The following is a 57,358-nucleotide window of genomic DNA, read 5'->3' as shown; positions in this document are numbered from 1 at the left end:
TGACGTTTCTGTATACTGTTTTATAAAATCTCGTATTTCTTTTATATGGCTAGGTTTTCTTACAAAAGAACATGCGATAAAATCAACATCCTCTTCTAAAAGAAACTGAATATCTTTTTTATCTTTCTCTGTAAGAGCCGGTAAACTAACGATTGCCCCTGGTAAGTTCACCCCTTTATGTGATGAGATATTACCACCTGTTTTAACCTTTGTTTCTATTTTTTCCTTACTAACCTTTTCAACAATTAATTCAACTTCTCCATCATTAATCAAAATTCTACTGTCTACTTTCACATCATTCGCGATTCCTTCATAATCAACACTTGCTTCCGTATTGCTCCCTGTAACTGGTTGTGTATGTAAAATAAAAGACTCTTCCGCCTGAAGTGTAATTTGTTCTCCGTTCATTTCACCTAATCTTATTTTAGGACCTTGTACATCACCCAAAAATTTAATAGAGTCATCTAAAGATTTCACTAAACGAATGATGTCTTTATGACTTTCATGCGTGCCATGTGATAAATTTAGCCGAACAATTTTCATACCGTTCTTTATTAACTGTGCTAATGTTTCTTTATTATTGCTTGCTGGTCCAATTGTACAAATTCGATCGATTGTCATTTTTGTGACCCTCCTTTTTCGTTAGGATTCCCATAAACTTTACTTACACTCTCAACATAAAAAAGCCTACTCACACAAGTAGGCTTTTGAAACTACGAAAGTTTCGTTAATAACTGATTTAAATCTTTTTTCGTTTTCGTCGTTAACGACTTCATTTTAGTAACATCAATCTTTTCTTTCTCCGCTCCTACAATTAACGGATACATACTTTGTCCGATTGTTTTATATTCAGCTGGGTGAGATGCTTCTAACTCTTTCTCAATTACATCCCACTTTTCATTAATTTGTTTACCAAGTTTATTTACTGTTTCTAATTTCGGATTTGCAGCTAATTGCTTGTCTAAGCTATCAATTAATGCAGCAACTTCTTTAACATTTGTTTTCACAGCTACACTTTTCTTCGGATCTTTCGTTGTTTTTCCGTTTGAGTTTGTACTTGTACTTTGATCTGTTGTTTTTCCGCTAGTCGTTTCGTCATTCGTTTTTCCTGTCGTTTCCTTTTCTTTTGTTTTCACATTTTCGTTTTGCGTTGTTGTTTTACCGTTACTTTCTGTTCCTGATGATTCTTTCGTATTTTTTGCATCTTTATCTGTTTTTTCATTTGAAGAAGTCTTTGTTTCTTTGTCAGTATCTTTCGTTGTTTTTGACGTCTCATCTGCACTTGTCGTTTTTGATTCTCCTTCATTTTGCGCTGTTACTTGCTCTTTCTTTTCTGTCTCTTTATCTGCTGAAGGACTACAAGCTGCCATAGTAAGCATTGTACCAATTGTTATCGATGCGATAGCGACCTTTTTCATTTTCATATAAATCCCCCTATGTTTACTTTATTTATCCTCCCCTTTACGATTCGATTTTCTCTTAAAAAATCCCTTTTCACATGAATCACCATCTTTCCGACAGTAATCTTCATAATAATACGTACAAAAACTGATAAACTGGTTTGAATATTCGAGTTTCTTCTACTTCATTTTTCTTCTCTGTTGTAAAAGAAAAAGAGTATATTGTCACATGAAGAATTACAATCTTCATATGACGATATACTCTCCTATCAAATTTTTATCTTTCTTGACATTTTATTTATATAAAAAAATAAAATTTTCTTTCATTTTTTTGTTTCTCAACATTTGTTAACATAATATATTTATGAGTAACCACCATTCGAATGAATGACTTGCCCAGTAATCCATTTTGCCTCTTCACTTACTAAAAAAGAAATTAAGCGTGCTGCATCCACCGGTTCTCCAACTCTACCCTGCGGGAACTTCCATACTAAATGGTGCTGTAACTCCTCTGTAATCCATCCTGTATTCGTCGGTCCTGGATCTACAGCATTCACTGTAATCCCCTTCTCCATCGCAACTGGTGCTACTGATTTTGAAAATGCTTCAATTGCTCCTTTCGTTGCTGCGTATGCTAGTTCATCAGGCATTGGCCCTAATGACTGTCCTGAAGTAAGGTTAATAATACTTCCACTCGTTTTCAGTGCATAATGTTTTATAAATAATGAACTTAATAACATAGTAGCGCGAATATTTACTGTATAATGTTTATCTATCTGTTCTACATTTAATTCCTCAATTCTCGTATGAGTAGCATACGCTGCATTATTAATTAAAATAGATGGATCACCTAACCGTTCTGAGACCATATAAAACAAACGATTTGGCGAATACGACTGCGATAAATTGATTTCTGCCATTTCACATCGAACACCGTAACTTTCAATCTCCTCTTTCAACAAAAAGGGCTCTTTATCATGCATTCCCCACGGCATCGCTTTATCATACTGAGACCAGTACGTGAAAAAAATGTCTATCCCTTTTTGAGCAAGCACCTTGCATACAGCTGCACCAATTCCATTCAGACGAGTTGCCCCTGTTACAATTGCTATTTTCTTCACCTTTTCTCCTCCATCTATGGATAAATCCCCTGTACGAATACAGAGGATCTATCTTTTTATTCAATATTTGACAATATACGTTCTGCACCTAATTTTAAAATTTTAATGAAGATATAATTTACAATCGTAAACATTACAAATAAAACGATAAACATAACCCACAGTCCTACTTGAAGGAAGAAGTATAATAGACTTACTCCCGCTACAATAACTAAAGCTATTAAAATATTAGCTAAAAAATTCCACAATGTTGTATAGCGGCTTTTAAATAATTTCTGTTCTGTATCCCAATGTATATCGGCAGTTTGTGCATCCCAGCGTGTACCGATTAAATTGATTAGCAATAAACCGTTCGCACTTAGTAAGAACCAAAGTACCATAAATACTGGAGATATCCCCGCTACAACTGCCATCGTAATACCGAATACTGCTAAAATGATCACATTAATTAACCAAGCCGTTATCGCTTTCGCAAAAAAGATATCTGAAGCCTTTACTGGTAAATAACGATTCACAAACCATGAACTTCCATCTCGTGAAAATGAAGTTGTTGCAATGACGTTACTTCCCATTAAAAATAGAGAAGCACAAAGGCCAACGCCAATTGCAAGTCCTACTGATTTTGGGTTATCAATATACCCTGTGATCCACTTTAAATTTCCATCTTGCACGAATAAAACAAAGAATAACATAATCGGCATAACGAAAGTTTGTACAATACAATTTAAGAAAAATTGTGGTGTACGGAATAACGTTTTAAATTCCTTTTTCACATACGCTTTCAAATGTGAACTTTGTACCGTTGATTTCTGTAAACCTTCTGCTGAAATGACCTCTTTTTTTGCTGTACTCGTTGAAAGTCCAATAACCCCTTTTAAATATGTACGCTCTGCAATGTAATAAAACAACACAAAGAATACAAATGAAATAAGTGCAAAGATTATTACGTATAAAGGTCCCTTCCAATTTGCATTTTCTACTAACGCCACTGCTCCAAAATATGTAGTTGGAAAATAATTTGTCATTTGTACTAAAAGAGAAGATTCGTTGCTCGCAAGATAATTCGTAAGTGCATCTTCAGAAAACGAACTTTTATTTTTCCACTGTAAAAATACATTAATTCCTACAATAAATAGTATACTTACGATTCCAATAAATATATTGCCTCGGTCTTTATTTTTCGCTATATTTGTATACCTCATAATAACTGTCATCAGTAATGAAGCTAATACTAACGGCACAATCGGGAAGAGTAAGTAAATAAAAATCATGTATATGTAATATGTAATAAATGCACTACTTTTTAACCCGTACGTAATAAAGATTGGTAATAAAATAAATGAACTCATTACGTATTGTGTAATTAATACCGTTAGAAACTTTGCCGAAATAATCTGCGCTGGTTTCAATGGTAACGGCAATAACATTTCAATGTCATTACTATAGTAAAATACAGTTAAAATGTTCGTTATACTCATTAAAAATACCCATATACTCGCAATCGCAAGTCCCATTGCGATAATCATTCCTGGATCTTGCCCCAAATGTTTCATACCTTCATACATTCCGTGCGTCATCGAACCAAATATTAAAAAGCCGACAAATAAAATGGCTGCAAATGAAAAGACATACGCCCATCGCTTCTTCTTATCTGTTATGAAATCTGCATAATTTAATTTCAATAATACTTTCGTTAACGTCCAAATTTTACTCATTGCCCGTCATCTCCAAGAACATTTTTTCAAGTGATTCATTGGATTTAAAATGATCTCTCATTTCACCTAAATTCCCTTTAAACTGAAGATTTCCCTTATTAATAATCGCGACGCGGTCACATATTTTTTCTGCCACCTCTAATACGTGTGTAGAGAAAAATACAATCTTTCCTTTATCCGCATGTTCTCTCATCATTTCTTTTAAAATATATGCGGATTTCGGATCAAGCCCCGTTAACGGTTCATCTAAAATCCATACATCTGGCTCATGCACGAGCACACCAATAATAACGATTTTTTGTCTCATACCGTGCGAGTAACTTTGAATTTGATCCGATAGGGCATTATACAGATCAAATTTCTTCGCTAAAGACTCGATTCGTTCTTGGCGTACTTCTTTCGGCACTTCATACATATCTGCCATAAAGTTTAAATATTCAATTCCCTTTAATCGCAAAAACATATCTGGGCTATCTGGAACATAACCAAACGTCCTTTTCGCTTCCATCGGATTTTTCATAATATCTTTACCGTTAATCGTAATCGTCCCTTTGTCCACTCCATGAATACCAGTAATCATCTTAATTGTCGTTGATTTACCAGCACCATTCGGCCCTAAAAATCCAAAAATTTCTCCGCTAGGCACAGATAAACTTAAATCTTTTACTGCATAGCTAGACCCATTATAACTTTTTGACACATTCGTAATTTCAATCATTCCATCCAATCCTTTCCTTAATTACCAAATAACTATATTGATATTATAGCATACTTCTATTTTTTAGATTTTTATATTTTTTCAGTTTTTTCAACCTTTAAAATAAATATACACACCTAATCCAACGATTAAAACGACAGCTAGTATAATATAAATCATCGTCAGCCGTTTAATATTCCCTTTTGTCGCCTTACTATAATTCGCATCACCATTCCGTCCAATTAACACCGTCGCCACTACAGTAATCACTACAAGTAATACAACGATCATGATCCAAGTTAGCATCTCTTCCTCCCCCTCCTTACAACCATTTTACAATATTATCCTCTTTATTTCGCAGTATATTTCCTCTTTTTACTATTATTATGAAAAGAATTGGAAAACTATTATTACTATACATTTCCACATGTGATATATTTATAACATAACGTGAATTATTTCTAACATTGTAAGGAGGACCTACCATGAAAACAACTTGGATAAAATATTTAGGATTTCTTGGTTTCTTCGGTTTCCTCGGCTTTTTTTACGAAAAAGGATTGTTTACTATGTTTTGTTTTTTCTCCTTTTTCACAACGTATAGAACAGTTCAACACGATGAACTGTTTGAACAAATCGTCAATAAATCGTGTCGCAATGCCTTTATCATTACATTACTAACTACCGCTATCATTATGTTTATTGAAATGTTATTTCCAAACCCTACACTACAAGAGATTGATATCGCTCTTATTTTCAGCACACTCATTCTTACATTCGGTTTCTCTATGTTCTTTTACGATAAACCTGTTGACGAAATGGAAGATGCACCATGGCGTTCGTAACGAAAATAAAAGAATATCGTGCCAAATTGAACATGACACAAGAAGATTTAGCGAAAAGTGTTGGTGTACGCCGTGAAACAATTAGCCATCTCGAAAAAGGAAAATATAACCCTTCCTTACAGCTTGCTCACGACATTGCGAAGGCACTTCATAGTACGATTGATGAGATTTTTATTTTTGAGGATTAATAAAGTGAAACTTTAATCAGTGGGGGTTTTCTTCCCCCCCACTGATTATTAGTTGAACCAATCGGACTTTTATGGGCAGTTGATCCCTCACCTAACTTCTTTGCTTTCGCTGCATTTTGAGGTGGGGGTCTTACTGCCCATTAAAGTGGGATAAAAAATACCGGCATTCTTTTCACAAAGAATACCGGTATTATTCATTTATACAACTATCACCCATACAAAACAGCATGAAATACGCCTAATAGTACGTATTGATCCTCTATATAATCCTCATCGTATACATTCATCTCGATGTAATACATATCTCCCTCAAGACGAATATTCCAATCTGCGATTACATAGCCTTTTCGTAATAATTTTCCGAGCCCGAGTGAAGTTTTGTGAACAACATATTCTTCTCTCTTATACGTAAAGGTAAATAAGAAATTTGCATCTAATAACTTTCCGTCACATACAAGTATTTCATGCTCTGCATTATTATTATCGATGTACGTTACTAAAATCTTTCTTTGGCGCTGCCTACTTACATCCTTTGCAATGACACGAATATTATCCTTACTATCCTTTATTTCATAAATGATATTACTACCGACTTTCGGAATATAGTCCAGCACTTTCATCAACGTATTTTTATAATAGCCCCGTACTGCGCCTACTCCTTCGCTTTCATTATAAACCTCTATCGACGTCGTATCCGCTTTACTATCACACGGTCGTTTGTAAGAAAGCTGCATCATTCGCTCTCCTCTTAAGTACTGATCAAACGTCACAGGATATTGTATCGCGCGCAGTTCCTTATTTAGCTCATATAAATAAAGTTGAACACTCTCCACTAATGTTGCAGTAGAGATACATTCCTGCAGTTCAAATTGTTGCCAACTGGAAGAAATTCTCCACTGATCGTCCTCTTCATAGGAGAAACCAAGAATTATCTCATCACGGTCAGGCGTTTCATAATTCAACTGTTCGTTCTGCCCGTGTTGAACTTGTTCCATCCACTGTCCTAAATAAATACCCAGCTCTGCAACCTTCATGCACGACTTCTGAAAAAGTACCCTGTCACTCGCACGAATTGTTACATCCCCTTCAATAAAGCCATTTGCATAAGCAGCATACCGTGGCTCATCCTTCTGTGGAATACTCTTGTCTAACTCAAATAAAAACGTTAACATTCTTTACTCACCTCTAGTTATTACACCGATCGTACCTATAAATTGAACGCAACTCAAATTATATCAACGATTTTTCCAATATATCTATCGTAACTTAAATTATATCAACGATTATGTTGATATATCGACTTATCGAAAAATATCAACATAATTAAAATGAAGCTACCTTTTCTTTCGCCACTTCCACAATTTCTAAAATTTGTAGCAGGTTCTCCACTTCATAAGTCGGCTTAACATCTGTCGTATTTTCTTTCAAACTCGGATTATACCAACACATATCAATGCCGTAGTCTTCTCCGCCTTTCATATCAGAAGTAAGCGAATCTCCAACCATTAGTACACTTGATTTATCCGTAATCTCCAATTTTTCAAATGCATAATCAAAAATCTCTCCCGCTGGTTTTTGATGACCAACCTCTTCTGAAATAATAATATGATCAAAGAAGTTACTTAAAGGTGAATTTCCAATTCTAGATTGTTGCACCTTTGTATATCCATTCGTAATGATACCTAGCTTGCAATCTTGTAGATTCTCACATAATTGCACTGCACCTTCTATAAGGTGTACTTCTTTCCCTAAGTTTTCAAGATATACGTCACTAAATTGCTGCGCATCTACTTCTATATTATGAAGTGCAAATAATTGTCTAAATCGATCTACCGCTAATTCACTTAGCGTAATCATTTTATTTTCTAAATCTCTCCATAGTCCATTACTAATCTTTTTATAACTTGCAAGATAATCATCATACCCTGTAGGCATACCAAACTGTACAAACGCGTTATGTAATGCGTTTCTTTCCGTTTCAGGAAAATCTAATAATGTATCATCTACGTCGAATAATATAACTTTATATTTCATCATGCTCTCCTCAACTAGTACGTTATTTACAACTTGTATTTTCTCATTAATTATCTCTTAAGTCGAACTTTTTCCCTTTACGAATAGTAGCTGTACAGAGATCTTAAAGTTGTTTAAGGTACATGAGTCATGTTATTCAATAATAACTAATTGTGAAAACACTATTAATTTGAGATAATTTGGATAATGAATCCAATTTTTTAAAAGGGAACACAGGAAATATATTACTATAGTTACCATAGAAGGGGGCGGAAAAATATAGTAAATTCATGGGAAAGACCTAAAATAAAAATTCCGAAAACAAAAAGTGAATGGGTTGGAGATATTATTGGATATTCATTGTTCTTTGGATCAATCATTTTTTTGATTATCATTTGGGGAAGATTACCTGAGGAAGTACCCGCACATTATAACGCATATGGGACTGTAGATCGTTGGGGATCAAAGTGGGAACTTTTACTTCTACCAGGAATAGGGGCATTCATACTCCTTCTCATGCAGACTTTAGAAAAGTTTCCAGAAGTTCATAACTATCCAAAAAGATTTAATGAATCGAATGCTAAACAGTTTTATTTAAATAGCAGAAAAACGCTTAATCAATTAAAAAATGTCTGTTTACTTATTTTTGCTTTCATCCAATTTGAAACAATTTCAATAGCTCTAGATTGGAGCGGCGGTTTCGGAAAGTTATTTTTACCGATATTGTTAATTGGGACAGTTATTCCAATTGTCATAGGAATAATAAAGCAACGAAAAATTTCATAATAGAAACAGGAGGCTAATCCAATTAGCCTCCCTTCTTCTTATTTCTCTTCTAGCAATAACTCTTTCATTTCCTCTAACGACTCTTTCGTAAAGCCGAGTGCCTTTTCAGCATACGCTTCAACTGAACCGTATTGCTTTTTCACTTCATCAATCGCAGCTTGTAAATATTCAGCGCGCGCTTCAAACATTGCACCTAATATTGCTCTACTTTCATCGTTTTGTAATTTTGCACCTAAAAAGGCCATCATTTTTTCATTTAACTTTTCACGGAAACCGTTACTTAGTAAGTAGTCTTCCATTACTGTTTTTTCTGGTACACCTAGTAAAAGTAATAATAATGCTGATCCAAATCCAGTACGGTCTTTTCCAGCTGTACAATGGTTTACTAACGGTAAGTTTTCCGGATTTTGCGCTAGTTTTAAGAAGCTCACGAATGCTTCATTACCACTTACGAAATCTTGATTCATTTTCACAAGATACTCACCTGGTTTTCCTAACATAGAAAGGTCACCAACTTGGAAAAATTCATTTATATTTAAATCTTTCGCCAAGTCCTGCATAACGGGTAAGCACACTTGACGAGCGCCTGTAATCTCAGGGTTTGGCTTATGCTTCACTTCAAAGTCTGTACGGTAATCGCAAATTAACTTTAAACCAGACTTTTGTAAATACGCAATATCCCACTCTGTTAGTCCTGCTAATTCTTCAGAACGGTACAACTTGCCCCATTTTACTTTACGGCCTTCAAGCGTTTCATATCCGCCCATATCACGGAAGTTAAACGCTCCTTGTAATGGCAATCTACGCTCAGCTACTGTCACTGCTTGTCCATTACTACCTACTAGTCTAAAATATGGACGCTCATTGTCGCTCGGATTTTCAATTGAATATGATGATTCTCCATTTACCGTTGCAAGTAATTCTCCATTTTCTTCAATATGATCTGGCGAAGTACTCCAGTAAATGCGAACTTCCTCTATATTATTTTCCCACTTTATTTGTAACGTATTATCTTCATTTCTTTCTACAGTTGCTTGTAACCAATGTCTTTGCTGCTCCATTCTTTCACCAACGCTTTCTCTTATAGTCAAATCTTATTCTATCATATCTTTCGAGAGGACTCCCACCTCTAAACGTAAGTGAAGGTGGTGAGGTGAATAGAAAGAAATATTTTATTTTCAAGAAAAACAGAAACATACGTTCTATTTTTTGCTATAATATCCTTAACAAGGAGGTGAATAAAATGGCAAAAGAAAATCCATCAAACTATAAAACTCTTCAAATCTGGATTAAAAAAGGGCATCGTATGTATTCTTATTTTCAAGAATGTTGTCATAACGCTAAGAACATGTACAACACCACAAACTTTTATATACGCCAGGTGTACACTGGATTAACACAAGAAAAAGAGTTGCAGCCTTTGCAAAAAGAAGTTCTGGCTAATATTCATAAAAATATTGGTAAGATGAATGACACACAACTTCTTGCCTATCAGAAGAAATTGGAAAAAGAGAAATTAAAACCTAAAGAAGAACAGAAAGAGATTACATGTAATTTGTTTTCAGAACCTAATTTTGAAAAACCTTATGTAGATTACAACTTTCTAGATGCACTATTTAAGGCTATGATTCAAAATGATTATCGAGCTTTGCCTACGCAATGTAGCCAGTCAATCATGAAAGGTGTGTTCCAAAATTGGAAATCTTTTTTTGCTAGTTTAAAAGACTATAAAAAGAATCCAAACAAATATGCTGGAATGCCTAGGATTCCAAAGTATATTCGTTCTTCTGAAAAAGAGATTCTGTATACAAACCAAGATTGCATCATTAAAAACAGTAGATTTTTAAAGTTTCCAAAGACGAAATTGCAATTAAATATTGGGAAACTAGGTTTCACTGAAGGTAAACTGAAACAAGTTCGTGTGATTCCAAAATACAATGAATATGTAGTGGAATTGGTAATTGATGTTCCTTCTGAACAACAAATGATTGAAGAGAATGCACGTTATATGAGTATTGATTTAGGTATTGATAACCTTGCAACCATCGTAACAAACACAGGTATGAAACCTGTCCTTGTTAAGGGCAAACATGTCAAAAGCATAAATCAATATTACAACAAAATGAAGAGTCATTTTACAAGCGTTCTTAGAAATGGAAAACAAACTAATGAAAGACCTTTTACTTCTAAAAGGATAGAAAAACTTCATCAAAAACGTTATTTGAAAATAAAAGACGTCTTCCATAAAGTTAGTCACCATATCGTAAAACTAGCTCAAGAAGAAGAAGTTTGTAAAATCGTTATTGGTCAAAACAAAAATTGGAAACAAGAAACGAATATGGGAAAAAGAAATAACCAATCGTTTTGTCATATCCCACATAGTTTATTGATTCAAATGATTACATACAAAGCAAATGCTGTAGGCATTCAAGTTGTTGTAACTGAAGAATCATATACATCGAAAGCAAGTTTTCTGGATAACGACTTCATTCCAACGTATGGAGAAAATGACCAAAATACAACTTTTTCAGGAAAACGAATAAAGCGCGGCATATATCGTTCAGCAAATAAAACTTTAATTAATGCAGATGTAAATGCTGCGGCTAACATTTTACGAAAAGTAATCCCAAATGCATGGACAAATGGGATAGAGGGGTTAGGCGTGAAACAGCTCGCTAATGTGTTAACTCCCCTGACGTTAATCGTCCGTTAGGTCGAAACGTTAGAAACCCCCACTTCAAGCTTCGCTAAGTGGGGGAGTGTTCATTGTATTATAGGAATATCTACTTTGTCGTTCTCATTTTTCTTTTTATCTTACAAACAGGCAAAAAGTTCTTTTACTTGTTCAAAATTCACACATGGATTCCCTCGAAATACGTATGCGATTTGTTCATTACCGAGATTTTCATATACAACTGTTCCGCGATCAGGGTGCGAATAAAACTCTAACCCGTTTATAATTTGTTTTGGGCCATAGTTCATTATCCATGAAGAAACAGGATAATACGCTTTGTTTTTATGTCCACAAACCCAAAGTGCATATAGTTTATTATCTTCGTCCCAGTATACATACTGCGTTTCATCATTTCCAAAACCGACCGATTCAAGTTTCCAACTTAGCTTTTTATGAATTGATAACTTTACATAGCGTATGTTATCTGGATCATTCCACTCACGACATCTTCCTATCTCGCCCATTTCACCTCTCTTCGCTTGAAAGCTTAATAAGTGAAATGGTGTATGTAATATCGTTTTCGCAAACTCTGTATGTACCGGTTGTAATCCGAATAGAAACCTTTCCATTTCGCCTTGGTTTACATATCCATGATCAACAGAAATTTCAACTTGTGTTTTCCATGTAGATGTGACGTAACTTTCTTTTCCTTTATAATTTACACCTTTCCAATACACAAGCTTTTTATATTGAAAACAATCCCCTTTTGCTTGAGAAATACAGGTATCTGGAAATACTGGCTCCATTATATCGAGAAAAAACTCTTTTACCCGAAACATTCCAGTTGGAGTAACAACTTGAAACCAAAAAGTTTCCCACTTTTCACCTTCATAACGTTCTGAAACCTTTTCAACTTTCCAACCTTCTAACAATACATGTGGATACAGTAAAACGAATGAATGCATGGATTGTTTTAACATATATAGTCCCCTCCCGCTATATGAGTTCGAGAGTATACATCATTCATCCTTCTAAAACTTCCTCACATACCGCTCAGTACAACTTAGCAGCTGACATCCGTTCTTTTCAAAAACATCCTTCATCCACTCATTTTGTACATTTGCCTCACCGATATAATAAGAGGCACCTATTTCCTTTAAGACAAACATTGCCCCTGTAAAGAATGCTGCTTCATACCCTTTATTTCGCATATTTGGAGCGACTGCGAAATACATGAGTTTTCCTTCTTCTAACGTACCTCTCTCAATATGCGGGATTACAATTCCGATCGGCTCTTCATTAATACTCGCGGTTAAACAATGTTCTTTCCACTGCTCCCCGATTTCTTGTAGCATCATATTTACAAATTGATCGTAAGTGACTTGTTCTTCCGTCATTTCACTCCAAAGAGAATAAAAAGTATCTTCTCCTACTTCTTCAATCAGCTTAAAATCAATTTCACTTTCTACATCTTCTACTTCATATATATCCTTACATACAATCCTGTTTTTAGTAACATATTCAAATGAATGCGTTTCGAAACATTTCTTATACACATCATAATTTGGACTTTTTGAAGAGATCTCAAATTGTAAGTTTTCTATTCCCTCTTTTTCAGCCTCAGTAACGCAATATTGCATTATTTCTTCTAATTGCGCTTCTGTAAAAGGCTCTGCATTATTTTCTTTTATCATGATAGAAGAAGCATTTCTTCTTATTTTAAAGTTTTTTTCAAACTGTTCTATAGTCGTCATATTCTTCCCTCATCTATGTCATAATCGAATTTCTACTTGTTCTCCTTGCATGAGCAGGATTGTCCTTGAATATATAGAATACTAGAAAAGATCGCATCTTTAAAGTGCGGAGGAGGTTCTCCATTGGATATTACAGCGCTGCAACAACAGTTAGAGCTTATACAACAAAATGACTATACGCAACTGCAACATATAGATATAGATGAGTTAACGCTCAATATGCTTCAGTTTATCGGAACGACTGATAGTTACGTTCGTTACCAACTTATCTATAAATGTTTTGCTCATTTTATTCATCATGAATTCCTTATGGATGATCAATTGAAATTGCTTTTACATACTTGTTTACGTGATGAGTATTTATATTGTGACATTTACTCCCCACATACAGATGGGGTTTTCACACGTTCTTACACTGTTTCGCTACTTGCGTTAATACTCCAATTCGCTAATTCGCACTACTTTTTTACAGAGGAGGATATCGAAGAAATAAAAAACAAACTCATTACATACACAAACTTAGAAACAGATTTTCGAGGCTATATCGAAAATAAAGGATGGGCTCATTGCCTTGCCCACGTATCTGATGCCTTTACTGAAATTGTTCACAATTCTTATACGACCTTTGAATGGTATGAAGAATTAATTCATTGCTTATTAAATAAAATCTTCATTCCATCTGACCTTTTTCATAATAACGAAGATGAACGAATTGTTACGCCATTACTAGCAATGCTGTATCATGACTTTCCGCAAGACGAGTTAATTTCTATTATTCATAAAAAAATAAAAAGGCTTCCCCAAATTAGAAAACGCCTTTCACTTAATGAGTATTGTATTTTATGTGCCAACATTAAAACCTTTTTACGCACTTTATTTTTCAGAACGAAAGATGATCATAACTTAGCCTTTACAGCACGTAAAACAGAAAGAATGTTAAAAGAACTTCCTAATTACTATTAAAAACAAGGAGTCAAAACATGGGTTATATTGAAGACATGAGAAATTTAGTAGGAAATCATCCACTTATTTTAATAGGTTCGCACGCCATTATAGTAAATGAAAAAGGTGAAGTATTACTGCAGCTCCGCACAGACTTTAACCGCTGGGGCATTATTGGCGGCGCATTAGAATATAACGAAACATTAGAAGACGCTTTAAAGCGAGAAGTATATGAAGAAACTGGACTTATTATTAAAAATCCAGAACTATTCCGTATATACTCTGGACCAGATTACTTTCAAATCTATCCAAACGGCGATCAAGTACACGGTGTACTCGTTGTTTATATTTGCCGCGAATTCCACGGTGAGCTTGTATGCGATCATACGGAATCGAAAGAACTACGCTTCTTTCCACTTGATGAGTTACCTAGTAACCTTCCTCCTGTTATTGAAAGAATTATTCAGGAGTTTCAGCAATCCAATTTATACGTGAAATAGAATGGCTCTTCCTTTCATTTTATATAGCAATATAAAGACCTCATTTCTCGTCATGATAACGCGAAATGAGGTTTTTATCGTTTGCCGTAAATAAAACGTTAGATCGTTATCTCAATCTGATTTCCTTCAGGATCACTTACTACACTTTCATAGTAACCATCCCCTGTAGTACGCGGGCCGTTTAACACAGGGTATCCCGCTTCTCTTAATGTATTAGTTAATTCGTTCACTTTTTCTTTACTACCTACAGAAAAAGCAATATGCGCATATCCTATTGTTTGCGTTTGTACTTTCTCGTCTATCCCTACCTGTCTCATAAGTTCTAGACGCGCACCACCTTCAAAAGTTATGAAATAAGATTCAAACTGCTTTTTCTGATTGTGATATAAGCTATTTTCTTCACCATTAAAGTACTGTTTATAGAAATCACGCATTCCTTCTAAATCATTCACCCAAATTGCTACATGTTCAATTTTCATAATCGCCATCTTTTCTTTTATGTTATTCAACTGACAATTGGATGCTTCATTGCCAGCACATTTAATTTTCTTTATTTGTTTTCGTAATCATAAGATCCAGTCCAAGGCTTTTTAACCCATACAAATAATCTTCTTTCCAATTACTCACTGTTATTTTCGGAATATGTTCCGCCGGAATGTACTGCGGACAACTTTTTACAATTTGATCTATTACAAATTGGTTCACTTCATCATCACAGAAGATGAATCCATGAGGGTTAATAATAGCGATACATGTAGCTATTAAACGGGTAATAGCATCTATATTATATTTCTCTGGATTATTGGAATTTTTAACTTCGTCTTCACTTCTCAAAGCTTGCAAGAAATTTTTATTATCGTACTGCGGGACGAAAGATATCTCTCCTGAGAAAAATGTACTTCCGCGTACGACATCTCCATTTACCATAATCCCCGCACCTGGGCCATTTTGACCTGAATATAAATATACAAGAGAGGAATTGTCGTTATTTCCAGTTCCTTTATAATAACCGAGCACTGCGGCATTCATATCGTTTTCTATTACTACAGGTATAGAAAACAGATCCTCCAAATGACTTTTCAAATTAAAATTTTGGAACTTTTCATAACCAGGTATATAAAAAATTCGGCCATTATCAACCGAACCGGGCACACCAATTGATATAGAGCTTATTTTCGGGAATGTAGCTATAAGACTTTCAATATGTTTAGATAATAGATTCACGCCAGTGTCAACTAATACACTTGAAGTACTTCCTTGCTCTTTTACTTCCCCTAAACAGTTAAAAATTGTATAGTTTGTCTCATTTTTTTCTAAAAATATCGCTAAACCTAACATATATTCCGGATTATAAGCATATCGTTTCGCTCTTCTTCCACCACTTGAATCATCTAGACCGACTAAAGTGACTTCACCGTCTTGTTTCATATTTTCTATAAATTTACTTATCGTTGGAAAACTAATTTCTAATGTATTACTAAGTTCAACTTTCGTTGCACTACCTCGCTCTAGAAGAGCTGTACGAATGCCGCGAAGAATCGTCTCTTTAATCGATTTTTGAGTAACAAATTGTTCACTCAAATCGCTCACCACCTTAATCAACATACTTATTAAACACTTTTAATAAGTTGCGTTGACAATATATCATACATCATTTTCTAAAGCAATAGAGATGATATATTTCTACTAGCGGCACTCCGTATTTAACTCGATGTATTCTCTCTCGTAACAGACGATACAATTCCAGACAAGATAACAAATAATAAAACAGCTAGCAAGGCATTACCTATTCCGAACGCTTCTCCAAGTATGCCTAAAAATGGTGGACCGACTAAAAACGCTATATAATCGATGATAGAAACTGCAGCAAACCCAACACTTGGCAAAGTAAATAAGAGGAATAGAGCGTTTCGAGAGGCAAGTAATGTCTTTATACGATTGTTCATACTATCTTTAACGCCTTCCACATTGTCTATACGATAAGACACCTGTTTATTCATGTACCCGTAAAAAACGATTTCTATAAGTCTATCGTTTTAATAACTTTGGCTGGGTTACCACCAACAACTACATTATTAGGTACATCTTTTGTCACAACTGCCCCTGAAGCAATTACAGCGTTGTCTCCAATTGAAATACCAGGGTTAATTATAGCTCCCCCGCCAACCCAAACATTGTTACCAATCTTTACAGGCTTTCCATATTCTTTACCAGAATTCCGTTCCACCGGATGTAAAGGATGAGTGGCCGTATAAATATGGACACCAGGTGCAAACATACAATTATCACCGATTCGAACTTCACAAACGTCTAAAATAACACAATTAAAATTTGCGAAAAAGCTCTTTCCAACATGGATATTGTAGCCGTAATCACAACGAAAATCAGGGTTAATGTGGGTTTTCCCATCAGCTGAAGAACCTAAAAGCTGATTTAATAACGTAAAACGTTGTTCATCTCCTGTCTCCATCGCCTCGTTATAAAGGCGTGTTAAACGTTTTGCCTCCACCCTATCAGCCACTAATTCTTCATCATCCGCAATATACATTTCTCCTGCCAACATCTTTTCCTTCTCCGTTTTCATACAATCATCTCCTTTTTATTATATGGGGTCCACTTATTAAACGACTTTAATAAGTGGTTTTAATTATACTTATTAAACACGTTTAATAAGTAACCCTATATTAGCATACTTTTTCATATATGCAACTAATAAGTTTGAAAAAGAAATGCGAACTCCTTACTTCACCTAATGATATTACTTGGTGGCATTTAACTAATATCACGCACTATACTTTGTTTTTCATTAAAACCGTTGAGACTCAAATTCTCTCCTTTAGGGGCTATACTATACATTTATTAATGAGCACACCAATATGCAAATCAATTGTTAATAAAAAAGAGCTAAAACAGATAATACTGTTTTAGCTCTTTTTTTCACGTATTCAACTTAACAAATCGATAACCGTGCGTAACCAACACTTTTAATATCGCATATCCTGGGATCGCTAAAATAATCCCCATAATTCCAAATAAATTTCCGGCAGTTAAAATAATAAAAATGATAGTAATTGGGTGAATATCTAGCTTTTTCCCCATGACCTGCGGAGAAATAAATTTACCTTCTGCTAATTGCACAACCATCATAACAATAATTACCTTTAAAACCATCCCTGGCGAGTCAATAAACGCGATAATTAATGCTGGTGTAATTGCAATGATTGGTCCTACGTATGGAACGATATTTACAATCATCGCTAAAATAGCGAGTAATACTGCATATTTAATACCAATAATAAGGTAACCGATTAATAGCATAATACCGATAAACAAGCTAACGATAATTTGACCTCTAATATACGAGCTAATCGCATAATGCATATCATCTAGTATTCTCATCGCTGCTGGGTGTCTTTGTTCTGAAATAAACTTTAAGAAGTGATTCGGTAATTGCTCACCATCTTTTAAAAGATAGAACAATATAAACGGAACCATTACAAACGTTAAAACGACCTCTGTAACAGTACTTAAAAATCCAGTTACATTTCCTGTTACTGATGATAACGACTTCGTAAAATCAACTGTGTAGTCTTTTACCATACTCGCTACATCAATATTTAAATTCTCCTGAATTTTGCTTAGTAAATTACTTTCCCCAAATCTACGTGCTGCTCGTTCAATTTCATGACCGAAATACGGTAAGTTATCTATCAACGCATCGATTTGATCTTTAATAATTGGGATTACTGTTACAACTAAAAATACAAATAATCCTAGTACTATTATATATATAGAAGCTATTGATACGATTCTTGAAACACCTTTCTTTTCTAAAAGCGAAACGAATGGATGCAATATATAAAATAGCACGCCCGCTAATAATACTGGGAAGAAAATTGTTTTTAAAAAGACGATAAACGGTGTAAAAACAAATGATATTTTTGTTAGTAATAAAATATTAATGAACAATAGTGCAAACCCAAGTAACACCGCTAAATAATTGTGTTCTCTAAAAAACCTTTTCAGCTTATCTCTTTTTCTTATATTTATTTTTTCCAACGAAACCACCTCTTCGAATGATGAAAAGCCCTTAGTCAGGGCTTTTCATCATAATCTATATATCTATTTCTTTGCAGCTTTCACTACAAATGATACAATAAGAATTAAAACGATTGCTCCTAATAATGCTGGCACAACATGAATCCCACCAAAAGATGGCCCAAAAGATCCAAATAATCTACTGCCTAACGAAGCACCTAATAAACCTGCGATAATATTGCCGAACATACCACCTGGGAAATTTTTACCCGTTATAGAACTAGCAATTGCACCTATAATAGCACCAACTATTAATGTGATAATCCATCCCATTTTTAGTCCTCCATTTCTATTATGGTGTATTTCTTTTTGATACTAAATTATTATGTAACTATTATAATTATTATATCCAATAAAGAAAAATGTTGTCAAATCTATGAAAATAAAGTCTACAAGGAGGTTTTACCCTATGATTCAAAAATTAATAACAATTTCTCACAACACGGCTACTTCTATTTTAAATATTCAAATACCCGCTTATGAAATCGAGGCAAAATATATAAATAGTACAGCTATCCCTCGCCTTTATGATACTGTAGCCGATATTCAATCATGTGATGAAATTTTCTACGGCTATTTTTATGAAGATACACTTGCTGGGTTTATTTCTTTTAAAATGGATGAAGAGGAAGTTGATATTCATCGTTTAGTCGTATCCCCTGATCATTTTCATAAAGGAATTGCTACAAAACTACTACTTTATGTATTTGACATGTTCTCCCCTTCCAAAACATATATTGTACAAACAGGGAAAGAAAATACACCTGCTCTGTCTTTATATAAAAAACATGGCTTTATTGAAGTAAAGGATATCATATTACCCGATGGAGTGGTTTTAACCTCACTTAAAAAATCAGAAAACAACAAATAGTTTGACTCATCAATTTATTTATGTTATCTTTTATTTTATAAAACCTTTTGCTGAGTCCGAAATTTGGAGCGGGGGAACCATTTTTGTAGCTTTGCTACTTGGGGCGAATCTTTTTTAAGTAGGGAAACTCTCACTTCCCGAGTCCGACAGCTAACCTCGTAAGCGTAATGGGAGAGGAAGGTGCTTTTTGCCTATGTTACACATTTTGCCTCCTTAATTATAAATGTGGGATCGATACCAAATAGTCACCTATATTTATAGAAAAGGAGAAATGTAAAATGTTACGTTTATCTGATCACGCTATAAAAATGATGGAGCAAAGACTTCGACTCGAACAACACCGCACATATCAAGCAAATAAAGTTGTAGATAACTTACATCACAAATACTTCTTTCAGCATATTTTTCAACCGAAAAGATAAAGAAATGGTTCATTTAACATCAAAAACACAAGGTGTGTCTAAAAAGACATTCCTTGTGTTTTTGATATTTCTTATACTATTCTCACTACGTTTAAGCTTGCTATAAGCAAATATATACATTCTTATAATCATACAAGATTTCAAAAGAAAAAATTAAATAACCTGAGTCCATATAAATTTAGAACTCAGATTGCTTCGTTATGTTTTTTAATTATGGTTTACTTGATAGGAGTCACTGCAGTGTTAACTCTCCCCTCTACTTAGCAATAAACCGATTTACTTTAATTACGTTTTTCATTTCAATACGTGGTGTTACACCCTGAACCCAATCTAGGTCAAATCCAAGCCAATCTTCTTCTGAGCTTTTTAACCAATTAAAATCAAAAATATTGGACCATGAAGATATCATTTCTTCTTCAGAAAATCCGTCTTCTTCTAATTGATTATATTCTTCTTCTGTCTGAGTTAATAGCCACTTGTTTAAAACACAATGCCAAGAGTCAAAACATGACCAAAGAATATCCTCATCTGGTATGTCTAATGTAATGATAACACCTTTTTGACCTTTAGGTAGCATCCCTGGTCGGTTCTGATCTGGTCTTTTATGCCAAAGCCATACAGGATAAGTTGAACCATCATAATTAGGAAGCCTTTCTTTCATTTGCTCCATCATCCAAGCATATGAAGATTTAAATTCTGGCCAAACATATTTTTCATTACCGCTATAAAAACCGTCTTCTCGCATTTTTCTATATATATGAAGAGGTTTAACTGTGTGTACTATCAAACAAACACTTCCCATCTAACTATTAATCATCTCTTATTATAATACACACAAAAAAATCAACCCATCAAACAAGACGGGTTGACTATATAGATTTTACAATGGGCTCCTTTTATAATATATTACTTTCTCGCCTTAATAATAAAAGTAGTTGGCACCATTCTAGCTTTATATAAAGAATAATATTTCGTAGAAGGTTCCGCTAATTCTTCAGCAAATGAGCTAGCTGGTTCAGGCTCTTCAATCCTCTCAATTGTAAAACCAACTCTATTTAACTCATTTATGTATGTACTCATTTTTCTTTTATATAACGTTGCTTGTACATTTTCCCCTTTAAATGTTTCAAACGTAATAGGAGTTTCCTCATGATAAGACGAGCTTAAAGCAATCTCCTCTGTTCCATACATTAAGTTTGAATATACGGGATGCTCCCAGCTAAAAATAAAACTTCCTCCTGGCTTTACATATGAATAAATTAGTTCCAACGTTTTTCTTAAGTTCGAAGTCCAACCTAATGCATAAATGGAATATACAATATCAAAATATTCTTTCGGAATATCTCCTTCTTCTTCCATCGCTCCGCATACTAACTTTGGATTCCAACACTTTAACGTTTCATTCGCTGTTTTAATTTGTTCACTTGAAAGATCAAGACCCCATACTTCCTCTGCCCCGTGCTCTGCCATATATTGTAACGAATGCCCACTTCCACACCCAATATCAAGAACCTTTTTATTTCTGATTGAATCGAACAAATGAATCTCATCTTCAGACGCTGTATACGGACCATATTTCGGTAAACAATCCACTTGAAAGAAATATGGTGCAACTGTATCCCAACACTTTTTATTTAAAGCTAACATCTGTGTACTTTTCATATCCTTCATTCCCCCATCCTATTTTCTTCCCCTAATATTAATTACACATCATAACCCGATCTCCCTTTTCTCTTCGCCCGGTAATTTTTCACTTTCGCAATCGTTCCGCACGCTCTTCCTCCTTCTTCTCCAGCATACATACCACACCATCTTTTGCTTCCATTTCGCGAATGATCATAAAATACCCACCGACAATCTGGACATGCTTTTAACCTTCCCCACAAATTTTCTTGAATTGACATTAACACAATGCTTAAAACTTTTGTATATACATTCTCTTCGTGCACAGGCCTATATGTAATACCTTTCATATCTTCCTTTACCTGTACATGAAATGGGTATTTCTCTAACCATTTTTGCAACGATCCTTCGCCTTCAATTGCCACCCGAATATCTTCTCGAAAACCTTTTAATTCCTCTATCGTATGAAAAGGGAGCTCTTCATGAAAATATTCTTTCATAAAGAGCTTTATATCTTCTTCTGTTTGCAGCAAATCAATTGGCTCTCTCGTATCGTTTGGTACTTTCCATGTATTTAAAAATTCCCGAATATATTCTAGTTCATTTGGTGCGTTCTGATTCAATTCCATTCACCTTCTTCTTAAAATTTACTTTTTTCTGACTTTATGTATAATTATAATATAAAACAGTTAACCATCAAAATATTTTACTGGTTACAATATTAGGAGGAGTTTTATGAAAAGTTTCTCAATACCGATACGTTTCATGCTTATTTCTTCATTTTTTATGTCTTTTGGATATTTTGCAGTATACGCATTTTTAGCTATTTATCTATTAACCTTTCTCCATTTTTCAGCTGTTCAAGTAGGAACAGTGTTGACGATTATGACAATCACATCAAGAGTTATCCCATTATTTTCAGGATTAATTGCTGACAAAATCGGCTATATCATTATGATGATAGCCGGATTATTTTTAAGAGGAATCGGATTTATCGCTTTAGGAATATGTTCTGATTTCTATACAATTTCTATTTCTTCTGCACTTATTGGCTTCGGAACTGCATTTTACGAACCTGCTGCTCGTGCCATATTCGGCTCACAACCAGCTCATATGAGAAAAAATTTATTTACACATTTAAACCTTAGTTTTAATTGCGGTGCAATAATCGGACCAATTGCAGGAGGGTTCTTACTTTTACTCGATCCAATTTATGCTTTCTCTCTAACAGGATCTCTTATGCTGTTATTCGCTTTTATCTTTTACTTACTTAAAAATCACTTCCAAGTCACTACTGAAAACACGTCTATTACATTAGGAATACAGGCCATCTTACAAAACAAGTCTTTCCTTCTGTTTTCATTTATCATGATTTCCTTCTATATTATGTTTACTCAGCTTACTGTCGCACTTCCACTTCATATGAAAAACATTAGTAATAGCAACCAACTCGCTACATTAGTTATTACGATAAATGCAATAACAGGCGTCATATTTATGGTATTATTCCGAAAACTATTTCACAAATACAACACACTTTCGATTATTAAATATGGTGTTTTATTAATGAGTATTTCCTTTTTACTCATTCCTTTATTTCAACACCCATATTGGCTATTTATTTGTGTAATTTTATTTACAATCGGTGAAACACTCGTATTACCTAACGCTGATATCGCTATTTCAAATTACAGTAATGAATCATATACAGCTACTTACTTCGGATTTTATCAACTATCACTCGCATTTGGTTTTATCATCGGTAATTATACCGGTACATCTTTTACATCCAACTTAAACGGAATGTATACACCATGGCTTATTTTTGGCGGAATAGGGCTTATTGGTTTTATTTCACTACATATTTTAAATATTAAAAAAGGAGACTCTAAAGAGGATGGATATATACCTATGTAATACAAGCGACCTATAATGAAAAAGATTCGACCGTCATATGTGACAGTCGAATTTTTTTATTCTTCATATTCAAGATGATTATGTCTTTTACAACCAAATAAATAGCAAGCCCCTATATAATCCGTTTCAAATTCTAACTCTGGAACATATCCAGATTTGATACGTTCTATCATTTTTTTATAACAATTATTCTCTTCTGTATATTCCTCAATTAACTCTTTCTTATCGTTTTCCGTCCAGTTTTCTTCTACTTCTTCATTCTGGACATCTTCTATTTCTGCTGTCTTCGCTTCGATAGATTCCCGTATAACTTCATTTATACGGGAGAAATTATTAGCTTTATATAGAGCATACACAAACCTACTAATCCAGTTAGGACTTTTCCAAACTTCTTTGTATCCCTTTTCGAACCATTCAATTGCTTCGTTATAGCAATTCAACTCAACATATAAATCTGCTATATTAACTTTTCCTAAAAAATCATCAGATTTCCTGTTAAAAGCATCTAACTTCTCTTTCGCTTCTGTCGTTCGCTCTAAATCAATTAAACATTTTACATAGCAATACATGATATAGTCCGAATCCCCTGCAACTCGCAAGAAAAATTTCGAAGCTTCTTCCAGCTCTCCAAGGTTATAATGCGCTACAGCTACATTGTGATATGCTTCATCGGATGGTTGAATCGAAATAGACTTTTGTAATACTTCTTTCGCTTCTGTCCACTTTTCTTGTTTTATGTAAATGTCCCCTAAAATGTTATAAGGGAAGTATGAGGAAGGATTCAACTTAACAACTTCTTTTATTAATTCCAGAGCTTTATCGTCATTTTCTTCCTCGTAAAAGTACATCCAAGCAAGATTATTGAGCGATTGTACGTCTCTAGATTCATGTACTGCTTGTTGAAACAGTTCCATTGCTTCCTCATATTCATTTTGTTCAAACAGTTCAATTGCCTTCTCGTTAATGTTCAAGTAACTACCTCCGAAGTGAATGAATTCCTCTATTCCCTATCATTATTGTAAAATGTAAAAATTGTAATTTCTACAAAAATTTCTTTCTCTTGTCTACATTTCGATTGAAATAGAAGCTAAAACACACGAATGTACAACAATAAATAAACTTCTTAATTTCCCTTAGATTTGATATACAGCCTGTTTCAATTTACATATTATGGTACAATTAAATGGAGTGCTAACTAAACATTTGCGTACCTCACTAGCAGTCTAGCAATGCCAAAAATCACTTGAAATCGAGGGATGTTATGAAAAAGAAATTAGCTTTTCTTCTATTCACCGGAATCACATTATCCGGATGTTCAACTATAGCAGAAAATTCTTTAGAAACCGGGAAAGGCAGTATGGAATTATTAACACCAACGATTACAACAAAAGATAATGAATTAGAAATTAAGACTGAAGGTATTGATGAAAATAAAGTAACTTTTATTTATGTTGCCAATAAAAAAGTATTGGCACAAAAAATAAAGAATGGTGAATCCTACAAAGTTAACATTAAAGATATCGAGCACGCTCATAGGACAGATTACAAACCAAAAGTCCAACTTTTGCAAACGAAAGATGATACTCAAGATGGAGACATGGTAACCTTTAAACAAGTTAGATATACAGTTAAAAAAAATTAATTTTATAGGTATTTCATTATAAATGTAACGAAGGAAAATTCACTTTTAACAGAGGGTAAATGTAAGGGGTGCTAGCATGAAAAGAAGATGGATTTATTGGTGGATTGGTAACATATTTTGGATTATAACGTTCGGGATATTGACAGCTATCATTTGGCTAAGAGAGGTTGATGGGACCGGTGTTACTCAAACACTTGAGCTGAAATTAATTGCCTTTATCGTTTTATTAATTGCATTTATATTACCACTAATTATTCAATTTGTATGGTTAATTGTTAATCTGAGAAAGAGTAGAAAAAAATAATCCATAAAAAAGAGAGGAATCTATTTTAATGTAGATTCCTCTCTTTTTTATATAGGGATTATGACATGCTTTTACAGCTGCACTACTCCCTTTTCCTTACGATGCATGTTCATCTTTCTTCTTCATTAACGCTCTTTTCTTCATCGCCTTCGTTAAATATCCACCTTTAAATGAACGGATTTCATAAGAAGACATAAAGGCTTTCGGTGCAATTTCATTAATAATTTCTAACAGTTCTTTTTCTCTAGAACGCTTTGCAACGATATCTAAGCGATAACGTATAGAATTAATACCTTCGCCTTCAAACACTGTAACGCCAAATCCAGAGTGACGCAATTCATCTACTAATTCATTACAACGGTCTAGTAAACTAACTTGATACGTAATATAACCAATTGCTAATTTATTCTCTATATAACCGCCTAATAATAGTCCCGCACTAAAGCCAATGACATAGGCAACGATGTTCATCCAATTTGATAAATCTTGAAACACAATACCTAAACTGACAATGTAAATAGCTCCTTCTAACAATCCAACACCAGCAGCGGATCTTGTTTGGTTCTTTACAAGCAAAATCGTACGGATTGTCAAAATTGGAACGTAAATAATTTGAAGCACAAAAATAAGTAACGCTTGTAACATTGGTATCCACCTCTTTCAAAAAGTCTTTTGTCATAATAACATACATAACCTTTAGAAATCGATGGGTTTTTAAATTTTTTTACATTATTTTTCATACTATTGAAAAACGCAAAAAAGAAGCGTATTATATTTGTCGTAAATTTAATTCCTTTCATTAACTCGCTTAAACTCAAAAAAGGAACCCCATTAGGTCCCTTTCATCATAGCTCTATGTTTTTTGAAGCATGTTCCCTTTGCTTCTCTTCTTCTTTCACTAACTGCATATTTGCATAAGCTAAATTCGCAATCATTAAAAAGTGACCACCTAAAATGCCTGTACCAAATGCCCACATTTCCATTTCATGCTCAATTTCATACATGATGATAGCTCCTAAAATGGCAGCTGCAAATCGGTTTAAAACCCCTAATCCTGGAGCCTTTTCCTTCATTACGATACTTTTCCCTAGTTTCTCCACTCTACGAGCTAATAACCAAAGACAATATGCACTTACAGCTAATCCGATACCAAATCCTGTTACTTGTTTTCCAAACGGAGTAATCGTCCACATAAGTAGTAAACCACTAAAGATCACATACAATTGTAATCGATATACACGTAAGGCTGCTTGAATCAAAATATCCGCTCCTAATTTTGCATTTTTGTATTTCAGAAGAAAAGCAGCAACTTACACAGTTGCTGCTTTCTCTTCTTCTTGTTCTTGCTCCATCTTACGAATTTCAACACGTTTAATTTGGTAAGCATCTTTTTCTAGCACTTTAAATGCATAGCCTTCCGCTTCAACGTATTGTCCTTCTTCAATTTCATGATTTTGCATCATAATCCAGCCACCGATTGTATCCACATCGTCTTCTTCAATGTGTAATCCAAACAAATCTTTTACTTCTGAGATAAGCACTTTTCCATCAACGATTTTATGGTGCTCATTCACATGCTGAATTGGTGGTGCTTCATCTTCATCATATTCGTCACGGATTTCGCCGACGATTTCCTCCAAGATGTCTTCAAGCGTTACAATCCCTGCTGTTCCTCCGTACTCATCATATAAAACAGCCATCGGAATTCGCTTCTTCTGCATTTGAAGTAATAAATCGTGAATTGGAGTCGTTTCCATCACTTCAATAATCGGACGCATATACGTGCGAATCGATGATAAATCTTCTTTATCGTTGTTCATATATCGAATAAAGAAATCTTTTACATTGACCATACCGATAATATCATCTTTATCTTCTCCAAAAATCGGATAACGTGTGTATCGTTCATTTTGGATTACTTTCATGTGTTCTTCTACTGAATCTTCCAGGTAGAAACCAATGATTTCTGTTCGCGGTACCATAATCTCTTTTGCAATACGATTATCAAATTCAAAAATGTTATTTACATACTTGTATTCAGCCTGATTAATTTCGCCACTTTCATAGCTATCTGAAAGGATAAGGCGTAATTCTTCCTCTGTATGAGCTACTTCATGTTCTGAAGCTGGTTTCAAACCGAATAAGCCAGTTACAACACGAGCTGAACCGTTTAATACCCAAATAAATGGATACATGACTTTATAGAACATCATTAACGGACCTGCCAATAACAACGTTACTTGTTCAGCCTTTTGAATTGCCATCGTTTTCGGAGCTAATTCCCCTACTACAACGTGTAAATACGTCATTAGCATAAAAGCAAGACCAAATGTTAATACTGATGAGATAGAAGGATTTATGTTCCATTTCTCAAATAACGGGTGTAATAACTTTTCAATTGTCGGTTCACCTAACCAACCTAATCCCATAGCTGTAACTGTAATACCTAATTGACAAGCAGATAAATATTCATCTAAATTTGTTGTTACCTTTTTCGCTGCTAAAGCACCGCGTTTCCCTTCCGCAACAAGCTGATCAATACGACTTGAACGTACCTTTACAATCGCAAACTCTGCTGCTACGAAAAATCCAGTAAATGCGATTAAAATCGCAACCATGACTAAATTAAATATTTCCAATGAATCCCCTTAGTTTAAAAAACTAAGGTGTCCACCTCCTGTATACTATAATGTTTTCTTATTTGTTTATTAGAAAACATAGCCCGATACAAAAATTAAAGAGGTCGGATTTCACTTTTTCTATAATAATAGAGCAAGTGTCTGTATTAAAGCTGTCGTTTGACCAGATAAAGATTTCGATATTTTTTCACGTTGTGAATCAGTCAATCCATCTAAAAGCGGCTTTAACTCCGTTAACTCTGCTTCTAATCGATGAATATGGTCTGTCACTTCATTCACTTGTTTCGAAACGTGTTCATTGATACCGAGCAGCTTCTTCTTCTCCTCGATTTTCTCTTTAATCTCACAAAGCGGCATATGCATTTCTTTGCACTTCTCAATAAATTGTAATGTCTCAAATGCTGTTTCATCGTAATAACGATAATTAGATTGAGATCGCTCCGCTTTTAAGATTCCTAGATTCGTATAATAATCAATCGTTCGTTTCGACACGTGAGCCATGAGAGCCAACTGTCCGATTCGATACACCTTCCCAACGATCTTCCCCCCTTGTTTATATTACTACCATCATACAATACATAAACTGTACAGTCAAACGTGACGGTTTATTATTCATAATTTATACAAAATTTATCGTCTTATCTTTTATGATCAAGCCTATTAATTTAACTATATAATAAAATACTAAAATTCAAAAAACAAAACGAACAAAATATAACTATGAAATTGCCCGTTCCTTTCTAATTTAAGTACATATCATAATAACATCGATATCAAATTCTTTTTAATTAGGAGGAAAAAATGAAAGCTGTTATTCTTGCAGGTGGATACGGAACAAGGATTGGGGAAGAAACGCATTTAAAACCAAAACCTATGATTGAAATTGGAACAAAACCTATTCTATGGCACATTATGAGTTTGTATAGCCATTATGGGATTACTGAGTTTATTATTTGCTTAGGCTATAAAGGATATGCAATTAAAGAATTCTTTCTAAATTACAACTTACACATGTCCGATTTCACAATACATTTAAGCGATAATACAATTACTAGCCATTCTCATCGTGTAGAACCGTGGAAAGTTACACTAATCGATACTGGTGTAAATACCGAAACGGGTGGACGAGTAAAAAAGATTCAAAATTATGTTGGAGATGAACCTTTCTGCCTCACTTACGGCGATGGATTAAGCAATGTAAATATAAACGAACTCATTGCATTTCATAAAAAACACGGCAAAATGGCAACTGTTACAGCCGTACAACCTCCTGGTAGATTTGGTTCTCTCGTATTAGATAAACAGTCTGTAACATCCTTTCAAGAGAAGCCATTAGGTGATGGTGGATGGGTTAACGGTGGCTTTTTCATTTTAAATCCTGATGTTTTCAATTACATTAGTGGAGATAAGTCTGTTTTTGAAACAGACACTTTAGTTCAGTTAGTAAACAAAAATGAACTAGCAGCATATCAACATACTGGCTTTTGGCATCCAATGGATACATTGCGCGATAAAAATAAATTAGTCGAGCTATGGGAAAGTAATAACGCTCCGTGGAAGGTTTGGTAATATGGCTTCATCATCTTTTTGGAATAAGAAAAAAGTATTTATTACAGGACATACTGGCTTTAAGGGCTCATGGCTCACCCTTTTCTTAACTTCTTTAGGTGCAGAGGTATTCGGCTATTCTTCTCATCCCCCATCCATTCCTAACCTTTTTGAACAAGGTAACGTAGCAAAAGAGTGTATGACAATTAATGGCGACATTACAGATTACGATTCTTTATTCCAGGCCCTGAAACAACATAACCCTGACATACTATTTCATTTAGCAGCCCAGCCAATCGTCACCACTTCATATAAAAATCCTATCGAAACATTTAAAACGAATGTTTTAGGCACTGTTCACGTATTAGAAGCGGCTAAACATATAGAAAGTATACGTGGCATCATTAATATTACAAGTGATAAATGTTATGAAAATGACGGGAGCGGTAACCGGGCATTCGTGGAAAGCGACCGGCTAGGAGGTTTCGATCCTTATAGTGCTAGTAAGGCTTGTGCTGAACTAGTTGCAACATCCTATCAAAAATCATTCTTCCGCACTAACACACTTAAACTTGCCTCAGTAAGAGCAGGTAACGTCATCGGCGGTGGTGATTGGGCAAAAGACCGATTATTCCCGGATATCATTCGTGCATATTTACAAGATAATACATTAAATATTAGAAACAAAAGCGCTATTCGTCCGTGGCAACACGTATTAGACCCTTTACATGGATATATTCTTTTAGCTGAGAAGCTATGGAAAGACGCCAAATTTGCAGCAGCGTGGAATTTCGGCCCGATAAATGAAGCGAACAGAACCGTTCATGATGTCATCCAATCTATAATAAAATTATGGAATCAACCACTAACAATCATTTCTCCTCATACAAATACCCCTTATGAATCACCTATTTTAACACTCGATAGTACTAAAGCAGTAAATAAACTCGGTTGGACTCCTAAGTTATCAACAGATCATTCTATCGCTTGGACTGTTGATTGGTACAAAAAATATGCATCCGGTGAAAATATGGAATCTGTCACGCGACAACAAATCGATGCATTCAAAAATTTATAAGGGGGCTTAAAAATGGAACAGAAAAAATGCCGTTTTTGCCACTCATTACTTACAAATACTTTTTTAGATTTAGGTGTTTCTCCTCTCGCTAACTCATTTGTAGCTCCAGAACATTCATATAAAATGGAACCATTTTATCCATTGCACACGTTTGTTTGTAACTCTTGTTTACTTGTACAATTAGATGAATTTGAATCTCCGCACAATATTTTCCATGACTATTTATACTTCAGTTCTTACTCATCAAGCTGGCTACTGCACGCTAAGCAATATGTAGAAATGGCGATTAAACGCTTCCACTTAACGAATCATTCAAGGGTGATTGAAATTGCGAGTAACGACGGGTACTTATTACAATACTTTCAAAAAGAAAATATCGAAACGTTAGGAATTGAACCAGCAAAAAATGTAGCAGAAAGCGCTATCCAAAAAGGAATTCCTACTCAAGTAGATTTTTTCAGCAACGACTTAGCAAAAAAATTACCGCAAGCAGATTTAATCGTCGCAAATAACGTATTAGCACATGTCCCGAACTTGCATGATTTTGTCGCCGGTTTAAAAACGTTATTAAAACAAGATGGCACAATAACAATTGAATTCCCGCACTTATTAAACCTCATATCCTTTAATCAGTTTGATACGATTTACCATGAGCACTTCTCCTATTTTTCACTTATAAGTCTTCAAAAAATTTTAGCTCATCATCATTTACAAATTGTCGATGTTGAAGAACTTTCAACGCATGGTGGTTCATTGCGGATTTTTATAAACCATCATAGTGACTCATTTACTATCCATTCCAATGTTACAAAATTAATCCAAAAAGAAGTAGTTCACGGGCTAGATACATTAGATTGCTATCTCCTTTTTTCTAAACGCATAGAACAATTGAAAATAAATATTTTAAAGTTTTTTATCGAAGCAAAAGCTTTAAACAAACAAATTATCGGTTACGGTGCTCCAGCTAAAGGAAACACCCTTTTAAATTATTGCGGGATAGGAAAAGAGTTTCTAGCTTATACAGTAGATAAAAACCCTCACAAACAAAACCTCCTTCTACCAGGAACCCGCATTCCAATACAATCCCCAGAAGAAATTAAACGTACAAAACCTGATTACATTCTCATACTTCCTTGGAATTTGAAAGATGAAATTATGAAAGAATGCTCTTTCATTCGTGAATGGGGCGGCAAATTTTTAGTAACAATACCAGAAGTTGAGGTAATTGAGCCATGAAAAAAATCCTTGTAACAGGCGGTAGTGGATGGATTGGTAAATATGTTGTACATTCTCTTATTCAAAAGGGCTATGAAGTGCACGCCACTTACAATACAAATAAGCCTTCTCACCTTTCTTGCCATTGGCATAAAGTAAACTTACTTTACGATGAAGAAATAAAAAAACTCATTTACGACATGAAACCTAGTCATCTCATTCATTTAGCTTGGGAAGCAGTACCACCAGCGTGTTATGTATCTATTCATAATTACTATTGGCTTACATCCAGTATCTCATTGATCCAACACTTCACAACATGTGGTGGAAAGCGAGTCGTCGTTGCAGGTACTGGCGCAGAATATGAATGGTTTAACGGCGTATTATTTGAAGATTCACCGCTTCTTTCCTATAAAACCCCGTATTCATTATGTAAAAACGCACTGCACTCCTGGCTACAAACGTACGCCGAGCAAACCGGTCTCAGCATGTGTTGGGGCCGCATTTTTCATATGTATGGCCCTCACGAACAAGGGAATCGGCTCGTTTCTAACATTATCACTTCCTTATTAAAAAATGAGGAAGCACTATGTACACATGGAAAACAATCAAGAGATTTCCTCCATGTGGGCGACGTCGCTAATGCTCTCGTAACAGTATTAGAACATGGCGTTACAGGCACAGTCAATATCGCTTCTGGTCAATCTGTACAAATTAAAGAATTAGCTTCTATCATTGCTAAAAAGATAGGAAAAGAACATTTAATTAAACTAGGTGCAATCCCTTTCTCTAAAGATGAACCTTTATTCGTCAGCGTTAATGTAGAACGTTTAAAAACTGAAGTAAACTGGAAACCAACATACGATCTAAATACAGGAATCGAAGAAACAATTTTATGGTGGGAATCATTTATACAAAAACATAACGATATGCATTACTAAAACGTAAATCCTTCGTTCCTCTCGCTAAATCCTTATACCATTCTTCTAGTTTTTCCGGTGTAATAATATGATGTGTCCCCATTCCCCCATGCTTACTAGCTTCAGAAAGAGTCGGACCAATTTGTAACTTTCTGTTTCTCATCGCATCGTTCCACGGGCTAAACCCAAACCATAATATACAAGCAAGAGGCGGATAAATCATAGATTCATGCGCAGATAAATGTCTTCCAACCGTATAACTTCCGTGTTCATGATTATGAATAAATCTACCTCTTCTCCACAACGACCAATCTTCTGGTAAATAACCGTGAAATCGCTGTTTTATTAAAGGTAGTCCAAAGTTAAGGTCCGGATAATTGTAGTTAGGATCATCAACCATAATAAGCCCTTCCAGCCAATACATCCTCCCCCCCAATTCATTTAGTGATTTCCAAAAGTGGTTTTTATCTTGCACACAAAGAAACTCGGTCGTATTTAAAATCATTTTCCATCCTTGTACTTCTTGTTCTACCCTCATCACTTCATGATCTGTCGCAAATGCATCAAACTCTGGATTTGCAGAATCTCGTACTTCCCAGTGTGGTGCGAATTTTTTACAAATTTCAACCGAACGATCTGTTGAACCTTTATTAATTAAAATGCCATGATCAAACAGTTTCGTATGATGAGCAAGCCACCAAGGTAATAAATATTCTTCGTTATAAAAATGAGAAATAACGGTTGTAGTTATAACAATCTCCTCCTCTTTCTCTATTAATCTACTTTTTCATCCTACTCTTACTATACTTATCAAGTATGTAATTGGTTTCTTTTATTTTAAAAATATGTTTTTCTACCATATAGTATGCTTGCTTAGACAACCACCATTTCCATTTTCTAAAGAAACATCCCAATAAACTGAAAATTAAGTTATAATATCATTATAAAATTAAGAAGGAGGAATGCACGCATGTACTACAACACTTCATTCGAAAACGATCAACCTGTAGGCCGTCTATAACCTAAGACGGGCATTCATATAGCACATACACTTTGCCTCGTCTTAGGGAACTCATAATACCCTAAAAATAGACGGAGGTACTTCAAATGAAACAAACCATTTTAGGAGCTATATGCTTATCACTAGCAGCTAGTATATGGGGCGGTATGTACGTTGTTAGCAAATATGTACTCGACTTTATCCCACCACTTACACTCGTTTGGCTACGCTTTATCATTGCTTTTGTTGTTTTGTATATGATTTTAAAAATAACTGAGAAAAAGCAAAAGAAAAAAGTAACCATTCGTAAAAAAGATTGGCTATTATTCGCTTGGATTGGATTTATCGGATATTTCATTTCGATCACTTGTCAATTTATCGGAACAAAATTATCCGACGCTCATACTGGCTCTTTAGTAACATCAGCTACACCTGCATTTATGGTTATATTTGCAGCGATCATTTTAAAAGAAAAACTAACCGCTAGTAGACTGTTATCTACTATCATAGCGACAATCGGTGTCATTATCGTAATCGGATGGGATATTGAAATTGGCTCCTATTTTATCGGTACAATCATATTAGTTGGGGCCGCTATTACGTGGGCTTTACTATCTATTTATGTAAAAATTGCTTCAGCTCGATTTTCATCTTTAGTGATTACAACGTACGCCATATTCTTTTCACTCTTTTTTATTACACCTTTTATGATATGGGAATTCCAATCTAGCCCTATTGAACATATGAACCTGTATGTAGTATTAGGCGTACTTTATTTAGGAATCGTCTCAACGGCAGGTGCCTTTTTCCTTTGGAATAAAGGATTAGAATTAATGGACGCTAGCATCGGCTCTTTATTTTTCTTCTTCCAACCTATCGTTGGATCGTTGCTTGGTTGGCTCTTATTAAATGAGACATTAAATAGTAACTTTTTTATTGGTGGTATCCTTATTATATGTAGTGTTTTCATTACTACTTTTGAAAAGAAATGAAAAACAGGCAGAGATTAAGAATCTCTGCCTGTTTTTATCCACTCTTTACGCACTCCAATGCGATGGACGGGACAATAATTTCGGTAATTTCGTATGTTTGTCCCCTCTCGCCGCATTAACTTGAACTTGCGTCAGAAAAATACTATTTGTAAAATCGGCCCCACGAATATCTGCATCCCGCAAATCTGCTCCAATGAGATCTGCTCCACGTAAGTCTGCGCCATTTAAATTAGCCGCAATTAAATACGCTCCTCTTAAATTCGCCCCTTGTAAATTTTTCTTTTTCAGATTTGCTCCCATAAAGTCTGCTCCGCGGTGAATGATTCGCTTCTTACGCGCAGCATTCATTTCCTTCCAAACTAGCTCACTCGTTTCTAAAAGTAAAACATTTACTTCTGCACGGTGTAACGGGATATTTACTTTCATTAACTCGTCCGCAGTTAAATTCGAAAGGCGCTCAGTCTCTTCAATTGCTTTATTTAGTTCTTTATGAATTGGCTGCGTTGCCTTTAATAGAATAGCCTCATTCAAATACCAAAGCATTTCATGAAGCTGATGCATAACTGGAAAAGCATCATACATTTCTCTTGCATGCTTAGCATCTTTCCGCCAATCAATCCCGTTAAATGTAACTTGAGAAATCTTCTGTCCAGCGCCGAAACACTCAAATACTGTACAACCTTTATAACCTTTTCCTCTAAGATCTTTATGTATGCTACATTTATAATCTGACTGTAAATTAGAACATGGTTTACCACCATCTTTATTCACTGCAAAATCTACTGATGCTGCGAACGGTAACGCCACGCAACATAGACCGAAGCATTTTTCACAGTTTGCTTTTAAATGATCGTTATAATTAGTCAAAATGTATACCCCCTGTTGTCTTTTGACTATTTCATAATATTCTAACTGCATGAAATAATCAATTTAAAAATAAACGAGTATCTTTCATTTCAATTCATAACTTTATCATTCGATTTCCTTTCAATTGAAAAGGACTATTTCTATTTAATAAATTATAATTAAATTATAAATTTTCAAACTAAAAGGAGACTTACTATGGCACTGGAAATGAAAACAAACTGTCAAATTTGCGATCAATCACTGGGGCAAGATTCTGAAGCTTACATTTGCGTGTATGAATGTACATTTTGCGCACCGTGTACAGAAGAAAGACAAAACGTTTGCCCAAACTGCGGCGGCGAGTTAGTACGTAGACCGAAAAAGAAACAATAAAAAGCAAAGCGATATCGCTTTGCTTTTTTTAGACTTATGAAATTATATCAACGATTTTTCAAATACATCGAACACAACTTAAATATTTAAAAATTTAACACAAACAGGCTCTGGTACAACGACATCAGATTGTAAAAGTGTTAACTTACCTGTAGATTCACTTCTTGAAAATAGTACAAGATTATGTGACTTTTCATTTGTAGCAACAAGGAACTTTTCAGTAGGATCTAATACAAAGTCTCTTGGCCAATTTCCTTCTGTAGATGTATGTTCAACAAATGTAAGCTGGCCTGAATTTTGTTCCACACTGAAAACAGCAATAGTATTATGACCACGATTACCTACATACACAAAGCGGCCATCAGAAGAAATGTGAATAGCACTTCCTTGACTATTTCCATCAAATTCTTGCGGAACAGTAGAAATATACTGCAACTCTGTAAAGGACCCTTCTTCCGGATGATACGTTAACACAATAACTTCCGAACTAAGTTCAGTCATCACATAAGCGTACTTTCCGTTCGGGTGAAAAGCAATATGCCTCGGACCACTTCCTGGATTTACAGATAAACTATTCACTTCTGTTAATGTACTATCTTTTATTTCATACGTTATTAATTTATCTATCCCTAAATCAACACCCACCACATATTTTTCATCAGGAGTATATCCCGCGTAATGTGCATGTGGTTTTTCCTGTCTTTCTTTATTTGGACCTGAACCTTCATGTCCCATAATAGATGTGGCAGCATTTACAGTTCCATTTTCCTCATTTACTACAAAAGACTCAATCGTTCCTTTATGGTAATTCGCTGTAACTACCGTATGATTTCCACTATCCACACTAATATGACAAGGAGAAGCCCCTTCTATTACTTGTCTGTTTTGTTCCTTTAGCTCTCCAGTATAACTGTCAATCGAATAAGCAGCTACACCACCAGATTCGCCTTCTTTTACAACAGAATAGAGATTTTGATTATTTCGGCTAATCGTTACATATGTAGGGTTATCCAGCTTGGCCGCAAGTGCTACATTACTAATTTTTTTTGCTTCCGTATCTAAAGTAAACTTATATATTCCTTCACTGTTTTCTTTCGTGTACGTTCCAACATATCCAATAAACTCTTTGTTATCATTCATTTTCATAACCCTCTCTCCCTATATTTTTCGTTCATCTTACTTCTTAAAATATTTTATATTGAAAGAGTATCCTAAAAAATTTGAGTACCTCTTTATACGTTACCATATTTTCTTGTTAAATAGCCTTTAAACCCACTTTTTTTGGTACGCAGCTATACTTTCATATTCTTCTTCCAATTGACGGGACAGACGAATATAGATAGGTGTTAAATCTTTATATTTTTCCACACTTTCCATGTTTGGTTCATGGTGGAAATTCGCACCTACCATTTCAGATACTACGCATAATGTATCTATTTCACCTAGACTATATAAACCGAGGATTGCAGCTCCTAAGCAAGAGCTTTCGAAACTTTCCGGAACATATACGTCTTGATGAAAAATATCCGCCATCATCTGTCTCCAAAGTTCCGACCTTGCAAAACCGCCTGTCGCTTGAATTTTTTTCGGTTCGCCAATTAACTCTTTTAGAGCGAGAAGAACGGTATATAAATTATAAATTACCCCTTCTAAAACAGCACGGATAAGATGTTCTTTTTTATGATGTAACCCAAGTCCGAAGAAAGATCCTCGCGCATTTGCATTCCATAAAGGAGCTCTTTCCCCTGCTAAATACGGATGAAATAATAAACCGTCAGATCCCGGATTCACTTTTGCTGCTATTTCAGTAAGCAATTCATAAGGATCTTTTCCTAAGTGCTTCCCATACTCAACTTCTAACGTACATAATTGGTCGCGAACCCACCTGAAAATCATTCCACCGTTATTAACCGGTCCACCAATTACCCAAAGATCCTCAGTTAACGCATAACAAAAAGTCCTACCCTTCGGATCCGTTACTGGATGATTCGTTACAGCTCGCACTGCACCGCTCGTACCAATTGTAATAGCAACTACTCCAGGTTCTATTGCATTTACACCTAAATTGGATAGTACCCCGTCACTTGCTCCTACTACAAAAGGAGTCGTAACAAGTACATTCATCTCTCTTGCAAATTCTTCATTTATCCCTATTAAACTGTGCGTCGTTGGAACAAGTGTAGAAAGCTTTTCATCTGTAATTCCTGCAACACGCAAGGCTTCTTCATCCCATTTCAAAGATTTCAAATTGAACATTCCTGTCGCTGATGCTATAGAATAATCAATTACATATCCCTTAAATAACTTATAAAAAACATACTCTTTAATAGAAATGAATTTATAGCTTTTTGCAAACAATTCAGCATGCTCATTTTTAAGCCAAACTAATTTCGAAAGTGGTGACATAGGATGGATTGGTGTACCAGTACGAAGATAAATTTCATGACCATTCATATCATTCTTTATTTTCTCTGCCCAGCTTGCACTTCTATTATCTGCCCAAGTAATACATCTCGTTAACGGCTTGCCTACTTCGTCTACAGCAATGACACTATGCATTGCCGAACTAAAAGAGACACAAAAAATATCAATCGGCTTTATTTTACTTGATTGCACAACTTCTTTAATCGTATGTATCACCGCTTGGAAAATCTCTTCTGGATCTTGTTCCGCTATTTCTGGCGTGGGAGAATATAAAGGATATTCAATCCCATGGCTTGCAATCACCGATCCATCAATCGAAAACAAAACTGATTTTGTACTAGTTGTCCCAATATCTACACCAATCATATATTTCGAGTTCACTATGTAACCCCTTTCAAATTATTCCTATAACAAAAGAGCACCTTGATGTATACAAAAAAGACGCTCCCTTATGAGAGCTACGTTTTAACAAACTTCACTCTTATAAGGAGGTCCTTTTCATAACTATAATACTATTTTAAAAAGTGAAAGCCTCACTTCATTATAACTTAGGCGCCTTCGCCCAATCCGCAGCAAACTTCTCAATACCTTGGTCTGTTAATGGGTGCATAGCAAGTTGTTCAATTACTTTATAAGGAATTGTTGCAATGTGAGCACCTGCCATCGCTACACGAGTTACATGATCTGGATGTCTAACAGAAGCCGCAATAATTTGTGTATCTAATTGATGAACATCGAATAATTCAGCAATTTTAGCAACTAATAATACGCCATCTTCAGAAATATCATCTAAGCGACCTAAAAATGGAGAAACGTACGTTGCACCTGCCCGAGCAGCTAAAAGAGCTTGGTTCACAGTGAAAATAAGTGTAACGTTCGTTTTCACACCTTTTTCAGTTAGATAGCGACAAGCTTCTAATCCTGCTAGTGTCATCGGAAGTTTTATTGTAACTTTTTCATCGCCGCCGTTAATCTTAATCAGTTCCTCTGCTTGAGCAATCATTTCTTCAGCTGTAACGGCATCTGGAGTTACCTCTGCTGAAACAGATTCAACTTTAGGTACTTCCTGACAGATTTCTCCAATACGGTCTTCAAACTTAATGCCCTCTTTTGCCACTAATGAAGGATTCGTTGTAACACCAGCTAAAACTCCAAGTTTATATGCTTTTTTTATGTCCTCAAGATTTGCAGTATCAATAAAAAATTTCATGATCCATTCCCTCCAGTTTTTAAATGTTAACGAATTATAATTTTAAGATGTTTATTTCTTTTCTACTGCATGTCCGCCAAATTCATTGCGCAGTGCTGCTACAACTTTTCCTGTAAACGTATCATTGTCTAATGAGCGGTAGCGCATTAATAAAGACATCGCGATAACAGGAGTTGCTGTTTGAAGATCTAATGCTGTTTCTACTGTCCATTTCCCTTCACCAGAAGAATGCATAACGCCCTTAATTTCATCCAGTTTTGCATCTTTAGAAAATGCATTTTCAGTCAATTCCATTAACCACGAGCGAATAACTGAACCGTTGTTCCATACTCTTGATACTTTTTCATAATCGTAGTCAAATTCACTCTTCTCTAAAACCTCAAATCCTTCACCAATAGCAGCCATCATTCCATATTCAATTCCGTTGTGAATCATTTTTAAAAAGTGACCACTACCAGCTTTTCCAGCATATAAGTACCCATTTTCTACAGCTGTATCTCGGAAGATAGGTTCAACGATATCCCAAGCTTCTTGGTCTCCTCCGATCATGTAACAAGCACCATTACGAGCCCCTTCCATTCCGCCAGAAGTTCCTGCATCCATAAAGTGAATACCATCTTCCTTTAGTTGCTCATATCGGCGAATAGACTCTTTATAATGTGAATTACCAGCTTCAATCAAAATATCTCCTTTTGATAACAGCGGTGTAACCTCACTAATAACAGAATCAACAACAGCGTGCGGAACCATAACCCAAAGAATTCTTGGTGATTGTAACGATTGAACAAGTTCGCTTAAACTAGATACACCTGTAGCCCCGTATTCTTTCATTTCTTCCACCGCACTCGTATTTAAATCGAATGCGGCTACTTCATGTTTATGATCAATTAAATTTTTCCCTAAATTCAATCCCATTTTACCTAAACCAATTAATCCAACTTGCATAATATAATTCCTCCTTAAATTACCCTTTATTAAAAATACATATGATTAAAATCATGAATTCCTTTTGTCATATATGTACATTCTTAAAAACCTTCATTTAAAAATGCACTTATTTTTTCCAGTCCTCATCTAACCACCATTTAAATTCACTTTCTTGTAATAGAGCATGAGCAGCACCTGGACCATACGAACCCGACTCATATTCGTGAAGAGGCAACAAGTTTTCCTCGAATGCTTCAAGGAGTGGCTGCACCCATTCCCATGACAATTCAACTTCTCTCCAATGTGCAAAGAATGTAGAATCTCCACATACAGCATCATATATGAGCCTTTCATAAGCTTCAGGTATTCCCGCTCCTGTTTGCTCACAAGTAAAATGAATACGGATCGGTTCAAGCTCTCCATTGTTCAATGGATTTTTACTATTTAATTGGAGTGAAACATTTTCATTTGGGCTAATTTCAATGATTAACAAATTAGGCTCTGCATTTGGATTACTATCTTGATATTGCTGCTTTAATGTATTTTTAAATTCAATTACAATACGAGTAGACTTCTCTTTCATTCTTTTTCCTGTTCGTATATAAAAGGGAACGCCAGTCCAAAACGGGTTATCGATCCATAGGCGGGCCGCGACAAATGTGTCTGTTTGAGAAGAAGGGTTTACTCCTGGCTCCTCTCTATACGCTACAACTTGTTGTCCTTTTATCTCTCCTGAAGCGTATTGCCCGCGAACGATATGGTTCTGAACGTCTTCTTTTTTCACTTTACGAAGAGTCTCCATCACTTTTCGCTTTTCCTCACGAATTTCACATGCATTAATCTTTTCCGGCAGATTCATAGCAGTCATCATTAATATTTGCAACATATGATTTTGAACCATATCGCGAATGGCTCCTGCATGATCATAATATCCTGCCCTTTCTTCTACCCCAACCGTTTCACTAGCTGTTATTTGTACATTCGCAATATGTTCTTTATTCCAAATCGATTGAAGAACAGGATTTGCAAATTCAAGTGCTTCAATATTTTGAACCATCGGTTTACCTAAATAATGATCAATACGGTATATTTCGTCTTCTTCAAACGTTCGGCTCAGCTTGTCATTCAGCTCTCGAGCAGATGTAAGATCATGACCAAATGGTTTTTCAATCATCAGGCGCTTCCATCCATCCGTTTTATCAAGTCCACTTTCTTTAATATTTAAAGCAATTGTCTCAAAGAAGTCAGGAGTAACTGAAAGGTAGAACATTCTATTCCCTTGTATATTTTGTTCTTCTTCCCTTTCACGAACTACTTGTAATAATCTTTTATAATCTTCTGGCTTATTCACATCTAACGAACAATAACGAAAATACTCTAAAAAATCTTCTATTTTCGGAGTACCTTCTTCTCTGCGACGAGAAAAAGTTTCTATGGATTCTTTTATTCTTTTTTGAAAATCTAAATGAGATACTTCACGTCTTCCAAGCCCAATAACGGATATTTGCTTTGGAAGCTTTTGATCTCTATATAAGTTATATAGCGCGGGGTAAATTTTTCTTTTAGCTAAATCCCCTGTTGCTCCAAATAAAACAAAGGTCATTGATTCCAATTTTAGTCCCCCTCGTGATGTATAGTCATTGTCACTATAGTAATAATGCATTGTACAGAAGCTACTATGATTGTTGATCCACTCTTACTTCTTAACTTCTAATTTTTTATAGTTGTCGCTTTCTAATTGTCCCCAATATTAATAGTGGCAATTCAAAGCATTTTTTCCACATCCTACTTACCTACCATAACTTATATAAAATAACTTAATTATTAAAAGTAATTAAGTTATTTTATGTCTATCATATTAACTACATAGATTATCATCGTCAAGGAAAATGTCTCGAATTAAAGATTTTTCATTCCATAATATCTTTTCGTGCTTGTCTATTTATTAAGAAAAGATTAGAAATATGTCCATTACATGAAAAGAATAATAAAAAGGAAAAACCGAACATCTTTTTGTTCGGTTTTTCCTTTTTATTATTGCTTCAAATGATTTTTCACCGCTCTTATAACCAATTCGTGATCTCCTTCTGGTGGTAATCCTGAAACTGTTATCATTCCAATAACCCCTACGTTTTTTATTCTGATAGGAAAGCATCCACCAAATGCAGCATATTCCGAAGTATCTAAAAGATATTTTTCATTATATGAGATTCCAGTTATTTCACTTTGTATCTGCATATAATACGAGCTACGATCATGCAGGGAAACGACTCGTTTTTTACGCTCAATCCATTTCGTATTTTCCTCATTTGTCCCTGTCATCTTGAAATGAAATAATTGCACACCATTTTTCGTTATATCAACAGCAATCAATTTCCCCTCTCGCTTTGCTGTTTCAACGATAAATAAACCTAATTGCAAGGCATCTTCATTTGTAAAAGAGGAAAATTGAAGTGTTTCCTCTTCTATTAAAATTTGCTTACCTATTTCATTTAGATTCGAAGTACTCATATCTTTATCCCCCTTAATCACCTTATGCCACATTGATATTTTTGAAATCAATATATCTAATACCATAAAACGTATTCTCTTCTTCCTGGTGCTAATATGAATTATATTTAGCGCATTAAAAATGTATGTCCTTTCTTACTAAACATTTTGTATAGAAGTTTTCTTCCGGATACTGCTTACAAGCATAAAAAAACCAGTTGATTAAGCAACTGGTTCGCTAACAATTTCATATGAGATATTCATTCAACCAAAAGAATGCTTGTTCATAATCATCAAAAAACTTTACGGATTCTTTTGTATTGGCTTGTTGTAAATAATTCAGTATCTCCCCTTCTTCAAGGAGAAAAGCAATTGCCTTACTGTGACTCAAAATCGTTTCATTGAAAAACTTATCTTTCCATGCTTTTTGAACAGAAAAATGATCTGGCGTGTATCCTTTTCTATCTATCAACAATTTGTATTTCCGCCCCTCAGAAATGAATTGCTGACAAACCAGCTCGAAACCATTAAACCATTCATAAACATCATCCGTTTTAATCTTGCCGATAAGACGGGTAACAATTATATCTCCTAAAACTGTTGTGCTTACATTCGGCTTACTCAACTTGGAATCATCTCCCTTAGTTACAATTATGCGTAAAACCCTCATAAAATCAATAAGATAAAAGTGTTACGCAATAAAGCAACCTTATGTGCGAAAAGAACTTATGTGAAAGATGACCTTTTGTCGCTAATTTAAAAAGGGACAAACTCTCCAAACGGAGAAGCCTGTCCCAAAATCGTTCTATTTTATTTTGCATTAAAACTAACAATCGTGAATTAGAATAATGATTTAATACTTGCTAACACAGTAAGTACACCTACAATAATAACAAATACGTTACTCATTTTCCCTTTGTATTTAGCTAGTACTGGTACTTTTTGAATCGCATACATCGGTAATAGACATAAGATAGCAGCAACTAATGGACCGCTAAGTGAATCAATAATTCCAAGAATACTTGGATTTGCATAAGCAACATACCAGCATGTTAATACGACAAAAGTAAGGATTATTGTCTTAATTGTTTTTTCTTCTATATCTTTTCCACGTGTTTTACCGAACTTCATAATCACGTCACGCATTACCTCATATGCTCCGATATAGTGGCCAAGGAAAGACTTTGTAATAGCCACAAAAGCAATGATAGGAGCTGCAATCGTGATTACAGGCGAATTAAGCTCATTAGCAAGATATGAAAGGATTGATAAGTTCTGCTCTTTTGCCATTTTAATATCATCTGGAGTCAAACTCAATGTACTGCTCCAGACGAAGAACATAACAACCGCAAATGTCATGATATAACAAATCTTTTGTATTTGCGCACATTTCGCATCAGTAGCTTCTATCCCATACGTAGCTCTCTGTTTCACAACAAATGATGAAATCATAGGTGAATGATTAAATGAGAATACGATGATTGGTAGAATCATTAATATCGTTCCAAAATATCCTGTTCCTGTTGAAGCAGTAGAAATAGCTGAAAAACTAAGCATTGACGTATTCCACTGTGGAATTAAAGATATTGCGATAAAAAGTAGAGAAGCTATGAAAGGATACACTAGCATACTCATTACCTTTACAGTAATATCTTGACCAAAATTCAGTATAGCGATAAGACCAAGAACTAATACAAGTGATAAAATAGCCCTTGGAGGTTCTGGCATGTGCAATTGATGCACGATAAAACTACTTGCAGTATTTGTAAGCGCAACCGAATACATTAATACGATTGTATAAATTGAACCGAAATATACGATGTTAAAAATGATACTTGCTTTATTTCCGAAATACTCTCTAATTGTACCTGTGATCCCCTCATCAGCAGAATTAGAAGCGTATATCATTTTAGCAAGTGCCCTATGTGAGTAATACATAACTGGATACGCAAGCAATGTAATTAGTAGTAATGATAATAAACCACCTGAACCTGCATTAATCGGTAAAAAGAGCACCCCTGCTCCAATTGCAGTTCCAAATAGACTGAGTGCCCATGTAGTATCCTGCTTATGCCACTTTTTCGGATCTGCATATTGCTCATTTTTTAGTGCGATATTTTCAGCTTGAACTTCTATTTTCTTTGCAGTATTCCCGTTCATATAATAACTCCCCCTTGTATCTATTCCTGCGTCTCTCTTTATAGCTAACGAATATTTCCCTTTTTTAGAAAATGAATTCCTTACAAGTTGCCCCACATTGTATGTCCTTCATCATAATGAATCCAAATTGAAACATTCGCTAGTTAGCGTCCTAATATAATTGTTAGCGTTCACATAAAAGTTTACTCGTAATATCCGCCCTTTATATAAAGACCTCTTAAGAGAACAATATTGAATAGACTTCATAAATACGTTGCAACATTTCTAATAACAGTGTATTACTTTAATGGTTTCTCTTACTTACTTGTAACAGTAATTTTAGCTAAACCGGCCTCTCTTCATTTATGAGGCATTTCTTTCTCAATTCTATACATCACTTTCATAACTTCGGCAGCATTTATGGTATTGATTACACAAGCCACTGAAGCACTTTACATACATTTCGCCTCTAATCACACACCTTTCTTACTAGTAATCGCATTTTTTATATTTTCTCCAGAGATAATAAAATTTCTCTCGACGCCCTCATTATAACGTGTATATTTATAAAATTAATATTTTTATATTTTCAGAAATATTAATTGGAAATAATTTTACATGGATAACATTTTACAGTTAGCACACAACCCTTGTTCCTATCACTTATAACGGAATTAATTAGCATAAAATACAGTAAAATATGGTTTATCCGAGCTGCTCATTTTAAAAACACTTATATCCTTCTTTATCGAAAAATTTTATTTTAATTTCAAAAAGATATTCTAATAAATAATTAATGTGGTTAAAAAGAAATATCTTTTCGAATGCACAAACCAATTTTCAGGATATATATTATCGACATTGCATTCATATACATTTTTAGGAAAATACGTTTATTTGATAGCAATGAGAGGACCGCTAACATTTTGCAAAAACCTACGCTAAACAAAAAAATAAAATAAGCTGCCGATATAGACAGCTTATTTACATCATTATCAGGAGTGTGCAAACAACTCACTTCCATGTCATCTTAATTCGAGTTTTTTTAACTCTTCTTCAGGAATATCCCTATGTTTGTAATGAATCGTTTTTACATCATTTCCTTTTATACGAAAAATAATTGTGTCCTCTCCATAAGGTGGATTGTGCGCACCCTCAAAAGTTTGAATTTGAACAGTTACATAGAAAATAGAGTTTACTTCGTCTTTTTTTATTTCAAGTATTTTTTCAGAACCTCGATCCCATAGTTTTGGTTCCTTATAATAGTTTTCAACTTCTTTACTTATTGGCTCTAATAAGAGATTCATGACTACTTCTTTTAAAAACTGTTTTGGTACAGGTATTCTGTTGATTTTCTTTCTTTTCACATCTATAATTCCCCAAAAGTCACCGCTCTTTTCAACGGTATAAAGAACATTCGTACCGTCCTTTTTCCAAAGATAAAAATAACCTTTATTTCCCTTAATATATAATCGTGGTTCATCAATCCACTCACCTTCTGTTTGAACTATCCCTAGAAACAATTGAGTAAGTGGCGTTATCTTATAACCTAATTGATTAAAATCACCAAACGAATAAAGTTCATAACCGGTTAAATCTATGTCAAAGCTTTCATTTCTATTATTTTCTTTTTTTACAATTGCTTGAGCGGAAATACAGGGTAATAAAAAACTCAGAAAACATATGATGCTAATTATTTTCATTTTCATACCATCAATCACCTCTTTTATTAAAATGCAACAAAAGAGATGATATTATTGCACAATCCGCCCTATTAAAAGTAACTAATGTACGCTTTAAAATCCCCCATTAACTAGCTCTTTTATCGAGTTCAGTTTTGCAGAAAGCTCAATAAACCATTCTTCATCTCCTGTTAATAACGCAAGGTCTATAAGATAAAGGATTTGCTCCTTATTGATTACCTTTGATTCAGGGAGTTTGTTAACGTGTTTACTAAAGAGTAAAATCGCTTCGTTTTTTGTGTACTTATTGTCACGTTTCACAATACTAACTGTAACTATATCTTCTACGTCATCAAGTGATGCAATGTAACCAAGTATAAATTCACCTTCATTTGATATTCCACGAACCCAATCTCCCACTTTTAAAACATGATTATTATTTGACATCATACTTTTTCACCTTCTTATAAATATTTTTTGTGATGATAAAAAAGATATAAAAACTAACTTAAACTGTAATGTTTTTCATTACATTTAATTTTTAAGAACTCACGGTTATATAATAATTAAGCCGCTTAACGTTCTTGATTAATAAGATCAACAACTTCTTTCATTGTATAATTCTTTAAATATTCACCTAGATGTTCTTCCGCACCTAAGAAAATAGCAAAAAGAACTTTCCGCATGTTCGAACCTACAATACACTGATTATTTGATTCTGGACACTTCGGCTGCAATGCACCTTCTGAAGTTATTTGATAAATATGCCAAAGGTTCACTTCACCTAAATCTCGAGCAAAAATAAAACCTCCACCAGTTCCCTCTTTTGATTGTATAAACTTATGTTTTTTTAACAAACTTAGCACTTTGCGAATGCGCACTGGATGAACACCTGCACTTTCTGAAATAGCACTACTTGTTGACATCCGGTCTGGCTGTAAAGCTAAATAAGTTAAACTGTGAATGGCCAAGGTAAAGTCACTGTTCATTGTTTTCCTCCTACGATAAAAAATATGATTTCTCGCTTAGTAACATACTGTAGCCATAAATATTACAGATAGGTTAGTCAAACGTTAAAATATATAAGAAGCATGCTTAGCATGAAAAAATAAATTCCTTTATATTCTATCAGAACTCCCCTATATCTCCTAACTTCATTTAACTTTTTAAGTTGCAAATAGATTTAAACAGTCCACTGTTTCTTAACTTGTTCTTCTGCCAATTGTTTAATTTTTGTCCAAATCGTATCTTTACTCACAATAACATTTGTGTGATAGTTTCTATCTTTATAATTAACTGTAACACATACTTCAATCACTTCTGTTTCCTCCTTTCAAAATATTACTTATTAATTAGCCATTTTTTGCAATTCAATATTCAAAAATGTTCGAACGCTACGCGGTAAAAATTTGCGAATTTCTTCCTCATTAAAACCAACTTGTAATCTTTTTTCGTCCAGCATAATTGGACGACGTAACATTTGAGGATACTCAATTATTAATTTATAAAACTCATTAAGCGAAAGCGCCTCAATATTTATATTTAATTCCTGAAAAGTTTTAGATCTAGTTGAAATAATTTCAGTTGCACCCTCTTCAGTTAAACGAAGAATGGATTTAAGTTCATCGACTGTAAGAGAATTGGATACGATATTTTTTTCGGTATAATCAATTTGATGTTCTTCAAGCCATGCTTTTGCTTTTCGGCATGAACTACAGCTTGCTGTCGTATATAAAACCACCATATTCTACACACTCCTTTACTTTTTAAAATTATTATATAGATTATTGAAATGTATTAAAAAAAATTACAGTTTAAAATGAAATACACGTTATATTATTTATTCGAGAATATTTAATTTATCTGTTTTTTTACAAACGATAGCAACTCACTTCTAAAAACTATACTGTAATTTTAAACTTTACAGTTCTAATAATCAACTGTTAAGTCTTGGATGCATTCCATTAGCGGAACAAATCATTTTCTTTTGTTCGAACATCCCATAGTGTTACGGCTAACCACTTCCCCATGCACTTTAAAGTACATTTTATCCCGCTATTTGTGCAGTAACACTCCCGCCTCAAAATTCGGCAAGAGCGAAAAAGTTAGGTCGAAGTCGGGCTCCCCTTAATAACCCGATTGGTAAGGTCTAATTATATTTCACTTTATTCATTTCTTTCTTACATGTGCTACTATGAAATATATTTAGCATAATAAAAGCTACTGCATTGAATACAGCAGCATTGTAGGAGGAAATACGCAAACAAAAAAGCAAAGCGCGCACACTTTGCTTCTTACAAAATCTCTTTTAACTTTTTACCAATTAACTCCGCTAAATATTCATAACCTTGTCGGCCAAAATGTAAACCGTCTTTTTCATCATCTTCTACTAATCTTTTATACTGAGGCTCTTGAATCATTTCAGCATACAAATTTAGAAAATAGCTTCCTGTTTCTTTCGCCACTTCCTCTACTACGTCTGCATACTGACCAAGCACTTCATTTGTTCTACTATGCTGTCTTTCCTCATCAACTGGGGCAGGACTAATAAGCAGTACTTTATCTGACGAAATCTGTTTCACAATCTTCTCTAGGTTTTCTTTATATACTTGTAATGTCACTTGTGAAAATGAAACTGCATCATTCGTACCAAGAAAAACCGTAACAAAATCTGGTTTATATGATAATACATCTTCTTCAATTCTATGTAACGCATCGAACGTATTATCACCTGGAACACCTGCATTCACTACTTTCCAATTCGGGAACATCTCTTGCAAACGTGGCGTTAACCTCGGCGTTCCATTAAAAAATGTTTCATCAGCTGTAATACTATCACCGAAGCATACTAACGTTTTCATAGAGCTAACTCTCCTTTTACGTATGAAATAACTTTCCTTCTACTGCCTTAATATATCTTTCTGCAGAACGTTCCACTGCCTCATTTGCATTCTCTTTTACTACTCGATGAAAAGCGTTGTATAACCGATTAAACTGTAACGGCTTCACTCGATTCACCATTTCTTCCACTTTTCTCGCTGGTAATGGAATTAAGTTTGGATAGCTATACATAAAGCTTACCCATCGCTCATCCGCTACAACTTGAATAATATCACCTGTTAACAAAATACCTTTCCCATCATTTCCTTCTTCCCAATGTAAGACAGAACCGCCACTAAAATGTCCTCCGAGACGATGAATAGTAATTCCGTCAGCTAATTGTAAAGACTCACCAGACCAATAAATAATACGACTACTCGGACGCATCACCCACTCTTTATCATCTTCGTGTATATAAATTGGTACATCAAATGTCTCTGCCCATTCTACTTGCGTTGAATAATAATGTGGATGAGACAATGCAATTGCATCTAATCCGCCAAGCTCTTTTATTTTCGCAATCGTCATTTCATCTAAATAAGTAATGCAGTCCCATAGTAAACGATATGATTCTGTTTTCACTACAAATGCCGTTTGACCGATCGCAAACCCTGGTTTTGTCGTAATACTATAAAGCCCATTTTCTTCTTCAATTATTTCATTTTTATATGTATCACTCGTTTGCAAGTTTTCTAAAGTCGTCCAAGACTGCCCTTTCGGATTAATATATTGCCTTTCTTCATCACAAATATGACAACTCACCGGTTCCTCTACACTCGCTGCATACTGCACACCACATGTTGTACAAACGTAATTTTTCATAATAAATTCCCCTATCCCTAATTTTTTATTAAGCTGATTTTTGTTGATAATGATCTGCTTTTTTATTTTCAATTACTAAACTTATAAAAGTAAGTAAATAAACAGCTGTAACCGATAATGGAATTACAGTAAATCCTTTTTCTGCAAAAAGAATCCCACAAACTGACGTTACGAATACAGTCCCTACCGACAATACACCATAACTTTTGCTTTCATAAATCCATACGTACGGGATAAAATGAACACCTATTAACATCGCTACTACAAAAGGTAACCATTCTGGAAATTGAAAATAGGCAAGTAATACAAGCGGAATATTTAATACATTTATCCCACCAATTAATCCTGCCAAAATCCCTAACGGATTTCCTTTCGCAAACATATCAATTTTCAATATAGCAGCTATCATTAAACCGAAAGGAAATACACATCCCATACCAATTAAATATACCCACACAACTTGTTTTTCCGGAAGAACAAAGCCCGTTATACTCATAACTATCCAAAATAAAACGCCGGCTAATATAATCGGTAATCCTCTCTTCGTTTTGATTGCTAAATCCTTTTTCGCTTCTGCAACATTCATCTCACCATCTCCCCAAAAATATTTGTGCTATAAAGTAGTCTCAACCTCACCCATCCAATAACGCCAAGCTTCCAAGTAATCTTCTAAATCTTTCGGATGGTGTCTTAAACATGTATCTATACGCAAATATAATCCTATGACTATTTCTTCATATAAATCATGGTCTTTTCTATGAAATACACACTGTTTCATCGCATAATTAATTGTTTCTTTTGTTACATCTTCCGGAGTTGAACAGAACGCGTAAATTAAATCGTATATAGGATTTCCTAACACTGGTAAGGGATCAATTACTCCCTGTAACCTATTCTCTTGAAATATAAAATTATGGAATCCGAAATCGCCATGCAATAAAAAAGGCTGATTTATTCCAGTCCCCCTATTTGGACTATTTGCTAACTTAAGAACTGTTCTATACTCTTCCTCACCTATGTATCGTCTTACATTTTCATAAGCTTCCATCACATTTGTCGTTAAAAATTCATTCCAAGATTGAACCGGACTTTCTTTCCATCCCCAGCCATATGCCTCTGGAATCATTTTATACTTATTGATAACTTCTTTTACAAGTGTACGAAGCGTACTTCGTTTATATCCTTGTTCGCACGAAATACTACCTTCAAGAAAAGAATACACAATATACGTATGGAAAGGTTCCTTATACAAAAGCTTTGAAAACAAAGTATTCCCCTCATAAAAAGAAAGAAAATTAGCTTCTTCACGTATTACTTCCGCTTCATTCAGCTTTACAACATATTTTCCGTCCAATAAATATACCGTACTTGTCGTTCCTCCGTTCAACACTTTTATGCTATTTGGATAATGTGAAATCACGTTCTCCTTAACTAGTTGTGCAGCAATTATTGAAATGTCCATTCCCTCACCCTTCAATCCCGAAGATTCCCTCAATTCAAAAGACAACTTTACTATTATTTGACAAACGAATAGGAAACCCCTTCCAAAATCTTAATATAACAAAAATTCATTTACTTTTATATTTCAAAAATAAGGAAATACTAACAACAACGTTACATACATATAGGAGGACACCATGAAACCTGAATTTTTAAAAGCTGTACATGATGCAATCGGAAATGTCGAACACATTCATATAGAAGAAAGCGGTGCCGACAGCTTGCTTATCCATCATGATGATGCAAAGCAGTTACAACAAGTTGCTGAAACGTTAGAAAATAACAATTTTCGCTCTGCTTTAAGAACAACTGGAGATGCTTCGTATATTGAAGTATTGAACAGATAATAAAAGTCCGGATGTATGCCGGGCTTTCTTTTTTTATATTAAAACTTCAAACTCTTTCACATATACCGCTGTTCCAGCAATATCAATTTGTAAATTATCATTTTCTACATAATTCCTTTATTTTCAATATTACACCAAAAATACACAAAAAGTTCCAAATACCCACAATATTCACTAACAGAATTATAAAGAAAAAACCCAGTTATGCTTTGTACATAACTGGATTCATCATCATCATCATCTAATCGCTTTTATTTTACAAATACATCTTCTCTTAATTCCCTCTTCAACACTTTCCCTAAAGCATTTTTCGGTAATTCTTCCATAAATACAACTTTGGGTATTTTATAACTTGCTAGTTTTTCTTTACAATGCTGTATAATTTCTTCTTCCATTAAAGACGTTTGCATATCTTTTACAATGTACGCAGTCGGAACCTCACCCCAAAAGTCATCCGGAACCCCAACTACTGCAACTTCTAGAACACCATGTATTTCATGAATAACATCTTCTACTTGATCTGGATATACGTTGTCACCACCGCGTATGATAACGTCTTTATATCTTCCCATAATATGCAGGAATCCGTCGTCATCTATCATGCCAGCATCGCCCATGTTAAACCAATTATCTTTTACTACCTTCTTTGTCGCCTTTTCATTATTCCAATACCCTTTAAACATGTATGGACTTCTTACATGAATTTCGCCAACTTCATTTGTTGTTAGTTCATCACCTGTTTCTGGATGAACAATTTTCAGCTCTACATGTTTCAAAGTTTTCCCTACAGAAGACATCTTTTCTTTTCCCATCATTGGATGCCATGAAGTTACAACCCAACCTTCTGTACTCCCATAACCTTGTACCATGTATATTCCTTTTTCCATATATTTTTGAATGAGTGTTTCTGGCACTTTTGTACCACCGCTTTGCGCTACTTTAAAAGTCGAAATGTTACGTTCTTTTTTATTTAACTCATCAAGCATGTAGCTATAAACAGCCGGGAATGCAAGCATCGTAGTAATTTTCTCTTCTTCAATCGTATCCCAAATCAGACTAGGATTCGAATCTGCTAAGAAGATCATCGTAACGCCATGATAAATACAATTTAAAATAGAAAGCACGCCACTCATATGAAATAATGGATGCACGGATAAAAAGCGTTCACCCGCTGGTATTTCTCTTTGTCCTGCAATCTCAGCAAAATAGTGATGTAAGTTTTTATGCCCAATCACACACGCTTTTGCCTGTCCAGTCGTTCCTGAAGTAAATAAATAAATCGCATCATCCTCTTCATGAACTTCTACATTCGGCTCTGTATTTGGCTGTTCTTGTAATTTAAGTTCAAATAAACCAAAACCTTCTTCTGTCGTTTTAATTACATAAGGAATTTCCTTAACAGCATCAATTTTTAATACAACTTCATTAAATTCTTCATCAATAACTAATACTTTTAATTTTGCTTCCTTTACAATCGTTTCTAATTCATAAGCAGTAAGCTGATGATTTAGCGGAATACATACAGCTCCAATTTTTAAACTTGCCATCATAACGCTTGGAAATGGATGATTATTTTTGCATAGTATTCCAATACGATCTCCTCTTTGTACACCTTTATGTAACAAATAGTGTGCAAGTTGATTTACTCGTTCATTATATTGCTGAAACGAATACCTTTTCTCTCCCCCTACAAGCGCTTCCAAATTTGGTGATTGCATTGCTCTTTTTTGTAATAATTTTTGCATCGTTCTCAAGTAAAACTCCCCTTTATATATGTTAGGTTTTTTATTTTACCAGATTAACTATTAATTTACTAAAGATTACACTTAGTGAATATAAATCCAATAAAAATAGCCATCTACTTAACAAGTAAATGGCTATTTCCTCTTATACATTAGAATACTCCTTATTCATCACATAGCGCACATACTCCGGTGCACTTTTATCAATCTCTTCATCACTTAATTTATATTCGGCACCATATAAATAAAATGAAGGTATAAATTTCATGTCTGTATATAAGCACGTAGCTTGAAATGGTTTCGTTAATTCACCCATTGTGATTCCACTATTTTCATAGTCTTTTTCTAATCCCCCTATAGAAATAGCTACACCAAACTCTTTCCCTTTCACTTTATCCCCTTTTGATCCGTAAGCAAATCCATATGTTAATACATCGTCAAACCATTTTTTCAATAAAGGTGGTGAGCTATACCAATAGAGCGGAAATTGAAATATATATCGGTCGTGCTCTACTAACAGCTTTTGTTCCTCTTCCACATTAAACTCCCAATTTGGTGCCACTTTATATAATTCATGCACCGTAATTTCATCCGAATATTTCTCAAGTTCTTCAATCCACCTTTTGTTAATTTTTGATTTTTCAATATCAGGATGTGCTACAATTACAAGTGTTTTCATCATCTTCCATCCCCCTTAGAAATTATTCAATCCTTTACGTATTAGTATGAACGAGTTACATATAATTGAAAAGTACGTACTTTAAAGTGCTATAGGAACCTTAAAGTACCTGTGGAGGTGTTATATGAATCAAAATGAAGACTGCCCAATTGCAACGACACTCGATGTAATCGGCGGAAAATGGAAAGTTCATATTTTATGTGTTTTGATGGATGGAAAAATGCGAACAAATGAAATCCGACGAGAAATCCCAAACATTACACAAAAAGTTCTTACACAACAACTTCGGCAACTTGAAGCTGACGGGATTATCCATCGTACTGTATATCAAGAAGTACCACCAAAGGTTGAATACACAATAAGTGACTACGGGAAATCTTTAATGCAAATTATGGATGAACTATGTGAATGGGGAAAAGATCATCAAATGAAAAGGTTACATGACTAGAAAAGTACTATACACTTTGTTTAATCCTCTACGTTTATATTTTGTATTTTTATAAAGCTTATTTTTATCGTCTTTAGGCTAACTTGTTTTCTTAGATTGATGGACGTGACCCCACATCCATCAATCTAAAAAGATATAATTAGAAAAATGAAATTTCTATAAAGTTCCGCATATAAACACTGCTTCCCCTCATTAAACGCTCGCCCTATTTTTTCGAATTTCAATTGTACGTAAGCTATAAAGGAGCGCCCCTAAACCGAGAATTTTTTCATTATTAGACGCATTAGAACCTAATGTAATAGTAGGTACATTTAAACCCACGAACCTTTCACTCCATTCTATAGGCATAAATCCTTGCTTACCGATTGCTAATGTACGCCCATCTATTGTACGAAGCGTACTTTGAATAAAATCAAACTCAACTTCTACATCGGACAATTTTGTGGCTTTATCAGTCAGCAAAGTACCACGTATCATAGTAAATCCTTGTATCATTTTTTCTTTAAACATACCTATCTGATTATAATTTGAATCATAGATTACCCAATCATACCCGTCCACTTCAGTATGAAAATAGGCTAGAATTTCCCCGCTACTCGTTTCTAGTCCATAAACATCTTTATTATGTAAAAAAGGTATTACTGAAAAAAGAATGTTAGATGAAACCATCTTTGTTCCTGCAACATATCCGCCATCAGGATGATATAAACCATATTGCTTGTTCCGCTTAGGTAATTCTAATACGACAAAAGTCTCCACATCCCAAAACGTCATATTACTTTTCACCGTATTCTTTTGTATCAAATCCCCTTTTCTTACCTGCCAAAATCCAATTCCAAAAAAGATAGAAGAAGCGATAACAAAAAAGATAATCTGCCCCCAATTAACATATCCCCAATCGTCATATACAGCGCATAACGCAAGAATAAAAATACCCGTTCCAATTAACAGTTTAAACTTCCCTTTTCGCTTATAGTAATCAAATAATTCCATTTCTTTATTTCCACCCCTTATTTGTCTTTCCTATCTCTTAATATATCAAAAAATTAATGATATCCTCTATCCTAAGATTGTTATTCTCCACTACGAAGTGGAAACAACAATCTTGAAGTGGCAAAAGTTTTACTAGACAACAATATTGATATGGAATTATTTATTACTATACAATCTAAACAGTCACTCTTTAAGCTAAGCTTAACAATATCTCTTTTGTACGTTTATCCGTTACTTCATAATAAATTTCTAACCCTTTCCGAGTACCTGTAACGACTTTAGTAGCTTTTAGTTTAGATAAATGTTGACTAATTGTACTTTGAGGCATTTGTAACATTTCATACATTGTCGTTACGTTAATAGGGCCTTTTGCAAGCATTATTTTTACTAATGATAAACGGACAGGATGTGCCAATACCTTCAATACTTCAGTGATTTCTTCATACATTTCTTTCATATTTTTTCTCTCCTTTTATATAAACATTAATGATATCCATATATATAATTCGAAAGGATATACGATTTTGTGTCCGTCATTTTAAAAAAATATTAAAAAATCTCTTCAGATGGAAAGAATCCCCCTCTGTTCAATATTCTATAGATTTTTCTTTCACTCGATATTATGTGGTAGGAACTTTCCTTACTGAGACCCTCTTCCATTGTTCTCTTACTGATGTCCATTATTCCCTTGCGATCCTCTTCCGTTATTCTCTTGCTGATTCTCACTATTCCCTTGCGATTCTCTTCCGTTGTTTCCTTGCCCATTTCCATTATTCCCTTGCGATTCTCTTCCGTTGTTTCCTTGCCCATTTCCATTATTCCCTTGCGATCCTCTTCCGTTGTTCCCTTGCTGATGTCCATTATTCCCTTGCGATCCTCTACCATTGTTTTCTTGCTGATGCCCATTATTCCCTTGAGACCCTCTACCATTG

General features: G+C 34.6%; 69 protein-coding genes, 1 pseudogene and 1 riboswitch (1 of these 71 running past the window's edge). Of the genes and pseudogenes, 20 read left to right on the top strand and 50 right to left on the bottom strand.

Going from position 1 to position 57,358, the window contains the following annotated elements; all coding sequences use genetic code 11:
- The 7 genes from ACXY7N_RS11405 to ACXY7N_RS11375 form a co-directional block, all read right to left on the bottom strand.
- Positions 1-621: the 5' portion of a pyruvate kinase gene (locus tag ACXY7N_RS11405; protein WP_016087039.1), read on the bottom strand. It extends 438 nt beyond the left edge of the window; the window shows 621 of its 1,059 coding nt (coding positions 1-621); its start codon is at positions 619-621; its stop codon lies beyond the left edge, outside the window.
- Between the two features lie 92 nt (positions 622-713).
- Positions 714-1,424: a hypothetical protein gene (locus tag ACXY7N_RS11400; protein ID WP_016087038.1), complete on the bottom strand. Its 711-nt coding sequence runs from the start codon at positions 1,422-1,424 to the stop codon at positions 714-716.
- A 103-nt stretch (positions 1,425-1,527) separates the two neighbouring features.
- On the bottom strand, positions 1,528-1,650 hold the full coding sequence (locus ACXY7N_RS11395) for a hypothetical protein (RefSeq protein WP_016087037.1): 123 nt from the start codon (positions 1,648-1,650) through the stop codon (positions 1,528-1,530).
- Between the two features lie 112 nt (positions 1,651-1,762).
- Positions 1,763-2,521, bottom strand: a complete 759-nt coding sequence (locus ACXY7N_RS11390; RefSeq protein ID WP_016087036.1) for an SDR family oxidoreductase — start codon at positions 2,519-2,521, stop codon at positions 1,763-1,765.
- Positions 2,522-2,577: 56 nt separating this feature from the next.
- On the bottom strand, positions 2,578-4,236 hold the full coding sequence (locus ACXY7N_RS11385) for a putative ABC transporter permease subunit (RefSeq protein ID WP_488592411.1): 1,659 nt from the start codon (positions 4,234-4,236) through the stop codon (positions 2,578-2,580).
- The gene (locus ACXY7N_RS11380) at positions 4,229-4,954 is read right to left on the bottom strand and encodes an ABC transporter ATP-binding protein (protein ID WP_016087034.1); all 726 of its coding nucleotides are present in this window, start codon (positions 4,952-4,954) and stop codon (positions 4,229-4,231) included. The genes ACXY7N_RS11385 and ACXY7N_RS11380 overlap by 8 nt, the downstream gene beginning before the upstream one ends.
- A gap of 90 nt (positions 4,955-5,044) precedes the next feature.
- Positions 5,045-5,239 (bottom strand): hypothetical protein, encoded by a 195-nt coding sequence (locus ACXY7N_RS11375; RefSeq protein WP_000958865.1) that lies wholly within the window; start codon positions 5,237-5,239, stop codon positions 5,045-5,047.
- A gap of 179 nt (positions 5,240-5,418) precedes the next feature.
- Between ACXY7N_RS11375 and ACXY7N_RS11370 the strand changes: the two genes are divergently transcribed.
- Both ACXY7N_RS11370 and ACXY7N_RS11365 read left to right on the top strand, forming a co-directional pair.
- Positions 5,419-5,778, top strand: coding sequence for a DUF3796 domain-containing protein (locus ACXY7N_RS11370; protein WP_016135009.1), 360 nt, complete (start codon positions 5,419-5,421; stop codon positions 5,776-5,778).
- Positions 5,766-5,966, top strand: a complete 201-nt coding sequence (locus tag ACXY7N_RS11365; RefSeq protein WP_000896301.1) for a helix-turn-helix transcriptional regulator — start codon at positions 5,766-5,768, stop codon at positions 5,964-5,966. Before ACXY7N_RS11370 ends, ACXY7N_RS11365 begins: the two co-directional genes overlap by 13 nt.
- A gap of 209 nt (positions 5,967-6,175) precedes the next feature.
- Here ACXY7N_RS11365 and ACXY7N_RS11360 read toward each other — a convergent pair whose 3' ends face one another.
- Positions 6,176-7,138 carry a tubby C-terminal domain-like protein gene (locus ACXY7N_RS11360; protein ID WP_016087032.1) on the bottom strand — a complete coding sequence of 321 codons (963 nt, stop codon included), beginning with the start codon at positions 7,136-7,138 and terminating at the stop codon, positions 6,176-6,178.
- A 151-nt stretch (positions 7,139-7,289) separates the two neighbouring features.
- Positions 7,290-8,000 (bottom strand): YjjG family noncanonical pyrimidine nucleotidase, encoded by a 711-nt coding sequence (locus ACXY7N_RS11355; protein ID WP_016087031.1) that lies wholly within the window; start codon positions 7,998-8,000, stop codon positions 7,290-7,292.
- A gap of 339 nt (positions 8,001-8,339) precedes the next feature.
- Between ACXY7N_RS11355 and ACXY7N_RS11350 the strand changes: the two genes are divergently transcribed.
- Entirely contained in the window at positions 8,340-8,765 is a 426-nt protein-coding gene (locus ACXY7N_RS11350; RefSeq protein ID WP_016135012.1) for a DUF1648 domain-containing protein, read from the top strand.
- A gap of 38 nt (positions 8,766-8,803) precedes the next feature.
- Here ACXY7N_RS11350 and ACXY7N_RS11345 read toward each other — a convergent pair whose 3' ends face one another.
- Positions 8,804-9,826, bottom strand: a complete 1,023-nt coding sequence (locus tag ACXY7N_RS11345; RefSeq protein WP_016135013.1) for a tyrosine-protein phosphatase — start codon at positions 9,824-9,826, stop codon at positions 8,804-8,806.
- A 182-nt stretch (positions 9,827-10,008) separates the two neighbouring features.
- Here ACXY7N_RS11345 and ACXY7N_RS11340 point away from each other — a divergent pair, with 182 nt between their 5' ends.
- Positions 10,009-11,478 (top strand): RNA-guided endonuclease InsQ/TnpB family protein, encoded by a 1,470-nt coding sequence (locus ACXY7N_RS11340; RefSeq protein WP_353811122.1) that lies wholly within the window; start codon positions 10,009-10,011, stop codon positions 11,476-11,478.
- A 101-nt stretch (positions 11,479-11,579) separates the two neighbouring features.
- Here ACXY7N_RS11340 and ACXY7N_RS11335 read toward each other — a convergent pair whose 3' ends face one another.
- Positions 11,580-12,419: a hypothetical protein gene (locus ACXY7N_RS11335; protein WP_016087027.1), complete on the bottom strand. Its 840-nt coding sequence runs from the start codon at positions 12,417-12,419 to the stop codon at positions 11,580-11,582.
- Positions 12,420-12,470: 51 nt separating this feature from the next.
- Positions 12,471-13,193: a GNAT family N-acetyltransferase gene (locus ACXY7N_RS11330; RefSeq protein ID WP_488592410.1), complete on the bottom strand. Its 723-nt coding sequence runs from the start codon at positions 13,191-13,193 to the stop codon at positions 12,471-12,473.
- 123 nt (positions 13,194-13,316) lie between these two features.
- Here ACXY7N_RS11330 and ACXY7N_RS11325 point away from each other — a divergent pair, with 123 nt between their 5' ends.
- Positions 13,317-14,156 carry a DUF2785 domain-containing protein gene (locus ACXY7N_RS11325; RefSeq protein ID WP_016087025.1) on the top strand — a complete coding sequence of 280 codons (840 nt, stop codon included), beginning with the start codon at positions 13,317-13,319 and terminating at the stop codon, positions 14,154-14,156.
- Between the two features lie 17 nt (positions 14,157-14,173).
- Positions 14,174-14,635, top strand: a complete 462-nt coding sequence (locus ACXY7N_RS11320) for an NUDIX hydrolase (protein ID WP_488592409.1) — start codon at positions 14,174-14,176, stop codon at positions 14,633-14,635.
- A 98-nt stretch (positions 14,636-14,733) separates the two neighbouring features.
- Here the strand turns inward: ACXY7N_RS11320 and ACXY7N_RS11315 are convergent, their stop codons facing one another.
- The 6 genes from ACXY7N_RS11315 to ACXY7N_RS11290 form a co-directional block, all read right to left on the bottom strand.
- A complete protein-coding gene (locus ACXY7N_RS11315; protein WP_033659732.1) occupies positions 14,734-15,114 on the bottom strand; it encodes a VOC family protein in 381 nt (126 codons plus the stop codon).
- A 61-nt stretch (positions 15,115-15,175) separates the two neighbouring features.
- Entirely contained in the window at positions 15,176-16,216 is a 1,041-nt protein-coding gene (locus ACXY7N_RS11310) for an ROK family transcriptional regulator (RefSeq protein ID WP_016087022.1), read from the bottom strand.
- Positions 16,217-16,338: 122 nt separating this feature from the next.
- Positions 16,339-16,581 (bottom strand): hypothetical protein, encoded by a 243-nt coding sequence (locus ACXY7N_RS11305; RefSeq protein ID WP_223261030.1) that lies wholly within the window; start codon positions 16,579-16,581, stop codon positions 16,339-16,341.
- A gap of 74 nt (positions 16,582-16,655) precedes the next feature.
- Positions 16,656-17,219, bottom strand: coding sequence for a maltose O-acetyltransferase (locus ACXY7N_RS11300; protein ID WP_000845606.1), 564 nt, complete (start codon positions 17,217-17,219; stop codon positions 16,656-16,658).
- A gap of 353 nt (positions 17,220-17,572) precedes the next feature.
- Complete coding sequence (locus tag ACXY7N_RS11295; protein ID WP_016087020.1) at positions 17,573-18,694, bottom strand: AI-2E family transporter; 1,122 nt, start codon at positions 18,692-18,694, stop codon at positions 17,573-17,575.
- Positions 18,695-18,757: 63 nt separating this feature from the next.
- Positions 18,758-19,006 (bottom strand): GlsB/YeaQ/YmgE family stress response membrane protein, encoded by a 249-nt coding sequence (locus ACXY7N_RS11290; RefSeq protein WP_016087019.1) that lies wholly within the window; start codon positions 19,004-19,006, stop codon positions 18,758-18,760.
- Between the two features lie 136 nt (positions 19,007-19,142).
- Between ACXY7N_RS11290 and ACXY7N_RS11285 the strand changes: the two genes are divergently transcribed.
- The 3 genes from ACXY7N_RS11285 to ACXY7N_RS11275 all read left to right on the top strand — a co-directional run bounded on the left by ACXY7N_RS11285 (position 19,143) and on the right by ACXY7N_RS11275 (position 20,290).
- On the top strand, positions 19,143-19,604 hold the full coding sequence (locus tag ACXY7N_RS11285) for a GNAT family N-acetyltransferase (RefSeq protein WP_016087018.1): 462 nt from the start codon (positions 19,143-19,145) through the stop codon (positions 19,602-19,604).
- Positions 19,605-19,642: 38 nt separating this feature from the next.
- Positions 19,643-19,785, top strand: a riboswitch (cyclic di-AMP (ydaO/yuaA leader).
- Between the two features lie 97 nt (positions 19,786-19,882).
- Complete coding sequence (locus ACXY7N_RS11280; protein ID WP_000945246.1) at positions 19,883-20,026, top strand: hypothetical protein; 144 nt, start codon at positions 19,883-19,885, stop codon at positions 20,024-20,026.
- 48 nt (positions 20,027-20,074) lie between these two features.
- Complete coding sequence (locus ACXY7N_RS11275; RefSeq protein WP_082181487.1) at positions 20,075-20,290, top strand: IS3 family transposase; 216 nt, start codon at positions 20,075-20,077, stop codon at positions 20,288-20,290.
- Here the strand turns inward: ACXY7N_RS11275 and ACXY7N_RS11270 are convergent.
- The 3 genes from ACXY7N_RS11270 to ACXY7N_RS11260 form a co-directional block, all read right to left on the bottom strand.
- Positions 20,283-20,813 carry a DUF3841 domain-containing protein gene (locus ACXY7N_RS11270; protein ID WP_048894620.1) on the bottom strand — a complete coding sequence of 177 codons (531 nt, stop codon included), beginning with the start codon at positions 20,811-20,813 and terminating at the stop codon, positions 20,283-20,285. The genes ACXY7N_RS11275 and ACXY7N_RS11270 overlap by 8 nt on opposite strands.
- Positions 20,814-20,932: 119 nt before the next feature.
- On the bottom strand, positions 20,933-21,688 hold the full coding sequence (locus tag ACXY7N_RS11265) for a class I SAM-dependent methyltransferase (protein WP_016087016.1): 756 nt from the start codon (positions 21,686-21,688) through the stop codon (positions 20,933-20,935).
- Positions 21,689-21,729: 41 nt separating this feature from the next.
- Positions 21,730-22,272 (bottom strand): CGNR zinc finger domain-containing protein, encoded by a 543-nt coding sequence (locus tag ACXY7N_RS11260; RefSeq protein ID WP_016135018.1) that lies wholly within the window; start codon positions 22,270-22,272, stop codon positions 21,730-21,732.
- A 112-nt stretch (positions 22,273-22,384) separates the two neighbouring features.
- On the opposite strand from ACXY7N_RS11260, the gene ACXY7N_RS11255 reads away from it, so the two are divergent.
- Entirely contained in the window at positions 22,385-23,566 is a 1,182-nt protein-coding gene (locus ACXY7N_RS11255) for an MDR family MFS transporter (RefSeq protein ID WP_488592408.1), read from the top strand.
- 56 nt (positions 23,567-23,622) lie between these two features.
- On the opposite strand, the gene ACXY7N_RS11250 is transcribed toward ACXY7N_RS11255, so the two are convergent.
- Positions 23,623-24,537 carry a tetratricopeptide repeat protein gene (locus tag ACXY7N_RS11250; protein WP_488592407.1) on the bottom strand — a complete coding sequence of 305 codons (915 nt, stop codon included), beginning with the start codon at positions 24,535-24,537 and terminating at the stop codon, positions 23,623-23,625.
- Between the two features lie 272 nt (positions 24,538-24,809).
- Between ACXY7N_RS11250 and ACXY7N_RS11245 the strand changes: the two genes are divergently transcribed.
- Both ACXY7N_RS11245 and ACXY7N_RS11240 read left to right on the top strand, forming a co-directional pair.
- On the top strand, positions 24,810-25,208 hold the full coding sequence (locus ACXY7N_RS11245; protein ID WP_080117910.1) for a hypothetical protein: 399 nt from the start codon (positions 24,810-24,812) through the stop codon (positions 25,206-25,208).
- A gap of 76 nt (positions 25,209-25,284) precedes the next feature.
- Entirely contained in the window at positions 25,285-25,512 is a 228-nt protein-coding gene (locus ACXY7N_RS11240) for a DUF3923 family protein (RefSeq protein ID WP_016087011.1), read from the top strand.
- A gap of 96 nt (positions 25,513-25,608) precedes the next feature.
- Here ACXY7N_RS11240 and ACXY7N_RS11235 read toward each other — a convergent pair whose 3' ends face one another.
- The 4 genes from ACXY7N_RS11235 to ACXY7N_RS11220 form a co-directional block, all read right to left on the bottom strand.
- Entirely contained in the window at positions 25,609-26,157 is a 549-nt protein-coding gene (locus ACXY7N_RS11235; RefSeq protein ID WP_000938438.1) for a DUF2179 domain-containing protein, read from the bottom strand.
- 200 nt (positions 26,158-26,357) lie between these two features.
- Entirely contained in the window at positions 26,358-26,771 is a 414-nt protein-coding gene (locus ACXY7N_RS11230; RefSeq protein WP_000613585.1) for an ATP synthase subunit I, read from the bottom strand.
- 51 nt (positions 26,772-26,822) lie between these two features.
- On the bottom strand, positions 26,823-28,151 hold the full coding sequence (locus tag ACXY7N_RS11225; RefSeq protein WP_016135021.1) for a hemolysin family protein: 1,329 nt from the start codon (positions 28,149-28,151) through the stop codon (positions 26,823-26,825).
- A gap of 120 nt (positions 28,152-28,271) precedes the next feature.
- Positions 28,272-28,679, bottom strand: coding sequence for a MerR family transcriptional regulator (locus tag ACXY7N_RS11220; RefSeq protein WP_000285637.1), 408 nt, complete (start codon positions 28,677-28,679; stop codon positions 28,272-28,274).
- 273 nt (positions 28,680-28,952) lie between these two features.
- Here ACXY7N_RS11220 and rfbF point away from each other — a divergent pair, with 273 nt between their 5' ends.
- From rfbF to ACXY7N_RS11200, 4 genes are read left to right on the top strand one after another with little or no spacing between them, the layout of a single operon-like run.
- Entirely contained in the window at positions 28,953-29,720 is a 768-nt protein-coding gene (gene rfbF, locus ACXY7N_RS11215; RefSeq protein WP_016087009.1) for a glucose-1-phosphate cytidylyltransferase, read from the top strand.
- A 1-nt stretch (position 29,721) separates the two neighbouring features.
- The gene (gene rfbG / locus ACXY7N_RS11210) at positions 29,722-30,777 is read left to right on the top strand and encodes a CDP-glucose 4,6-dehydratase (protein WP_098885353.1); all 1,056 of its coding nucleotides are present in this window, start codon (positions 29,722-29,724) and stop codon (positions 30,775-30,777) included.
- A 12-nt stretch (positions 30,778-30,789) separates the two neighbouring features.
- Complete coding sequence (locus ACXY7N_RS11205; RefSeq protein ID WP_098986763.1) at positions 30,790-32,013, top strand: class I SAM-dependent methyltransferase; 1,224 nt, start codon at positions 30,790-30,792, stop codon at positions 32,011-32,013.
- Complete coding sequence (locus ACXY7N_RS11200; RefSeq protein ID WP_116349028.1) at positions 32,010-32,933, top strand: NAD-dependent epimerase/dehydratase family protein; 924 nt, start codon at positions 32,010-32,012, stop codon at positions 32,931-32,933. Before ACXY7N_RS11205 ends, ACXY7N_RS11200 begins: the two co-directional genes overlap by 4 nt.
- Here the strand turns inward: ACXY7N_RS11200 and ACXY7N_RS11195 are convergent.
- Positions 32,902-33,687 carry a glycosyltransferase family 2 protein gene (locus tag ACXY7N_RS11195; RefSeq protein WP_488592421.1) on the bottom strand — a complete coding sequence of 262 codons (786 nt, stop codon included), beginning with the start codon at positions 33,685-33,687 and terminating at the stop codon, positions 32,902-32,904. The two genes, ACXY7N_RS11200 and ACXY7N_RS11195, sit on opposite strands and share 32 nt — an antisense overlap.
- 332 nt (positions 33,688-34,019) lie before the next feature.
- Here ACXY7N_RS11195 and ACXY7N_RS11190 point away from each other — a divergent pair, with 332 nt between their 5' ends.
- The gene (locus ACXY7N_RS11190) at positions 34,020-34,904 is read left to right on the top strand and encodes a DMT family transporter (RefSeq protein WP_098885350.1); all 885 of its coding nucleotides are present in this window, start codon (positions 34,020-34,022) and stop codon (positions 34,902-34,904) included.
- A 45-nt stretch (positions 34,905-34,949) separates the two neighbouring features.
- On the opposite strand, the gene ACXY7N_RS11185 is transcribed toward ACXY7N_RS11190, so the two are convergent.
- Positions 34,950-35,771, bottom strand: coding sequence for a pentapeptide repeat-containing protein (locus tag ACXY7N_RS11185; RefSeq protein WP_488592406.1), 822 nt, complete (start codon positions 35,769-35,771; stop codon positions 34,950-34,952).
- 195 nt (positions 35,772-35,966) lie between these two features.
- On the opposite strand from ACXY7N_RS11185, the gene ACXY7N_RS11180 reads away from it, so the two are divergent.
- On the top strand, positions 35,967-36,143 hold the full coding sequence (locus tag ACXY7N_RS11180) for a DUF1272 domain-containing protein (RefSeq protein WP_016087002.1): 177 nt from the start codon (positions 35,967-35,969) through the stop codon (positions 36,141-36,143).
- A gap of 78 nt (positions 36,144-36,221) precedes the next feature.
- Here ACXY7N_RS11180 and ACXY7N_RS11175 read toward each other — a convergent pair whose 3' ends face one another.
- The 17 genes and pseudogenes from ACXY7N_RS11175 to ACXY7N_RS11095 all read right to left on the bottom strand — a co-directional run bounded on the left by ACXY7N_RS11175 (position 36,222) and on the right by ACXY7N_RS11095 (position 52,179).
- Positions 36,222-37,289, bottom strand: a complete 1,068-nt coding sequence (locus tag ACXY7N_RS11175) for a lactonase family protein (RefSeq protein WP_080117909.1) — start codon at positions 37,287-37,289, stop codon at positions 36,222-36,224.
- Positions 37,290-37,409: 120 nt separating this feature from the next.
- Positions 37,410-38,951, bottom strand: a complete 1,542-nt coding sequence (gntK, locus tag ACXY7N_RS11170) for a gluconokinase (RefSeq protein ID WP_454497555.1) — start codon at positions 38,949-38,951, stop codon at positions 37,410-37,412.
- 157 nt (positions 38,952-39,108) lie between these two features.
- A complete protein-coding gene (gene fsa, locus ACXY7N_RS11165; RefSeq protein WP_488592405.1) occupies positions 39,109-39,777 on the bottom strand; it encodes a fructose-6-phosphate aldolase in 669 nt (222 codons plus the stop codon).
- 51 nt (positions 39,778-39,828) lie between these two features.
- Positions 39,829-40,722 (bottom strand): phosphogluconate dehydrogenase (NAD(+)-dependent, decarboxylating), encoded by an 894-nt coding sequence (gene gnd / locus ACXY7N_RS11160; RefSeq protein WP_016086998.1) that lies wholly within the window; start codon positions 40,720-40,722, stop codon positions 39,829-39,831.
- Positions 40,723-40,831: 109 nt separating this feature from the next.
- Positions 40,832-42,316 (bottom strand): glucose-6-phosphate dehydrogenase, encoded by a 1,485-nt coding sequence (gene zwf, locus ACXY7N_RS11155; RefSeq protein WP_088084027.1) that lies wholly within the window; start codon positions 42,314-42,316, stop codon positions 40,832-40,834.
- 422 nt (positions 42,317-42,738) lie between these two features.
- Entirely contained in the window at positions 42,739-43,248 is a 510-nt protein-coding gene (locus ACXY7N_RS11150; RefSeq protein ID WP_488592420.1) for a heme-degrading domain-containing protein, read from the bottom strand.
- Between the two features lie 193 nt (positions 43,249-43,441).
- A pseudogene (locus tag ACXY7N_RS11145) lies at positions 43,442-43,893 on the bottom strand (SpoIIAA family protein).
- A 141-nt stretch (positions 43,894-44,034) separates the two neighbouring features.
- Entirely contained in the window at positions 44,035-45,354 is a 1,320-nt protein-coding gene (locus tag ACXY7N_RS11140) for an aromatic amino acid transport family protein (protein WP_488592404.1), read from the bottom strand.
- Positions 45,355-46,358: 1,004 nt separating this feature from the next.
- Positions 46,359-47,042: a DUF3888 domain-containing protein gene (locus ACXY7N_RS11135; RefSeq protein WP_488592403.1), complete on the bottom strand. Its 684-nt coding sequence runs from the start codon at positions 47,040-47,042 to the stop codon at positions 46,359-46,361.
- An 87-nt stretch (positions 47,043-47,129) separates the two neighbouring features.
- Complete coding sequence (locus ACXY7N_RS11130) at positions 47,130-47,465, bottom strand: IDEAL domain-containing protein (RefSeq protein ID WP_016086992.1); 336 nt, start codon at positions 47,463-47,465, stop codon at positions 47,130-47,132.
- Between the two features lie 125 nt (positions 47,466-47,590).
- A complete protein-coding gene (saiR, locus tag ACXY7N_RS11125; RefSeq protein ID WP_016086991.1) occupies positions 47,591-48,004 on the bottom strand; it encodes an Rrf2-family transcriptional regulator SaiR in 414 nt (137 codons plus the stop codon).
- A 194-nt stretch (positions 48,005-48,198) separates the two neighbouring features.
- Positions 48,199-48,333 carry a BA3454 family stress response protein gene (locus ACXY7N_RS11120; protein ID WP_000573513.1) on the bottom strand — a complete coding sequence of 45 codons (135 nt, stop codon included), beginning with the start codon at positions 48,331-48,333 and terminating at the stop codon, positions 48,199-48,201.
- A 30-nt stretch (positions 48,334-48,363) separates the two neighbouring features.
- Complete coding sequence (gene spxA, locus ACXY7N_RS11115) at positions 48,364-48,759, bottom strand: transcriptional regulator SpxA (protein ID WP_016086990.1); 396 nt, start codon at positions 48,757-48,759, stop codon at positions 48,364-48,366.
- Between the two features lie 550 nt (positions 48,760-49,309).
- Positions 49,310-49,876: an SGNH/GDSL hydrolase family protein gene (locus tag ACXY7N_RS11110; protein ID WP_016086989.1), complete on the bottom strand. Its 567-nt coding sequence runs from the start codon at positions 49,874-49,876 to the stop codon at positions 49,310-49,312.
- A 16-nt stretch (positions 49,877-49,892) separates the two neighbouring features.
- A complete protein-coding gene (locus ACXY7N_RS11105; RefSeq protein WP_016135033.1) occupies positions 49,893-50,717 on the bottom strand; it encodes an MBL fold metallo-hydrolase in 825 nt (274 codons plus the stop codon).
- Between the two features lie 28 nt (positions 50,718-50,745).
- Complete coding sequence (locus tag ACXY7N_RS11100; protein ID WP_016135034.1) at positions 50,746-51,303, bottom strand: DUF7010 family protein; 558 nt, start codon at positions 51,301-51,303, stop codon at positions 50,746-50,748.
- A 27-nt stretch (positions 51,304-51,330) separates the two neighbouring features.
- Positions 51,331-52,179, bottom strand: a complete 849-nt coding sequence (locus ACXY7N_RS11095) for a phosphotransferase (protein ID WP_016135035.1) — start codon at positions 52,177-52,179, stop codon at positions 51,331-51,333.
- A gap of 175 nt (positions 52,180-52,354) precedes the next feature.
- Between ACXY7N_RS11095 and ACXY7N_RS11090 the strand changes: the two genes are divergently transcribed.
- Positions 52,355-52,564 carry a hypothetical protein gene (locus ACXY7N_RS11090; protein ID WP_016086985.1) on the top strand — a complete coding sequence of 70 codons (210 nt, stop codon included), beginning with the start codon at positions 52,355-52,357 and terminating at the stop codon, positions 52,562-52,564.
- Between the two features lie 251 nt (positions 52,565-52,815).
- Here the strand turns inward: ACXY7N_RS11090 and ACXY7N_RS11085 are convergent, their stop codons facing one another.
- Together ACXY7N_RS11085 and ACXY7N_RS11080 are read right to left on the bottom strand one after the other, a co-directional pair.
- Positions 52,816-54,318, bottom strand: coding sequence for a class I adenylate-forming enzyme family protein (locus ACXY7N_RS11085; protein ID WP_016086979.1), 1,503 nt, complete (start codon positions 54,316-54,318; stop codon positions 52,816-52,818).
- A gap of 133 nt (positions 54,319-54,451) precedes the next feature.
- Positions 54,452-54,985, bottom strand: coding sequence for an NAD(P)H-dependent oxidoreductase (locus tag ACXY7N_RS11080; RefSeq protein ID WP_016135036.1), 534 nt, complete (start codon positions 54,983-54,985; stop codon positions 54,452-54,454).
- Between the two features lie 124 nt (positions 54,986-55,109).
- On the opposite strand from ACXY7N_RS11080, the gene ACXY7N_RS11075 reads away from it, so the two are divergent.
- A complete protein-coding gene (locus tag ACXY7N_RS11075; protein ID WP_016086977.1) occupies positions 55,110-55,433 on the top strand; it encodes a winged helix-turn-helix transcriptional regulator in 324 nt (107 codons plus the stop codon).
- Between the two features lie 192 nt (positions 55,434-55,625).
- Here the strand turns inward: ACXY7N_RS11075 and ACXY7N_RS11070 are convergent, their stop codons facing one another.
- The 3 genes from ACXY7N_RS11070 to ACXY7N_RS11060 all read right to left on the bottom strand — a co-directional run.
- The gene (locus tag ACXY7N_RS11070) at positions 55,626-56,426 is read right to left on the bottom strand and encodes an ABC transporter ATP-binding protein (protein ID WP_098986756.1); all 801 of its coding nucleotides are present in this window, start codon (positions 56,424-56,426) and stop codon (positions 55,626-55,628) included.
- A gap of 190 nt (positions 56,427-56,616) precedes the next feature.
- Positions 56,617-56,883, bottom strand: a complete 267-nt coding sequence (locus ACXY7N_RS11065; RefSeq protein WP_016135038.1) for an ArsR/SmtB family transcription factor — start codon at positions 56,881-56,883, stop codon at positions 56,617-56,619.
- 210 nt (positions 56,884-57,093) lie between these two features.
- A partial coding sequence (locus tag ACXY7N_RS11060; RefSeq protein WP_488592402.1) for a hypothetical protein occupies positions 57,094-57,358 on the bottom strand: 265 nt, incomplete at its 5' end.

It is taken from the genome of Bacillus sp. 5w2, assembly GCF_054353775.1.
Note: the sequence above shows the minus strand (reverse complement) of the source record. Positions and strands in the feature narration are given on the sequence as shown.

Coding starts and splice junctions, on each gene's coding strand:
- ACXY7N_RS11400 (WP_016087038.1), bottom strand. CDS start 1,424: ATGAAAATGAAAAAGGTCGCTATCGCATCGATAACAATTGGTACAATG.
- ACXY7N_RS11395 (WP_016087037.1), bottom strand. CDS start 1,650: ATGAAGATTGTAATTCTTCATGTGACAATATACTCTTTTTCTTTTACA.
- ACXY7N_RS11385 (WP_488592411.1), bottom strand. CDS start 4,236: ATGAGTAAAATTTGGACGTTAACGAAAGTATTATTGAAATTAAATTAT.
- ACXY7N_RS11380 (WP_016087034.1), bottom strand. CDS start 4,954: ATGATTGAAATTACGAATGTGTCAAAAAGTTATAATGGGTCTAGCTAT.
- ACXY7N_RS11375 (WP_000958865.1), bottom strand. CDS start 5,239: ATGCTAACTTGGATCATGATCGTTGTATTACTTGTAGTGATTACTGTA.
- ACXY7N_RS11370 (WP_016135009.1), top strand. CDS start 5,419: ATGAAAACAACTTGGATAAAATATTTAGGATTTCTTGGTTTCTTCGGT.
- ACXY7N_RS11365 (WP_000896301.1), top strand. CDS start 5,766: ATGGCGTTCGTAACGAAAATAAAAGAATATCGTGCCAAATTGAACATG.
- ACXY7N_RS11360 (WP_016087032.1), bottom strand. CDS start 7,138: ATGTTAACGTTTTTATTTGAGTTAGACAAGAGTATTCCACAGAAGGAT.
- ACXY7N_RS11355 (WP_016087031.1), bottom strand. CDS start 8,000: ATGAAATATAAAGTTATATTATTCGACGTAGATGATACATTATTAGAT.
- ACXY7N_RS11345 (WP_016135013.1), bottom strand. CDS start 9,826: ATGGAGCAGCAAAGACATTGGTTACAAGCAACTGTAGAAAGAAATGAA.
- ACXY7N_RS11340 (WP_353811122.1), top strand. CDS start 10,009: ATGGCAAAAGAAAATCCATCAAACTATAAAACTCTTCAAATCTGGATT.
- ACXY7N_RS11335 (WP_016087027.1), bottom strand. CDS start 12,419: ATGTTAAAACAATCCATGCATTCATTCGTTTTACTGTATCCACATGTA.
- ACXY7N_RS11330 (WP_488592410.1), bottom strand. CDS start 13,193: ATGACGACTATAGAACAGTTTGAAAAAAACTTTAAAATAAGAAGAAAT.
- ACXY7N_RS11320 (WP_488592409.1), top strand. CDS start 14,174: ATGGGTTATATTGAAGACATGAGAAATTTAGTAGGAAATCATCCACTT.
- ACXY7N_RS11315 (WP_033659732.1), bottom strand. CDS start 15,114: ATGAAAATTGAACATGTAGCAATTTGGGTGAATGATTTAGAAGGAATG.
- ACXY7N_RS11305 (WP_223261030.1), bottom strand. CDS start 16,581: ATGAACAATCGTATAAAGACATTACTTGCCTCTCGAAACGCTCTATTC.
- ACXY7N_RS11300 (WP_000845606.1), bottom strand. CDS start 17,219: ATGAAAACGGAGAAGGAAAAGATGTTGGCAGGAGAAATGTATATTGCG.
- ACXY7N_RS11290 (WP_016087019.1), bottom strand. CDS start 19,006: ATGGGATGGATTATCACATTAATAGTTGGTGCTATTATAGGTGCAATT.
- ACXY7N_RS11285 (WP_016087018.1), top strand. CDS start 19,143: ATGATTCAAAAATTAATAACAATTTCTCACAACACGGCTACTTCTATT.
- ACXY7N_RS11280 (WP_000945246.1), top strand. CDS start 19,883: ATGTTACGTTTATCTGATCACGCTATAAAAATGATGGAGCAAAGACTT.
- ACXY7N_RS11265 (WP_016087016.1), bottom strand. CDS start 21,688: ATGAAAAGTACACAGATGTTAGCTTTAAATAAAAAGTGTTGGGATACA.
- ACXY7N_RS11255 (WP_488592408.1), top strand. CDS start 22,385: ATGAAAAGTTTCTCAATACCGATACGTTTCATGCTTATTTCTTCATTT.
- ACXY7N_RS11240 (WP_016087011.1), top strand. CDS start 25,285: ATGAAAAGAAGATGGATTTATTGGTGGATTGGTAACATATTTTGGATT.
- ACXY7N_RS11235 (WP_000938438.1), bottom strand. CDS start 26,157: ATGTTACAAGCGTTACTTATTTTTGTGCTTCAAATTATTTACGTTCCA.
- rfbF (WP_016087009.1), top strand. CDS start 28,953: ATGAAAGCTGTTATTCTTGCAGGTGGATACGGAACAAGGATTGGGGAA.
- rfbG (WP_098885353.1), top strand. CDS start 29,722: ATGGCTTCATCATCTTTTTGGAATAAGAAAAAAGTATTTATTACAGGA.
- ACXY7N_RS11205 (WP_098986763.1), top strand. CDS start 30,790: ATGGAACAGAAAAAATGCCGTTTTTGCCACTCATTACTTACAAATACT.
- ACXY7N_RS11200 (WP_116349028.1), top strand. CDS start 32,010: ATGAAAAAAATCCTTGTAACAGGCGGTAGTGGATGGATTGGTAAATAT.
- ACXY7N_RS11190 (WP_098885350.1), top strand. CDS start 34,020: ATGAAACAAACCATTTTAGGAGCTATATGCTTATCACTAGCAGCTAGT.
- ACXY7N_RS11180 (WP_016087002.1), top strand. CDS start 35,967: ATGGCACTGGAAATGAAAACAAACTGTCAAATTTGCGATCAATCACTG.
- ACXY7N_RS11175 (WP_080117909.1), bottom strand. CDS start 37,289: ATGAAAATGAATGATAACAAAGAGTTTATTGGATATGTTGGAACGTAC.
- fsa (WP_488592405.1), bottom strand. CDS start 39,777: ATGAAATTTTTTATTGATACTGCAAATCTTGAGGACATAAAAAAAGCA.
- gnd (WP_016086998.1), bottom strand. CDS start 40,722: ATGCAAGTTGGATTAATTGGTTTAGGTAAAATGGGATTGAATTTAGGG.
- ACXY7N_RS11150 (WP_488592420.1), bottom strand. CDS start 43,248: ATGTGGCATAAGGTGATTAAGGGGGATAAAGATATGAGTACTTCGAAT.
- ACXY7N_RS11140 (WP_488592404.1), bottom strand. CDS start 45,354: ATGAACGGGAATACTGCAAAGAAAATAGAAGTTCAAGCTGAAAATATC.
- ACXY7N_RS11135 (WP_488592403.1), bottom strand. CDS start 47,042: ATGAAAATGAAAATAATTAGCATCATATGTTTTCTGAGTTTTTTATTA.
- ACXY7N_RS11130 (WP_016086992.1), bottom strand. CDS start 47,465: ATGATGTCAAATAATAATCATGTTTTAAAAGTGGGAGATTGGGTTCGT.
- saiR (WP_016086991.1), bottom strand. CDS start 48,004: ATGAACAGTGACTTTACCTTGGCCATTCACAGTTTAACTTATTTAGCT.
- spxA (WP_016086990.1), bottom strand. CDS start 48,759: ATGGTGGTTTTATATACGACAGCAAGCTGTAGTTCATGCCGAAAAGCA.
- ACXY7N_RS11110 (WP_016086989.1), bottom strand. CDS start 49,876: ATGAAAACGTTAGTATGCTTCGGTGATAGTATTACAGCTGATGAAACA.
- ACXY7N_RS11105 (WP_016135033.1), bottom strand. CDS start 50,717: ATGAAAAATTACGTTTGTACAACATGTGGTGTGCAGTATGCAGCGAGT.
- ACXY7N_RS11100 (WP_016135034.1), bottom strand. CDS start 51,303: ATGAATGTTGCAGAAGCGAAAAAGGATTTAGCAATCAAAACGAAGAGA.
- ACXY7N_RS11095 (WP_016135035.1), bottom strand. CDS start 52,179: ATGGACATTTCAATAATTGCTGCACAACTAGTTAAGGAGAACGTGATT.
- ACXY7N_RS11090 (WP_016086985.1), top strand. CDS start 52,355: ATGAAACCTGAATTTTTAAAAGCTGTACATGATGCAATCGGAAATGTC.
- ACXY7N_RS11080 (WP_016135036.1), bottom strand. CDS start 54,985: ATGAAAACACTTGTAATTGTAGCACATCCTGATATTGAAAAATCAAAA.
- ACXY7N_RS11075 (WP_016086977.1), top strand. CDS start 55,110: ATGAATCAAAATGAAGACTGCCCAATTGCAACGACACTCGATGTAATC.
- ACXY7N_RS11070 (WP_098986756.1), bottom strand. CDS start 56,426: ATGGAATTATTTGATTACTATAAGCGAAAAGGGAAGTTTAAACTGTTA.
- ACXY7N_RS11065 (WP_016135038.1), bottom strand. CDS start 56,883: ATGAAAGAAATGTATGAAGAAATCACTGAAGTATTGAAGGTATTGGCA.